At 66.0% G+C, this 56,703-nt stretch carries 56 protein-coding genes (1 of these 56 running past the window's edge); 28 read left to right on the forward strand and 28 right to left on the reverse strand.

All coding sequences use genetic code 11. The features are described from left to right. Positions 1-401, reverse strand: the 5' portion of a protein-coding gene (locus ACQI5H_RS18880; RefSeq protein WP_427080846.1) for an NYN domain-containing protein. It extends 475 nt beyond the left edge of the window; 401 of the gene's 876 nt are visible here — the first part of the coding sequence; its start codon is at positions 399-401; its stop codon lies off the left edge, out of view. A 112-nt stretch (positions 402-513) separates the two neighbouring features. Here ACQI5H_RS18880 and ACQI5H_RS18885 point away from each other — a divergent pair, with 112 nt between their 5' ends. Then, a complete protein-coding gene (locus tag ACQI5H_RS18885; RefSeq protein ID WP_427080847.1) occupies positions 514-1,203 on the forward strand; it encodes a PadR family transcriptional regulator in 690 nt (229 codons plus the stop codon). A gap of 94 nt (positions 1,204-1,297) precedes the next feature. After that, positions 1,298-2,572, forward strand: coding sequence for an amidohydrolase family protein (locus ACQI5H_RS18890; RefSeq protein WP_427080848.1), 1,275 nt, complete (start codon positions 1,298-1,300; stop codon positions 2,570-2,572). A gap of 8 nt (positions 2,573-2,580) precedes the next feature. Here the strand turns inward: ACQI5H_RS18890 and ACQI5H_RS18895 are convergent, their stop codons facing one another. After that, positions 2,581-4,278 carry a 3-ketosteroid-delta-1-dehydrogenase gene (locus ACQI5H_RS18895; protein WP_427080849.1) on the reverse strand — a complete coding sequence of 566 codons (1,698 nt, stop codon included), beginning with the start codon at positions 4,276-4,278 and terminating at the stop codon, positions 2,581-2,583. Between the two features lie 102 nt (positions 4,279-4,380). On the opposite strand from ACQI5H_RS18895, the gene ACQI5H_RS18900 reads away from it, so the two are divergent. After that, positions 4,381-5,511: a Rieske 2Fe-2S domain-containing protein gene (locus ACQI5H_RS18900; RefSeq protein ID WP_427080850.1), complete on the forward strand. Its 1,131-nt coding sequence runs from the start codon at positions 4,381-4,383 to the stop codon at positions 5,509-5,511. A gap of 5 nt (positions 5,512-5,516) precedes the next feature. Further along, complete coding sequence (locus tag ACQI5H_RS18905; protein WP_427080851.1) at positions 5,517-5,816, forward strand: ferredoxin; 300 nt, start codon at positions 5,517-5,519, stop codon at positions 5,814-5,816. A gap of 1 nt (position 5,817) precedes the next feature. Here the strand turns inward: ACQI5H_RS18905 and ACQI5H_RS18910 are convergent, their stop codons facing one another. The 8 genes from ACQI5H_RS18910 to ACQI5H_RS18945 all read right to left on the reverse strand — a co-directional run bounded on the left by ACQI5H_RS18910 (position 5,818) and on the right by ACQI5H_RS18945 (position 12,945). Continuing rightward, positions 5,818-6,426: a PaaI family thioesterase gene (locus ACQI5H_RS18910; protein ID WP_427080852.1), complete on the reverse strand. Its 609-nt coding sequence runs from the start codon at positions 6,424-6,426 to the stop codon at positions 5,818-5,820. Next, entirely contained in the window at positions 6,423-6,992 is a 570-nt protein-coding gene (locus ACQI5H_RS18915; RefSeq protein ID WP_427080853.1) for a hypothetical protein, read from the reverse strand. Before ACQI5H_RS18915 ends, ACQI5H_RS18910 begins: the two co-directional genes overlap by 4 nt. 18 nt (positions 6,993-7,010) lie before the next feature. Then, on the reverse strand, positions 7,011-7,796 hold the full coding sequence (locus ACQI5H_RS18920; protein ID WP_427080854.1) for an SDR family NAD(P)-dependent oxidoreductase: 786 nt from the start codon (positions 7,794-7,796) through the stop codon (positions 7,011-7,013). Between the two features lie 18 nt (positions 7,797-7,814). Further along, a complete protein-coding gene (locus ACQI5H_RS18925) occupies positions 7,815-8,891 on the reverse strand; it encodes a hypothetical protein (RefSeq protein WP_427080855.1) in 1,077 nt (358 codons plus the stop codon). Positions 8,892-8,939: 48 nt separating this feature from the next. Beyond that, positions 8,940-9,923 (reverse strand): alpha/beta hydrolase, encoded by a 984-nt coding sequence (locus ACQI5H_RS18930; RefSeq protein ID WP_427080856.1) that lies wholly within the window; start codon positions 9,921-9,923, stop codon positions 8,940-8,942. Next, positions 9,920-10,756, reverse strand: coding sequence for an SDR family NAD(P)-dependent oxidoreductase (locus ACQI5H_RS18935; RefSeq protein WP_427080857.1), 837 nt, complete (start codon positions 10,754-10,756; stop codon positions 9,920-9,922). Before ACQI5H_RS18935 ends, ACQI5H_RS18930 begins: the two co-directional genes overlap by 4 nt. Continuing rightward, on the reverse strand, positions 10,753-11,232 hold the full coding sequence (locus tag ACQI5H_RS18940; RefSeq protein ID WP_427080858.1) for a nuclear transport factor 2 family protein: 480 nt from the start codon (positions 11,230-11,232) through the stop codon (positions 10,753-10,755). The genes ACQI5H_RS18935 and ACQI5H_RS18940 overlap by 4 nt, the downstream gene beginning before the upstream one ends. Positions 11,233-11,337: 105 nt before the next feature. Then, positions 11,338-12,945 carry a fatty acyl-CoA synthetase gene (locus ACQI5H_RS18945; protein ID WP_427080859.1) on the reverse strand — a complete coding sequence of 536 codons (1,608 nt, stop codon included), beginning with the start codon at positions 12,943-12,945 and terminating at the stop codon, positions 11,338-11,340. 102 nt (positions 12,946-13,047) lie between these two features. Here ACQI5H_RS18945 and ACQI5H_RS18950 point away from each other — a divergent pair, with 102 nt between their 5' ends. Genes ACQI5H_RS18950 through ACQI5H_RS18960 form a run of 3 tightly spaced genes read left to right on the forward strand, consistent with a single transcriptional unit; the run spans position 13,048 to position 16,321 of the window. Beyond that, positions 13,048-14,973, forward strand: coding sequence for a flavin-containing monooxygenase (locus ACQI5H_RS18950; RefSeq protein ID WP_427080860.1), 1,926 nt, complete (start codon positions 13,048-13,050; stop codon positions 14,971-14,973). Next, positions 14,970-15,857 carry an SDR family NAD(P)-dependent oxidoreductase gene (locus ACQI5H_RS18955; protein ID WP_427080861.1) on the forward strand — a complete coding sequence of 296 codons (888 nt, stop codon included), beginning with the start codon at positions 14,970-14,972 and terminating at the stop codon, positions 15,855-15,857. The genes ACQI5H_RS18950 and ACQI5H_RS18955 overlap by 4 nt, the downstream gene beginning before the upstream one ends. Positions 15,858-15,877: 20 nt before the next feature. Then, complete coding sequence (locus ACQI5H_RS18960) at positions 15,878-16,321, forward strand: nuclear transport factor 2 family protein (protein WP_427080862.1); 444 nt, start codon at positions 15,878-15,880, stop codon at positions 16,319-16,321. Here ACQI5H_RS18960 and ACQI5H_RS18965 read toward each other — a convergent pair. Beyond that, entirely contained in the window at positions 16,311-16,943 is a 633-nt protein-coding gene (locus ACQI5H_RS18965) for a Dabb family protein (RefSeq protein WP_427080863.1), read from the reverse strand. The genes ACQI5H_RS18960 and ACQI5H_RS18965 overlap by 11 nt on opposite strands. Continuing rightward, positions 16,936-17,283: a hypothetical protein gene (locus tag ACQI5H_RS18970; protein WP_427080864.1), complete on the reverse strand. Its 348-nt coding sequence runs from the start codon at positions 17,281-17,283 to the stop codon at positions 16,936-16,938. Before ACQI5H_RS18970 ends, ACQI5H_RS18965 begins: the two co-directional genes overlap by 8 nt. Positions 17,284-17,383: 100 nt before the next feature. On the opposite strand from ACQI5H_RS18970, the gene ACQI5H_RS18975 reads away from it, so the two are divergent. Further along, positions 17,384-18,625 (forward strand): NADH:flavin oxidoreductase, encoded by a 1,242-nt coding sequence (locus tag ACQI5H_RS18975; protein WP_427080865.1) that lies wholly within the window; start codon positions 17,384-17,386, stop codon positions 18,623-18,625. 79 nt (positions 18,626-18,704) lie between these two features. Here ACQI5H_RS18975 and ACQI5H_RS18980 read toward each other — a convergent pair whose 3' ends face one another. The 6 genes from ACQI5H_RS18980 to ACQI5H_RS19005 all read right to left on the reverse strand — a co-directional run bounded on the left by ACQI5H_RS18980 (position 18,705) and on the right by ACQI5H_RS19005 (position 24,535). Continuing rightward, entirely contained in the window at positions 18,705-19,622 is a 918-nt protein-coding gene (locus tag ACQI5H_RS18980; protein WP_427080866.1) for an alpha/beta hydrolase, read from the reverse strand. Next, positions 19,619-20,458, reverse strand: coding sequence for an IclR family transcriptional regulator (locus tag ACQI5H_RS18985; protein WP_427080867.1), 840 nt, complete (start codon positions 20,456-20,458; stop codon positions 19,619-19,621). Before ACQI5H_RS18985 ends, ACQI5H_RS18980 begins: the two co-directional genes overlap by 4 nt. A 135-nt stretch (positions 20,459-20,593) precedes the next feature. Then, entirely contained in the window at positions 20,594-22,060 is a 1,467-nt protein-coding gene (locus ACQI5H_RS18990; protein ID WP_427080868.1) for an FAD-dependent oxidoreductase, read from the reverse strand. Next, positions 22,057-22,965, reverse strand: a complete 909-nt coding sequence (bphC, locus tag ACQI5H_RS18995) for a biphenyl-2,3-diol 1,2-dioxygenase (protein ID WP_427080869.1) — start codon at positions 22,963-22,965, stop codon at positions 22,057-22,059. The genes ACQI5H_RS18990 and bphC overlap by 4 nt, the downstream gene beginning before the upstream one ends. 14 nt (positions 22,966-22,979) lie before the next feature. After that, positions 22,980-24,164, reverse strand: coding sequence for an acyl-CoA dehydrogenase family protein (locus tag ACQI5H_RS19000; protein WP_427080870.1), 1,185 nt, complete (start codon positions 24,162-24,164; stop codon positions 22,980-22,982). 92 nt (positions 24,165-24,256) lie between these two features. Beyond that, the gene (locus ACQI5H_RS19005) at positions 24,257-24,535 is read right to left on the reverse strand and encodes a 2Fe-2S iron-sulfur cluster-binding protein (protein ID WP_427080871.1); all 279 of its coding nucleotides are present in this window, start codon (positions 24,533-24,535) and stop codon (positions 24,257-24,259) included. Between the two features lie 130 nt (positions 24,536-24,665). Between ACQI5H_RS19005 and ACQI5H_RS19010 the strand changes: the two genes are divergently transcribed. The 3 genes from ACQI5H_RS19010 to ACQI5H_RS19020 are packed head-to-tail and all read left to right on the forward strand — an operon-like array spanning position 24,666 to position 27,912. Further along, positions 24,666-26,282 carry a flavin-containing monooxygenase gene (locus ACQI5H_RS19010; RefSeq protein ID WP_427080872.1) on the forward strand — a complete coding sequence of 539 codons (1,617 nt, stop codon included), beginning with the start codon at positions 24,666-24,668 and terminating at the stop codon, positions 26,280-26,282. Then, complete coding sequence (locus ACQI5H_RS19015) at positions 26,279-27,082, forward strand: mycofactocin-coupled SDR family oxidoreductase (RefSeq protein WP_427080873.1); 804 nt, start codon at positions 26,279-26,281, stop codon at positions 27,080-27,082. The genes ACQI5H_RS19010 and ACQI5H_RS19015 overlap by 4 nt, the downstream gene beginning before the upstream one ends. Beyond that, on the forward strand, positions 27,079-27,912 hold the full coding sequence (locus ACQI5H_RS19020; protein WP_427080874.1) for a mycofactocin-coupled SDR family oxidoreductase: 834 nt from the start codon (positions 27,079-27,081) through the stop codon (positions 27,910-27,912). Before ACQI5H_RS19015 ends, ACQI5H_RS19020 begins: the two co-directional genes overlap by 4 nt. Positions 27,913-27,927: 15 nt before the next feature. Here ACQI5H_RS19020 and ACQI5H_RS19025 read toward each other — a convergent pair whose 3' ends face one another. Next, positions 27,928-28,800, reverse strand: a complete 873-nt coding sequence (locus ACQI5H_RS19025) for an alpha/beta fold hydrolase (RefSeq protein ID WP_427080875.1) — start codon at positions 28,798-28,800, stop codon at positions 27,928-27,930. An 82-nt stretch (positions 28,801-28,882) separates the two neighbouring features. On the opposite strand from ACQI5H_RS19025, the gene ACQI5H_RS19030 reads away from it, so the two are divergent. Beyond that, entirely contained in the window at positions 28,883-29,320 is a 438-nt protein-coding gene (locus tag ACQI5H_RS19030; RefSeq protein WP_427080876.1) for a cupin domain-containing protein, read from the forward strand. 35 nt (positions 29,321-29,355) lie between these two features. On the opposite strand, the gene ACQI5H_RS19035 is transcribed toward ACQI5H_RS19030, so the two are convergent. After that, entirely contained in the window at positions 29,356-29,805 is a 450-nt protein-coding gene (locus ACQI5H_RS19035; RefSeq protein WP_427080877.1) for a nuclear transport factor 2 family protein, read from the reverse strand. 39 nt (positions 29,806-29,844) lie between these two features. After that, positions 29,845-30,018: a hypothetical protein gene (locus ACQI5H_RS19040; protein ID WP_427080878.1), complete on the reverse strand. Its 174-nt coding sequence runs from the start codon at positions 30,016-30,018 to the stop codon at positions 29,845-29,847. A gap of 149 nt (positions 30,019-30,167) precedes the next feature. Between ACQI5H_RS19040 and ACQI5H_RS19045 the strand changes: the two genes are divergently transcribed. After that, positions 30,168-32,426 carry a molybdopterin-dependent oxidoreductase gene (locus tag ACQI5H_RS19045; protein ID WP_427080879.1) on the forward strand — a complete coding sequence of 753 codons (2,259 nt, stop codon included), beginning with the start codon at positions 30,168-30,170 and terminating at the stop codon, positions 32,424-32,426. 324 nt (positions 32,427-32,750) lie between these two features. Here ACQI5H_RS19045 and ACQI5H_RS19050 read toward each other — a convergent pair whose 3' ends face one another. Beyond that, positions 32,751-33,596, reverse strand: coding sequence for an SDR family NAD(P)-dependent oxidoreductase (locus ACQI5H_RS19050; RefSeq protein WP_427080905.1), 846 nt, complete (start codon positions 33,594-33,596; stop codon positions 32,751-32,753). 159 nt (positions 33,597-33,755) lie between these two features. On the opposite strand from ACQI5H_RS19050, the gene ACQI5H_RS19055 reads away from it, so the two are divergent. Then, positions 33,756-34,802, forward strand: a complete 1,047-nt coding sequence (locus ACQI5H_RS19055) for an alpha/beta hydrolase (RefSeq protein ID WP_427080880.1) — start codon at positions 33,756-33,758, stop codon at positions 34,800-34,802. Between the two features lie 42 nt (positions 34,803-34,844). Here ACQI5H_RS19055 and ACQI5H_RS19060 read toward each other — a convergent pair whose 3' ends face one another. Next, positions 34,845-35,063, reverse strand: coding sequence for a hypothetical protein (locus ACQI5H_RS19060; protein WP_427080881.1), 219 nt, complete (start codon positions 35,061-35,063; stop codon positions 34,845-34,847). A gap of 85 nt (positions 35,064-35,148) precedes the next feature. On the opposite strand from ACQI5H_RS19060, the gene ACQI5H_RS19065 reads away from it, so the two are divergent. Then, the gene (locus tag ACQI5H_RS19065) at positions 35,149-37,791 is read left to right on the forward strand and encodes an FHA domain-containing protein (RefSeq protein WP_427080882.1); all 2,643 of its coding nucleotides are present in this window, start codon (positions 35,149-35,151) and stop codon (positions 37,789-37,791) included. 7 nt (positions 37,792-37,798) lie between these two features. Here the strand turns inward: ACQI5H_RS19065 and ACQI5H_RS19070 are convergent, their stop codons facing one another. Continuing rightward, complete coding sequence (locus tag ACQI5H_RS19070; RefSeq protein WP_427080883.1) at positions 37,799-37,963, reverse strand: hypothetical protein; 165 nt, start codon at positions 37,961-37,963, stop codon at positions 37,799-37,801. An 87-nt stretch (positions 37,964-38,050) separates the two neighbouring features. Here ACQI5H_RS19070 and ACQI5H_RS19075 point away from each other — a divergent pair, with 87 nt between their 5' ends. From ACQI5H_RS19075 to ACQI5H_RS19095, 5 genes are all read left to right on the forward strand, one after another. Further along, the gene (locus tag ACQI5H_RS19075) at positions 38,051-38,791 is read left to right on the forward strand and encodes an SDR family oxidoreductase (RefSeq protein ID WP_427080884.1); all 741 of its coding nucleotides are present in this window, start codon (positions 38,051-38,053) and stop codon (positions 38,789-38,791) included. Between the two features lie 34 nt (positions 38,792-38,825). Further along, a complete protein-coding gene (locus ACQI5H_RS19080; protein WP_427080885.1) occupies positions 38,826-40,436 on the forward strand; it encodes a class I adenylate-forming enzyme family protein in 1,611 nt (536 codons plus the stop codon). Next, a complete protein-coding gene (locus ACQI5H_RS19085; protein ID WP_427080886.1) occupies positions 40,423-41,193 on the forward strand; it encodes a class II aldolase/adducin family protein in 771 nt (256 codons plus the stop codon). Before ACQI5H_RS19080 ends, ACQI5H_RS19085 begins: the two co-directional genes overlap by 14 nt. 3 nt (positions 41,194-41,196) lie before the next feature. Then, positions 41,197-42,465, forward strand: coding sequence for an amidohydrolase family protein (locus tag ACQI5H_RS19090; RefSeq protein ID WP_427080887.1), 1,269 nt, complete (start codon positions 41,197-41,199; stop codon positions 42,463-42,465). Between the two features lie 113 nt (positions 42,466-42,578). After that, positions 42,579-43,754, forward strand: coding sequence for a serine/threonine-protein kinase (locus ACQI5H_RS19095; protein ID WP_427080888.1), 1,176 nt, complete (start codon positions 42,579-42,581; stop codon positions 43,752-43,754). Positions 43,755-43,772: 18 nt separating this feature from the next. Here the strand turns inward: ACQI5H_RS19095 and ACQI5H_RS19100 are convergent, their stop codons facing one another. Continuing rightward, complete coding sequence (locus ACQI5H_RS19100) at positions 43,773-44,792, reverse strand: nitronate monooxygenase (RefSeq protein WP_427080889.1); 1,020 nt, start codon at positions 44,790-44,792, stop codon at positions 43,773-43,775. Between the two features lie 74 nt (positions 44,793-44,866). Here ACQI5H_RS19100 and ACQI5H_RS19105 point away from each other — a divergent pair, with 74 nt between their 5' ends. The 3 genes from ACQI5H_RS19105 to ACQI5H_RS19115 all read left to right on the forward strand — a co-directional run bounded on the left by ACQI5H_RS19105 (position 44,867) and on the right by ACQI5H_RS19115 (position 48,843). After that, entirely contained in the window at positions 44,867-46,489 is a 1,623-nt protein-coding gene (locus tag ACQI5H_RS19105) for an arylsulfatase (RefSeq protein ID WP_427080890.1), read from the forward strand. A gap of 24 nt (positions 46,490-46,513) precedes the next feature. After that, positions 46,514-47,740: an FAD-dependent oxidoreductase gene (locus tag ACQI5H_RS19110; RefSeq protein WP_427080891.1), complete on the forward strand. Its 1,227-nt coding sequence runs from the start codon at positions 46,514-46,516 to the stop codon at positions 47,738-47,740. A 107-nt stretch (positions 47,741-47,847) separates the two neighbouring features. After that, complete coding sequence (locus ACQI5H_RS19115) at positions 47,848-48,843, forward strand: Gfo/Idh/MocA family protein (protein WP_427080892.1); 996 nt, start codon at positions 47,848-47,850, stop codon at positions 48,841-48,843. 5 nt (positions 48,844-48,848) lie between these two features. Here ACQI5H_RS19115 and ACQI5H_RS19120 read toward each other — a convergent pair whose 3' ends face one another. Beyond that, positions 48,849-49,667, reverse strand: a complete 819-nt coding sequence (locus ACQI5H_RS19120; protein ID WP_427080893.1) for a sugar phosphate isomerase/epimerase family protein — start codon at positions 49,665-49,667, stop codon at positions 48,849-48,851. Further along, positions 49,664-50,239 carry a SecDF P1 head subdomain-containing protein gene (locus ACQI5H_RS19125; RefSeq protein ID WP_427080894.1) on the reverse strand — a complete coding sequence of 192 codons (576 nt, stop codon included), beginning with the start codon at positions 50,237-50,239 and terminating at the stop codon, positions 49,664-49,666. Before ACQI5H_RS19125 ends, ACQI5H_RS19120 begins: the two co-directional genes overlap by 4 nt. An 87-nt stretch (positions 50,240-50,326) precedes the next feature. Between ACQI5H_RS19125 and ACQI5H_RS19130 the strand changes: the two genes are divergently transcribed. From ACQI5H_RS19130 to ACQI5H_RS19150, 5 genes are read left to right on the forward strand one after another with little or no spacing between them, the layout of a single operon-like run. Then, positions 50,327-51,013: a TetR/AcrR family transcriptional regulator gene (locus ACQI5H_RS19130; RefSeq protein ID WP_427080895.1), complete on the forward strand. Its 687-nt coding sequence runs from the start codon at positions 50,327-50,329 to the stop codon at positions 51,011-51,013. A gap of 16 nt (positions 51,014-51,029) precedes the next feature. After that, complete coding sequence (locus ACQI5H_RS19135; RefSeq protein ID WP_427080896.1) at positions 51,030-52,235, forward strand: cytochrome P450; 1,206 nt, start codon at positions 51,030-51,032, stop codon at positions 52,233-52,235. 25 nt (positions 52,236-52,260) lie between these two features. Then, the gene (locus tag ACQI5H_RS19140; protein ID WP_427080897.1) at positions 52,261-53,232 is read left to right on the forward strand and encodes an enoyl-CoA hydratase/isomerase family protein; all 972 of its coding nucleotides are present in this window, start codon (positions 52,261-52,263) and stop codon (positions 53,230-53,232) included. Between the two features lie 19 nt (positions 53,233-53,251). Beyond that, on the forward strand, positions 53,252-55,576 hold the full coding sequence (locus ACQI5H_RS19145) for a CaiB/BaiF CoA transferase family protein (RefSeq protein ID WP_427080898.1): 2,325 nt from the start codon (positions 53,252-53,254) through the stop codon (positions 55,574-55,576). After that, positions 55,573-56,337, forward strand: coding sequence for an SDR family NAD(P)-dependent oxidoreductase (locus ACQI5H_RS19150; protein WP_427080899.1), 765 nt, complete (start codon positions 55,573-55,575; stop codon positions 56,335-56,337). Before ACQI5H_RS19145 ends, ACQI5H_RS19150 begins: the two co-directional genes overlap by 4 nt. Before the next feature lie 38 nt (positions 56,338-56,375). Here the strand turns inward: ACQI5H_RS19150 and ACQI5H_RS19155 are convergent. Further along, positions 56,376-56,703: HNH endonuclease signature motif containing protein (locus tag ACQI5H_RS19155; protein WP_427080900.1), on the reverse strand; the 328-nt coding region annotated here is incomplete at its 5' end.

Here is a 56,703-nt window from a genome sequence, read left to right on the forward strand (position 1 = left end):
TCGCCCCCGACGATGACCACGTGGGTCAGGTCGGGCAGCCGGAACATGTCTTCGACCGCGTCGACGGCCAGCCGGATGTCGGCGCCGTTCTTGCCGTAGGCGGCAGCCGGGAACAGTTGCACCAGATCGACCGCGCGGCCCACGAGCTGGCCGTGGTAGGCGGCGTTGACGTCGGCGGACCAGTCCGCGTAAGCGCGCGTGAGCACGAGCGTGCCGAACGACGACGCGAAGTCGATCACCGCGCCGATGTCGACGGCCGCCAACTCGAGACGCTCCTTGTCCAGCCCCTTGGCCTTGTCGCGCTGGAATGAGTTGCGCCCGTGCACCTGGTCGTACCGCGAGATCACGATGTTGTCGAAGTCGAGGTAGACCGCAACGCGCGTGGGGCCGGATTCGGTCATGGTGCCAGCGAACCATACCGATCACCTTGGGTGAAGCTGCGATTCGTCGTCGGTGTCCCGGCCAGCGGTCAGTGTTACGCAAAGTTCTGTTCTGTGTTGTTAACCTGGCGGCGTGGACTCCGAGACGGACCCTGCCAGCGAGAACCCGACGAAGGCGGCGCTCGCCGCTACCAGTTGGGCGCTCCTGGGCATGATGTCCTACGAGGAGGAAGTCTCTGGCTATGACCTCAAAAAGTGGATCGATTGGAGCGTCGACCTCTATTACTGGAGCCCGTCGTACAGCCAGATCTACACAGAGCTGAAGAAGCTCGAGGGCCTGGGATTGGTGACATCCCGCGTCGAACGCGACGAGGGTACCCGCAGTCGCCGGCTCTACAAGATCACCGCGGCCGGGATGGAAGCCGTCACCGAGTGGACGAACGATGCACCCGTGGACCCGCCGGTGCTCAAGCACAGCGTGCTGCTGCGGGTGACGTTCGGGCATCTCAGTAACCCGGCTCGACTCAAGGAGTTGTTGCAGGAGCACGTGGCGTACGCGGAATCCCGGCATCGCAAAGCGATCGAGGATGCCGAGGGGGCTGAGGCCGAACCCGCCTGGGCGTATTCGGTGATCGCCTTGCGTTGGGCGGCGAAATACTATGCGGCAGAGCGTGAGTTCGCTCTGGAGCTGATGAAGGACATCGACGAGGCCGACGCCATCATCGAGAAGGCCGCCAAGGGTGGTTTCGGGAGACCCCGCCCTACGCCTGGCTATTGGCGTGAGGTCGAGAAGCAGGTCGAGGCCAAGCGCGCGGCTGACTAGCCGACCCGAAGTGTCCCGCTCACTGAGATGAGCTATCGCCAGCTGTTGGCCCGGCTCGGAACCTAGCGAGTACATTTGCAACGACGGAGGACAGATGGCTGCAAGCTGGGACACGATCGATCGCTATGTCGTCATCTCGACGGACACCCACGCCGGGGCGGATCTCCATGACTACAGGCAGTATCTGCCGGCCAACTTGCACGACGAGTTTGATGCCTGGGCCAAGGCATACGTCAGCCCCTTCGACGACCTGATCATCGCGACTGCAGATCGAAACTGGGATCACGATCTCCGGACCGCCGAGATGGACGCCGACGGCGTGGCCGCCGAGGTGTTGTTGCCGAACACGGTCCCGCCGTTCTTTCCGACCACTCCCAACATCACCATCAGCCTGCCCCGGACCCGTGACGAGCTCGAGAAGCGGTGGGCCGGAGTGCAGGCCCACAACCGCTGGCAGATCGACTTCTGTTCGCTGGCCCCGGACCGCCGCCGCGGGTTGATTCAGGTCTTCCCCAACGATGTCGAGCTGGCATTGGAAGAGATCCGCTGGGGAGCCGAGCAGGACTGCTTCGGCGGCGTGCTTATCCCGCCAGTTTCCCCCGGCGATCCTCAGGTGGCCCCGCTCTTCCACACCCGCTACGAGCCGCTCTGGGCACTCTGCACGGAGCTGGACATGACTGTGGTGCAGCATGCGGGGGCCGGTAGCCCCGAGATGCCGATGGACCAGCCAGCGTCTAACGCGGTCCTGATCACCGAGATGGCGCTGTGGGCCCAACGCACGCTCGGCCACCTGATCCTGGCTGGGGTGTTCGAGCGGTATCCCACCCTGCGGTTCGTACCGACCGAGCAGGGCACGCTGTGGGTTCCTCCGCAATTGGCGATGCTCGACGCCATGGTGCCCACCATGAAATCCGAGGCTCACAACCGCACCTACGGAATGTTTGGCGGGTCGTCGGTCGACGCACTGACCATGACCCCGAGCGAATACGCCAAGCGCAACTGCTATCTGGCCAGCGAACTGGCACCGTTTGATTCCGCGATGATCGACTTCATGGGCGCTGACCACATCATGTGGGGCAGCGACTATCCGCACGAGGAAGGCTTCGCGCCCCAGTCCAAGCTGGCCATCCGCTGGGCGTTGCACGACAGGTCCGAAGACGATTGCCGGATGATCCTGAGTGGCAACGCGGCTCGTTTGTACCGGTTTGATCTCGAGGCGCTGGCACCGCTTGCCGCCAAGATCGGTCCGTCGGTCGCCGAGGTACACACGCCGCTTGAGGACACTGGCTATCGCGCGCCGGCCGCGTTCGGCTACCGGCCGTTCGAAGGCGGGCTGGCCCTGCAGCGTCTGGCGCCGGAGCGTAGTTAGCCGTACGACTAGCCCGCCGCGTCCCGGGCGGCGATGTAGCCGTACACCAGTCCCTGCGCGATGGTCGCGCCGGCGCCCGGGTAGGTTGTGCCGAACGCATTGGCGGCGGTGTTGCCGATTGCATACAACCCGTCGATTGGGGCGCCGTTTTCGCGGAGCACTCGCGCCCGCTCGTCGGTCTTCAACCCGCCACAGGTGCCCAGGTCACTGAGGACCATCCGCACGGCGTAGAACGGGCCTTTGATCAACGGACGCAGGTTGGGGTTCGGCTTGATCGTCGGGTCGCCGTAATAGCGGTCGTAGGCGCTGCGGCCCCGACCGAAGTCGGGATCCTCACCGGCAGCGGCGTTTTGGTTGAAGCGAGTCATCGTCTGGAAGAATTCCGATACCGAAACACCCATCTGCTCGCCCAAAGCGCCGAAGTTGTCGGCGCGCACCGCGATGCCCGCGTCGTACCACGCCTGCGGAATCCGCATCCGCGGAAAGAGCACGGCACCAAAGACATAACTGTTGCGGTATTGCTGATCGAAGATGATCCACATCGTCTCGACTGGGCTTCCGGCCCGCTCCAATTCGATCAACCGCTGGCCGAAAGACATGTAATCCGACGACTCGTTGGCGAACCGGTGGCCGTTCTGATCCACGATCAGACAGCCAGGAAGTGACCGCTCGGCCAACATCACCGCGGGTGCCTTACCAGGCAGCGGAGCGACGGCAGGGAACCACCATGCCTGATCCATCAGATCGAGGTCGGCGCCCAAGTCCTGGCCCGCCCGGATGCCGTCGCCGGTGTTGGTTTTCGCGCCCAAGCTCACGTTGGCGCCCAACGACTCCGACTGGAATTTCCATCGCATATCCATGGCGTGGTCGAAACCACCAGTAGCCAGCACCACGCCGCGCCGGGCGGTGATGGTCACCTCGCGTCCGTCATGGTCCACGACCGCGCCGGTCACGCGGTCGCCGTCGCCGGCGAGACGCAGCAGCGCGGTGTCGGTCCACACGGCAATGCCGGCGCGCAGCACACCCGCGAACAGCCCGGCCATCAGGCCCTGGCCGCCGGCAGCATAGCGCCGGCCGAGCAGCCGCCCGCCGACGCCTTGTGTCAGTCGTTTGCCGAACGTCGGAATGCCTTTGTGGGGGACGCGTGCAACCAGGTTCATCCAGCGGTAGTCGGCACCCGTCGTGGGTATCGGGACGGTCGACTCCATCACGCCGGGCTGTAGCCGGGCACGGTACTCGCCGAGGATCGACGTATCGAAGGGGCGGCATTCGCAGGTGCGGCCCGCCGCGCTGCCGCCGGGCTCCTCGGGGTGGTAGTCGGAGTAGTCCCGAGCCCAAAACAGTCGTAGCGGGGTCGTCCGGCGCAGCATTTCAACCGTTGCGGGCACATGCGCTAAAAACCCGGACGAACGCTGTCGGGACGCCGATCCTGCGACCACCGAATCCAGGTAAGCGGTGGCGCGCTCCGTGGTGTCGTCGGCGCCGGCCTCCCGCAGCACCGGGCAGGCGGGGAGCCAGAGAGCGCCACCGGACCGCGCAGTCGAGCCACCCACGTAGCAGGACTTTTCCACGATCAGCACGGACAGCCCGAGTTCGCGGGCCGCCAGCGCTGCGGCCATGCCCGTGCCTGAGCCGACAACCAACAGATCGACGGTCGTGTCGGCCACCGGAAGTCCAGCAGGGATGGTCGTGCTCTGCGCGGTCACGGTGAGAACGGTAGACGGGGGCGGTGCGACGCAGGAAGAGCCGTCCTGATGAGTGGAACAGGCGGGTCGCACGGGTCGGGTCGGAGGAGTTAGATCATGCCGATGACGTCGCAGACTGAGGCCGACACAGTTCGGCTTATTGAAGCGCAGGCCGCACCGACCCGGTTCGCGCGCGGCTGGCACTGCCTGGGCCTGATCAGAGATTTCGGTGACGGCAGGCCGCACGCAATCAATGCGTTCGGGCACAAGCTGGTCGTCTTCCGCGGCGGTGACGGCAACATCAATGTGCTCGACGGTTACTGCCGGCACATGGGTGGTGATCTGTCGCAGGGCGAGGTTAAGGGCAACGAGATCGCGTGTCCGTTCCACGACTGGCGTTGGGGCGGCGACGGCCGCTGCAAGCAGGTGCCCTACAGCAGGCGCGCACCGAAACTGGCTCGCACACAAGCGTGGACCACGCTCGAGCAGGACGGCATGTTGTTCGTCTGGAACGACCCTGAGCGCAAACCGCCGCCACCGGAAGTCGGCATCCCGCGCATCGAGGGCGCCACCAGTGACGAGTGGACGGACTGGCACTGGTACACCACAGTCGTGCACAGCAACTGTCGCGAAATCATCGACAACGTCGTGGATATGGCGCACTTCTTCTACATCCACGGCTCGTTGCCCACGCATTTCAAGAACATCTTCGAGGGGCACGTGGCGACGCAGTACATGAACGGCGGGAGCCGACCCGACCTGGGGAGCACCGAAGGGTCCCAGATGCTGGGTACCACGTCGGTGGCGTCCTACTACGGTCCATCCTTCATGATCGACGATCTGACCTATCACTATGAGCACGGTGATGCCAAAACCATCCTGATCAATTGCCATTACCCGATTGACTCGAATTCTTTTGTGCTGCAATACGGCATCATCGTGAAGAAAACGGACACGTTGCCCGGCGATCAGGCCATGGAGACCGCGATCAGTCTCGGCGACTTCGTGAAGCTGGGCTTCGAGCAGGATGTTGAGATCTGGCGACACAAGGCGCGCATCGACAACCCGCTACTGGTCGAGGAGGACGGCCCGGTTTACCAGCTGCGGCGCTGGTATCAGCAGTTCTATGTCGACGTCGCAGACGTGCAACCCGATATGGTGGACCGTTTTGAGTTTGAGCTAGATACCACCCGGCCCCACGAGGCGTGGATGAAAGAGATCGAGACCAACATGGCGGCGCAGGGAGTCGGTTAGGTGTGATGACGCTCGATCCGTCTGTCCGGGAGGACAATCGCCTCGATGAAATGCCAATGATGCCAGTCGTGTGCCGCAATTGTGGCGCGCACGTGTTAGCTCGCAAGAGCAGCTGGAACCAGACCAGTGTGCAATGGAATGCCGAGGCGACTGGCCGTTGTGCCGAGCGTGCCGAAGCACAGAAGACATCTGCGCACGGCCATGGTGTGTTTCTGGCGTGCTTAGCGCTGAGTGAGTCGATAACCGAGGCGGTGCGACACGGCGACTTGGCTATCGTAGATGAAATAGCGAGTGCACCCTCGTAATTCACGGCGCCGGAGGGGGTTGTGACTCGTTCACGCTAGTGAATTCCCGGGGCGTGATGAATACGCCTTCGGCTTCCACCGTGACACCATCGACGTTACGGAGTTGGCCGGCCGCGTAGGTTTTGGTGCCATCGGTCCGCTCCATCCGCGCCTCGGCTCGCAATGCACCTAGCCGCGTGGGGCGCAGATAGCGCACCGTGAGGGTGCCGGTGTAGGCGGGTTTGCCCGGTTGATGTGCGGTCGCGCCCAGGACATGGTCCAGGATGAGAGCGCACATCCCGCCGTGCACGTGGCCGGGTGGTCCCTCGTAGCCGGCGCCAAGGCGCACGTCGGCATGAACGCCGCCCGCCGCATCGTGCCGGATGACTAGGGGCGGAGCGATCGGGTTATGCAGCCCGACGGCCACATTGCCCCAAACGACGTTTTCGCCGTCGGGATTGGTGCGCACACCGAACGATCCAGGGATGAGTCGCGTGCTCAGCAGCTCGACGGTTTGGTCGACCAGAGCCAAGGCCTGTGCCACTGCGTCTTCGTCGGCCTCGCTGCGAATAGTGACGTCAATGAGCCGTCGCACCGACTCCGTCAGTCGTTGGTGGAGGGTGTCATTCATGCGCGCCGCTGTTCATCGCCGCCGCACAGCAATCTTTCGGTCGGATCGACTGAGTCACAAGGAATTCCGGCCGCTGCAAGCGCGTAGCCCTTGAACACCCGCGCCGCCGGGCTTAGCACATGCTGGACCGTGGCCATCGTGCGATTGACCCCCACGGGCCACTCCGCACCCCAGAACGCCACTTCGGTCAGCTGGTTGTCCAGGGCTTTGAACACTCTCTCGCGGATGCGAACGTCCCCGGTGAACACCTCAGCGCTGACTGCCAAACTGTGCCCCGGGATGCGGCTCGCCGTCGAGACTAACTCCAACGCCGATTTCGAGTTGAACTCCAAAGCCTGCAGCCCGAGGATCCGCAGCGGCCGGGTATCGCAGCCACGCGCTAGCAATACCGATACCGACCAACCCGACCTGGCCCGGTCAAACAGCCACCCTCCGGCGGACTGCACGACGTCGAGGGTGCTGGCGGCAACCACGTCGAGTCGATATCGCAAATACTCGTCATCGGCACGGGTTCCTCGCGCAGTTGTGATCCCGCCGCCCCGGCTGATATGGGTACTCGTGACCATCTGTTCCTTACTTGGTCCTCAGGCGTGCGCGCCGCCGTCGATCCGGATCTCGGTGCCCGTGATGAACGCGCCATCGTCGGAAGCCACCATGGCGATCACCGACGCGACGGAGCTCGGGTCGCCGAGGATGGCGTCGGCTCTCCCGTGCAGCAACGGTGTCTGCTTGGCCCACAAGCCGATGTCGTAGTCGGCGGGCATCTTGTCCAGCGTGCTCAGCGCCAGCGCGGTGGCGACGCCGCCTGGTTGGATGTTGACGGCGCGCAGCCCCTGTTTGGCGTATTCGAGGGCTAAGGAATGCGTCAGCGACAACACTCCTCCCTTGCTGGCGGCATACGCGGCCATGTAGGGATGCGCGAAAGACGCTGCGGTGGAGGTGAAGTTGACGACCACACCGCGGCCGGATTCGAGCAGAGCCGGCAACGCCTGGCGGATCATTAGGAAAGTGCCGGTCAAGTTCACCGCCAATGTGCGGTTCCAATCGTCCAGCGTGTGCTCATGCATGTTGGCACAGCGCTGAATGGCAGCGGCGTTGACCAGCACGTCGAGGCCGCCGAGATCGTCGACGGCACGGCTGACCGCGCCGACGACCGCGTCTTCGACTGACACATCGACTATTTCGGTGCTCAGCCGTTTAGCCGTGCCGGCGGTTTCTGCCGCCGCGGTGGTTTCGGCGAGCCCGTCGGGCGAAACGTCATATCCCACGACCGTTCCGCCTTCGTCGAGCAGTCGCAGCGTGGTGGCCTGCCCGATCCCCGAGCCGGCACCGGTGATGATGATTCTGCGGTCGTGGAATCGATCTAGCATGCAGGACCTTTCGTTGCGTCACGCCAGCTGAAAGGCGCTGATCGGTGCTTCTTGCGGATAGTTCGACGGACCGCCGAGGTCGTAGGCCGCGTTGAGGGTGCGGATGAATTCCGGGTCGTGCAGCGGATCGTCCGGGATGGCAAGTTTTATGCCTTGAGCATTGACGTCCTTGACCATGGTGTCGATGGCCCGCTCGGGGGTCAGGTCGTCGGAGCCTTCCATGTTCTTCTTGAGCTCGTCGAAGTCCGAGAACACCTCGGCCGACCAGTGCACCAGGAACCGCAGTTCGTCGGTGTGGTGGCGCGCGATGATGTCGTCGTCGTTCTTCAGCAGCCAATGGTCGCGGTCGTCAGGATCGCCGGTGAAGACGGTGTCGAAGGCCAAACCAGCGGGAACCTGTTGGTCTAGTGGCCCGTTCGCCTCGCCGCGGTGCACCATCATCTCGTTCTGCACAAGAACCCCGCGGTTGTTGATTGGCGGCAGGACTCGCTGAGGGGGCTGCAGCGGTCCGTTGGGCCAGTAGGTGAATCCGCTCCCGCTGTCCAGCGAGAACCAGGTGATCACCTGGGCCATCTTGATCAGGTAGTCCTGGAAGAGGCCTGACTTGCCCATCACACTGGTGAGCCAGGTCGGCGCGTTCTCGGATCGCACACCGCGGAAGCTCGGCGAATCCAGGTGTCCCGGATCACGATTGGCGCATGGGCCGTTGATGTTGAACAACATCATCTGCGGCTTGGCGTATTGGGCGTTCCAGTAGCTTTTGGCCATCTCCAGGAACTGGGGGTTGTAGAAGCAGTCGTGGAGTTGCGGGTACAGCACCGCGCCATAGTTGGCGAGGTAGCCGCGGAAGGTCGGGGTGAGGAACAGGTCCAGTGACGGGGTGAATCCCTCGGGGAAGACGCCGCTCATGGTTGCGATCAGTTCCTCTGCCGACGCGAAGTGTTGCGCAATGATCAACTTCCACGGTCCATCGGTGCGCACGATATCGAGCAGGCGCTCGCGTTGGTCGTCGGTGTAGGCATTGTCGATCTCGCGAGGCGGCGCCGCCGGCCGCAACACGTCGGAAAGTTCCATCCGTCGCTCGTCGGTGAGCATCAGTTGTCTCCCTCTGCCAATACTTCGTTGGCGTGATTGTGTGCGACGTCACCGCGCCGCGGCGCCGTCATGTCCGGTGATCGGGACGTCGAAGCGGACCGGGTGCGCGAACTTCGCTCGCAGCAGCGCGCCGATCTCGGCGATGGCCAGCCGCCCGCGCGCCGTAGCGTCAGAGCGCATGAGAAAGCCGTGGCACATGCCGGGATAGCGGGTGGTGGTTGTCTGCACGCCGGCATCTCGGAGCCGCGCGCCGTAACGCTCACCCCAGTCCTGAATCGGATCACATGCCGCGGTCACCACGATCGCGGGCGGCAGGCCGGACAGGTCGGACGCGTAGGCCGGAACCAGGTACGGGTCGCGCGGCGGGCCCGCCGTCCCGTCGGCAAGGGCATGCATGTAGTCGATGTCGTCGCGGGCAAGCAGCGGCGCATCGGGTAGCGCCGTGATTGACGGGGCCGTCATGTCGCGATCCAGGCCCGGATATAGCAGCACCTGCGCGCAGATCGCCGGCGCGTCACGGTCGCGTGCGGCCAACGCGACCGCGGCCGCCAGGGACCCGCCTGCACTGTCGCCAACCACCGCAACGCGCCCGGGGTCGACACCGAGGTCGCGTGCGTTGCGTGATACCCATTCGGTCGCGGCGTAGGCGTCGTCGAACTGCGCGGGTGGCGGTGACTCCGGGGCCAGCCGGTAGTCGACGGCCACGACGGTGGCGCCCGACGCTGATGCCAGCTCGCGGGCCAGCGGCTCAAAAGAATGATTCGAGCCCATGACCAGCCCGCCACCATGAAAGTAGACAAGCACGGGCTGAACGGAATCGTCTGTGGGACGGTAGATCCGGATGGGAATCGATCCGGCGGGCCCGGGTATGGCCACATCGCGGATGGTGGCCATTCCCGGCATCGCGTCCGGCAGCGGCGCGGACTCGACCGCGGCGCGCACCGCAGGCAAGCCGCGTTCGCGCATCGGCGGGATCACGCCGAACGCCGCCACCCGCTCGGCGGCGTCGGGATCCAGCGCGGGAACGGTCATCTCAACACCGGAGGCCGTTGCGCAGCAAGCACATTCGCGCGGTCTGCCATGGCCGATGCCACGGATTGCTGGGTGAGTAGATAGAACCGGCCCTCGGCGGCCTGCTCGAATAATGTCTCGGCGGCCGCCAGCGGATCCATGGCCGCGGCCTTGATGTCCAGCATGGCGGCGCGCTGAGACTCGGCGGCAGCGGCATCGCTGGCGTCAGGGTCGACTCCGCCGGCCGCCTCGAAGATGTTGGAGACCACTGCGCCGGGCAGCACGGCCTGGATGTGGATGTGGTGGTCGTGCCCGGCCGACTGAACATCCAGATGCAGGCACTCGGTCAACGCCAACACGGCGTGTTTGCTCATGATGTAGGGCGCCTGCAACGGAATCGCACGCACTGCGCCGACCGACGACAGGTTCCACACCCAGGCCTGCTCGTCGGTGGCCATCATCTTCGGGAGAAACGCCCGCACGCCAAAAAAGACTCCGCTGATGTTGATGTCGACGATGCGCCGCCAGTTGGGCACCGGTGTGTCCCACAAGTAGCCGAACTGCTCAACGCCGGCATTATTAACTAGCAGCCGCGCCAGACCGACTTCGCGGTAGACGCGGTCGGCGAGCTCCTGGAGGGCGTTCGGGTCGGTCACGTCGCACACGATGTCTACCGCCGTGCCGCCCGCTTCGCAAAGTTCGTCGCGCAGCGCGGCGATGGCGACGGCATCGATGTCGGCAAGGACGACGGCCATGCCCAGGCGGCTGGCGTACCGCGCCAGTCCCGCGCCGATCCCGGCACCGGCCCCCGTGATGACGGCGACACCCCCAGAGAATGTCTCGCGTGCGCTCACGAACCAGCGGCGCTGCCGGCGGCAAGTTCCGACAGCAGGACGGAGTCGGTGGCGTCGAGCACGACGTCCATCTCGGTGAACACCAGCCCGCTCGCCTCGCGCCGGACGCCGACGTTGACGACACCGCTAGACACCGCGAACGGTACGAAGTTGGCGATTTGGTTGACGAGGATGTAGAAGCGCGCGCGGGTAACGTCGCCGTCGGTTCCGGTCCGGTGCACGTTGGTGGCATGGTGGCGCAACGGGTATGGGCTCTGCTTGCGATGTTCCGACAGCCATTCCATCACCGCATCGCGTCCGTGCAATTCGGGTGACATCAATTCTTCGAAGGGGCTGGCTCCGGAATCGCTGCGGGTCAGGTAGCGCACGTCTTCGGCGTAGGTCGCCGCGAGCTCGTCGTAATGCGCTTCGTCGTAGTGGTACCAGAAGCTGCCGATGAACTCCTGCAGTTCCGGCAGCGTGACGTCGTTGCTCATGTCGGCGAGTCAACCCCGGTGCGGCCCTGATGACACCGCGGATGCCCGGTCAGTGGAACACCGTACTGGCGTCATCCCGGTGTGAAGGCGAAGGGACCAGCGAGCTCATCTCAGATTGGCCAGCTGCTTGTCAAGGCTGAAGCCTTCGCGCAGTTCGCGTTTAAGCAGTTTGCCGCTGGGGTTCTTCGGCAGTGAATCCACGAGGAATACGCATTTCGGTACCTTGAATCCGGCCAGGTGCTCCCGGCAGTGGACAACCAGATCATCTTCGGTGAGTGCGACTCCAACGCGGGGCACCACCGCCGCCACCACAGCTTCCACCCAGACCGGGTGCGCCAGGCCGAACACTGCGACTTCCTGGACACCGCTGTGTCGGTACAGCACTTCCTCGACTTCGCGGCTTGCCACGTTCTCGCCGCCGGTTTTTATCATGTCTTTCTTGCGGTCGACGACGTGCAGCAGACCGTGTTCGTCGAAATAGCCGAGATCGCCGGAATGGAACCAGCCGGTGCGAAAGGCCTCGGCGGTGCGTTCGGCATCGTCGAGATAGCCCAGCATCAAATGCGGGCTGCGGTGGGCGATCTCGCCGACGACACCGGTGGCAGCCGGGATGTCGTTGTCGTCGAGAATCGTCGTCTCCACGTTGACCACGGGGCGGCCGGCCGCACCCGCGTGGGCGTCCTGTTCGTCCGGACCGAGCGCCGACGCGAGCGGCGCCATCTCGGTCTGCCCGTAGAAGTTCCACAAACTCAGATTTGGTAGCCGCGTGCGGATCTCGTTGAGGATCTCGATGGGCATCGCCGAGGCGCCGTAGTACCCCTTACGCAGGCTGGACAGGTCCACCTCGTCGAAGATCGGGCAGCGCAGCAGACTGATCCACACCGTCGGTGGCGCAAAGTAATTCGTCACGCCGTAGCGTGCGATGGTGCGCAGGACCAGTTCAGGGTCCGGACGGGGGAGGATGATGCTGGTCGCGCCGAGGTAGATATCGGTGGCCAGAAAGTTGTCCAGCTGCGCGCAGTGGTAAAGCGGCAGTGAGTGGATCTCGATGTCGTCACCGGTCATCGACCCGGCGACGACGGTGCTCACGTACTGCCACATCAGGCTGCGGCTGGAGTGCATGGCCGCCTTGGGGCGCGACTCGGTGCCGCTGGTGTACATCAGCCGCACGAGCTGGTCGTCGTCGATGCGCGGGTTGGGGGTCGCGGCGGTAGTCGTCAACCACGCCGCGAAGTCTGCCCAGCCCGCCGCAGCCATGGCCCCGGCCGGCAGCAGCGCGACTTTCGTCGTGACTGAGCCGCCCAGCCGCATCGCTTGTTCGGCCGTCGGGATCAGTTCCGCTTCGACGACGAATCCGCTGACTCGGCTATGGCCCAAGATATAGGCGATCTCCTCGGCGGTGAGCATGAAGTTGATCGGCACCAGGACCACCGCTGCCCGTGCGGTCGCGAACGCCAGCACAGCGTACTGCCAGCAGTTGTGCGCCAGCAACGCGATACGATCGCCAGGCGCAAAGCCGTTGTCGTGCAACGCTGCCGCGGCTCTGTCGACCAGATGATCGAACTCGGCGAAGGTCAACACGACGTCCCCGTCAATGATCGCCGTCTTGTCCGGCTGGCGGCGGGCCGACCGGCGCGGAATATCGCCGAGCGAATGGCTGCGGGCTTGCGCGATCACGGCGTCCGCCCGTTCATCGAAGCGAACCCGGTCCATGTGTCGGAGGGTATGCGTCGGATGCCGCCGCGGGCCTACTGGTGTCCCGCTGAGTAGACAGATGGCCGCGCGACTTAACCGCCCGGCTCAATACTCGACGGCATGACCGCCGCCACGGAATCGACGTCGCGCAACGGCCCCGCCGCTCCTGACCCCGGCGAACTGCGGGACAACCTGCGGCAGGCTGACCCCGGCGTACTGGTGGCGGTGCTGGCTCAGCTCACCGGCGACCCGTCGGTAATCGATCTGTACGCGCCGAAAATCTCGCACATTCCCGACCCGCCCGAACGGGCCGGCGTCACCGACCCCGATACTGCCGCGGCGCTGGTACAAGCCGTCATCGACGCACTGGATCAGCCCCGGCGCGCCCACGTGACCGCCGCCGACCGGGAATTGTTCGCCCGATTGCTACCGATCGCGCTGGGTTCAGAGGTGGACGACGAGCAGGTGGACCTGCTGCTCGAGCAGGGCGGCTTCCACCGCTCCCAGCCGACGTTGCCACGCACGGCGCCGATTCCCGACACTATGAACGTCGCCATCATCGGTGCGGGCATCGCGGGGATGAGCGTTGCGCTGGCCGCCGCAGCCGAGGGGGTGTCCTACGAGATCTTCGACCGCAACGAGGAAGTCGGCGGCACCTGGCTGACCACCACCTATCCGGGGATCGGCGTCGACACGCCGTCGGCGTATTACTCGCTGTCTTGGGATGTCAACCCCGACTGGAGCAGCTACTACCCGCAAGGCGCCGAGTATCAACGCTATCTGGTGGCACTGGCCGACAAGTACAAGCTGCGCGAGCGGACCCGGTTCGGCACCGAGGTCGACGCGTTGTGGTGGGACGCCGACCGCAACCAGTGGCAGATCCATTCCGTCGATGCCGACGGCCGTCGCGACGTCAGCTATGCCTGCGTCGTGGTCACCGCCGCCGGCTACCTCAACCGCCCGCGCTGGCCCGATGTCGAGGGTCGGGAGACCTTCGCGGGCACCAGCATTCACTCGGCACGTTGGGATTCATCGCTGGATCTCACCGGCAAGAAGGTCGCGATCATCGGGGCCGGATGCACGGCGGTGCAGATCGTCGACGCATGCGTGGACCAGGTGGACCACCTGACGGTGTTCCAGCGTCAGCCGCACTGGGTGGCACCACGCAAACGTCCCACCGACGAGGTGCCCGCGCATCGACGCTACCTTGGCCGCCACCTGCCTTACTACGCGAATTGGAACCGACTGAAATCCTATTGGGGCACAGCGGACAACAACTATCCGGTGATCCTGCAGGATCCGGAGTGGGCTAAGAACCACTTGTCCATCTCTGCGGCCAACGACGTACTGCTGCAGATGTGTCTCGAGTACATCGAGCAGACTTTCGGCAAGGACACGGAGCTGGCCAAGAAGGTCACGCCGGATTTCGCGCCGTACGGCAAGCGGATCATCCGCGATCCGGGCGGGTATTACGCGGCGTTGACACGCGATCATGTTGAAGTCGAGGCCAGCGAACCTGCCGAGATCAACGCGAAAGGCATTGTCACACAAGATGGTCGGCAAATCGATCTCGACGTGATCATCTATGCCACCGGCTACTACCTGGACTTCCTGTCCACCGTCGACATCCGGGGCCGCGACAGCAGGAAGCTGACCGACGAGTGGGGTGACAGCCCGCGCGCCTACCGCGGCGGCACCGTGCCCGGCTTCCCTAACTTATTCACCATGTCGGCACCGAACTACAGCCCCGGTCACGGTGCGGGCGCGAACTTCTCGATGGAGGTGCTGGCGCATTACATCATCGAATGCCTGCAGTTGATGGCGCTGCGCGGCGCCGACACGATGGAAGTCACGCGGCGGGCCTACGAGGACTACGTCGCCGCGATCGACAAAACGATGAGCGGCACCGTGTGGTGCCATACGCCGAAGGCGCACACCTATTACCGGTCGGGATCGGGTCGGGTGGTGGTGGCCACGCCGTATCGGCTGGTCGACGTCTGGCATCAGCATCGCGCGCCGATCGAAGAGGATTTCACGTTGCGATGAGTCGATTGCTCACCGGTAAGACGGCTTTGGTCACCGGCAGTAGCCGCGGCATCGGGCGCGCGATCGCCCAGCGGCTGGCGGCCGAGGGTGCGACCGTCGCGGTGACGGCGCGCGCCCACCAACCGTCGCAGTCGACCCGGTCTGGGGTCACTGCGGCGATACCGGGGACGATCGACGAGACCATCGGCCTGATCGAAGAGGCCGGCGGATCGGCGTTCGGGCTGACCGCCGACCTAGAGGACGGCGCGGCGCGCGACGGCCTGGTCGATTCGGTGCTCGACCGTACCGGTCGCATCGACATCCTGGTCAACAACGCCGGTTTCGCCGACTACTCGGTGATCGAGGACATGTCATTGAAAACCTTCGACCGAACCATCGAGCACTATCTCCGGACGCCGTTTGTTTTGACCAAAGCTACTGCGCCCCATATGCGTAAGCAAGGTGGCGGGTGGATCGTCAACATCGGATCGGTCACCGGCGTGGCGCCGGTGCGTCCGTACCGCGAGTACAACAAAACCTCCGGTGACGTCATCTACGCGTCGTGCAAAGCCGCATTGCATCGCTTCACTCAGGGTGTGGCCGCCGAGTTGCTAAATGCCAACATCGCCGTCAACTGTGTTGCCCCTTCGACGGCGATTCGCACACCTGGTGCCGCACAGCTGATCCCCGAAACATTCTTCACCGAGCCCGTCGAGTATCTGGCCGAGACCGTGCTGGCGATGTGTCATCTGCCGGCCGCAGAGCGCACTGGCCTGGTGGCCTTCAGCCTGCACTATCCGTGGTCGCAACGGCTGCCGGTGCACAGCCTCGACGGTAAGGCGGAGCTGCCGCCACTGGAACCGCCGGCATCTGCCAACCCAAATATTCTGACGACCGGCCTTTAGCATGAAAGGGATGATGACGCGTGAATTCTGATGACCTGCAACGCCTCTGCGATGAGCGCGACGTGCAGCGCGCATTGACCCTGTTCGCCCGGGCCATGGACGATCGCGACTGGACCGCGATGGCGGAAATTCTCGCCGACGATGCAGAAGGCGACTTTGGCACCGGGCGTCTGCACGGAAGCGCGGCGATCATTGAGCTGATACGGGGTTTCCTCGACAGTTGCGGTCCCACCCAACACCTACTGGGCAATGTTGTCATCGACGTCGACGGCGATGCTGCGGTCAGCCGGTCCTACATTCGTGACGTTCATCTCCGCTCTGATGCTGATCCATCGGCGCGGTTCTATACCCTCGGCGACTATAAGGACACGTGGCAGCGGCGCGGCGATGGAACGTGGTGCCTGACAGAGCGGATCAAGGCCAACCGCGCCCACGTCGGGTCACTCGGCATCTTCAGCAGCTAGTCGGCAAGGCAGTGTCGCATCGACAGAAGCTGTGGCACACCCGGTCCCGCACGATCACATCAGGGCATTCCGGATCGAACCATCGGTCCACCACCGCCCAGTGGATCGGATGCATGAGGTAGGAACCCATCAGTCCGTCGAGATCGCGGAACTCCTGCTCGAATACGTGCGTCCATGGCGACGTTCCGATGGCATCATCGACGCGGCTCAGCTGCCACGCTCTGATGGCCGGTATGTAGTGGGGCATCGAGGACAGCTCGTCTTCGAAACGTCTGCGGGTGGTGGCGTCGGTGTCTGGTAGGACCCGCAACAACAGGGCGCGATAAACGGTGCCCGCCCCGCCGTCGCTGCGGGCCGGAACGCCCGGGTAAGTGGCTCCGTTGATGCGTGTAATCCTGGGGTCCTGCAGAACAGCAGCGAATTCATCTGCGGCCGAAAGCCATTGACTTCGGGAATCGAACCTCAAATGGACCAGCACGTCGCCGCCGTTGCGTGACCCCGGCAGCGTCGGCTCGACAAGCCGGTGGTGTGCGTGGGTGGCTTCGGCCCCCGAACGCACGGCCGCCAGCACGCGATCCCGCCCCACGTCGACGACGTCGAGGAGTCTGATGACGCTATACATCGCAGAGCTGTTCGACGTCGGCGGCGGCAGCGGCGAAAGACCGGGACCGCTCCGTAACCAGTTCGCTAATCCGAGACCACCATTCGCCCAGTGCCGGGTCCGGCCGGCCCTTCCAGGTCATCTCCCACCATGCCTGCGCGCTGGGCAGAGTCCAGCTGATGGTGACGGTGTTGGAGAGATCTTCCGACCAGATCGGAGGACTGACGAGGACGTCACACAATGTCATACCGCGAGAGCGGGCACTCGGTGCGTATTCGGCGAGATAAGTGTCGACGAATACTTTGGCGCAGCCGGGCTTCGTCACTACCCGGTCGATCACGAATATCTGGCCGCCAGCCATGGGCCGACCGTAGGCACTACGCGAGACCTTGAATGGGTGCAATCCCGGCCATCGGGAGAACCTCGTTGACCCGACCTGGATGATCGATGACGGTGGACCGATGAGCAATCCGTTTGGCCCCGTTCAGCTCGGCCCCGTCACGTTGCGCAACAGGATCATCAAGGCCGCTACATCTGAAGGGCGATCACCCGAGGGGCTGGTCACCGATGATCTGATTGCATTCCATCGGTCGTTCGCCGACGGAGGTGTCGGCATGACCACGGTCGCTTATTGCTGTGTGTCGGCCGAGGGTGCCAGCGCGCCCGGCCAGATCGTGATGAGTCCACAAGCTGTGCCGGGGTTGCGCAGGCTCACCGACACCGTTCATGAGGGCGGTGCCGCGATCTCCGCCCAGCTCGGCCACGCCGGCGTGGTGGCACCGAAAGCGTTGACTGGGGTAACGGCGGTCGCGCCGAGCCGGTTCATCAACCCCACGTCGTTCGCGTACTGCCGCGCCATCACCCGCGACGAGATCAGGACGGTCATCAATCAGTTCGGCGCTGCGGCGCAGTTGGCGATCGATGCCGGATTTGACGCGGTCGAATTGCATTTCGGGCACCTATACTTGCCGAGCTCCTTCATGAGCCCGCTCATCAACCGCCGCAAGGACCAGTACGGCGGGTCCATCGACAACCGATCCCGCTTCGCGCGTGAGATCGCCGAGCGTGTCCGCAAAGTGGCGGACGGCCAGATCGCTGTCATCGCCAAGCTGGACATGGACGACGGAGTGCCGGGCAGCATCTGGATCGACGAGGCATTGCGCACCGCACAGCTGCTCGACGCCGACGGCACACTCGACGCGATCGAGCCGACTCAGGGCTCCTCGGTTTTCAAGCCGATGTATCTGTTCCGAGGTGACGTCCCGGCGCGGGAGTTCGCCCGTGTCATGCCGGCCGCTTTGCGGCCCGCCGTCAGGCTGGCTGGAAAGCGAATAATGGGCAGCTACCCCTATACCGACCTCTACATGCTCGAGGCGGCGCGGCAATTCGTACCGGTTGTGCGAAACACCAAGCTGATTCTCCTGGGCGGTATCACTAACCGCGATCATCTCGAGACCGGGATGCGCGAGGGATTCGACTTCATGGCAATGGGCCGGGCGCTGCTGCGTGAGCCCGATCTGGTCAACACGATGATCGGTGATCCCACCGCACGCAGCAGGTGCACACACAACAACAAGTGCATGGTCACTGTTTTCGGGCGCACCCACTGCGTACTCGATCCCGGACAACGCTACGGTCCGGTGCTCGCGAAGATCGGAGGCATTGCGGCGACTCCGGTTGACGCGCGGCCGATCGGCACCTGACCGCTAGGGGCGCCCGCGGAAGCCGCCAGCGGATATAGGCCCCACGCACTGTTGGTGGCGTACACGCTGAAACCACCTTTCAGCCAAGTAGTCGACCAAGTTCCAGACACGCCCGCTGCCGCGCTTCGTGAGCTATGTCGAGCATCGGCATCGTCATGAACCCGTGGATGCCGCCGTCGAAGCGGCATCGCACCGTGATCACACCCGCAGCTTCGAGTGCGTCGGCGTAGGCGTTGCCCTCGTCGCGGAGTGGATCATGACCCGCGATGACGACGACTGCGGGCGGCACTCCGGCCAGGTCGGCTCGAAGCGGCGAGGCGTAGGGGTGTTCCCGATCGGCACGCGCCGGGACATACTGATCCCAGTACCACTGCAGCGCCGGCTTCGGATTGTAGAAACCGTTGCCGAACAAGCGATATGACTCGTTGTTGAAGTCGGCTGCGATCACCGGATAGATGAGCAACTGGCCGGCGATCGGGGGACCGCCACGATCGCGCGCCATCACCGCGGTGACGGCGGCCAGGTTTCCTCCCGCGCTGTCGCCGCCCACCACAACGCGCTTTGCATCGCCGCCAATCGCGTCCGCATTGTCGGCCGCCCACCGGGCGACCGCGTAGACGTCCTCGGCTGCGTCAGGCCACCGATGCTCCGGCGCCAGGCGGTAAGCAACCGAAATCACAACGGCGGGAATACTATTAGCGATGGTGCGGCACAGGCCGTCGTGACTTTCCAGGTCGCAGAACACGAAACCACCGCCGTGGGCGTACACCAGAATCGGCAGGCCCTCACCGTCGGGTCGGTAGATCCGCACCGCGATGTCGCCGCCGGGCCCCGGGATCGATTCGTCTCGCACCTCGGCAACGGGTTCGAGCTTGGCAGGTGGCACGAAACGGGAGCGGATGATCGCCCGGGCCTCAGCACCGGTCATGGTGTGGACCGGCGGGAATCCGGCGTCCAGCGCCTCGATAAGGGAAGCGATCTGTGGATCGAGGCTCACGCGTACTGCAGGGCGGGACGTGGCGCGGGTCGTGCCAGTCGCAATGGCCGAAGCGGTTGCAGGGTCGGCGCCACCCGTTGCGGGCCGTCCTCGACGTTGCGCCAGATGGCCATTGCGGTCATGCGGACGGGCGCGGCCAGGCGCTGATCGAACATCATGCGATTCATCGGACCGCACACCGACACCGCAGCGACGGCCTCACCCGGGCTGCCGATCGGGGCTGCCACACAACCGAATCCGAGCAGCGACTCCTCGCGCTCGAACGCGAAACCGTGGGCGCGCACCTTGGCCAATTCGATCGCCAGTTGCGAGCTGTTAACGATCGAGTACTTGGTCTTGCGGGCCTGCAGATCCACGGCCCTGTCCTCGTCACTGTAGGCCAGGATCGCCTTGCCGACGGCGGTGCAGTGCGCGGGTTGACGGCCCCCGACTCGGGTGGGGATCGCGCCGTTCATCGGTTCGCCGACCTTGTCGAGATAGACGACGTCGGGTCCGTCCAGGACCGCGAGGTGGACGACAAGCCCGGTGGCGCGGTGCAATTCGCCCAGCAGCGGCCTGGCCGCGCGCACCAGACGGTCCTGGTGTACGGCTAGTGAACCGAGCTCCACCAAACGCATACCGAGCTCGTAGTCGCGGCCGCTGCGGCGCAGCCAGCGCAGTTGCACCAAGCGCTCGAGCATCCGATGCGCCGACGAGCGCGGCAGGCCGGTGCGGCGGACGATCTGTGCCAGCGTCAGCCGTCCCGGTCCATCGAAGGCATCAAGCACCAACGAGATGCGGTCGATAACGGCACTGGGTGTTGGCTGGGCGGTCGCGACGGCGTCGGTTCGTGACATCGGTGTCCTCAAGGGTTGCTATAACTGGCTGTAATATTCCTATTAGGAATATATGCACCATACCGCTGTGGCTGCTGTCACACAAGACACGAAAAGGCGCCGCCGGACCCGGTTTAGTCGACGGATTAGCGCAGGTCAGCCCTTGGCGGCCGAGCGGCCCGCGCGGCGGCCGTAGAAGCTTCCGTCACCGAGCGAGACCCCGCTGGCGTAGCCCCACGCGGCGAGGCCCGCGGTCGAACGCCCCGCGGCGAAGAGGCCGGGGATGGGCTCACCGCTGACGTGCAGCACCTCGGCATCCAACGTGGTACTTAGGCCGCCCAGGGTGAAGCCGCCGGTGCTCTCGCGCAGGTCGATCGCGCCGACCGGGCAACCTATCGGCTTCACCCATTCCTGCTTCTTGTGCAGGAGCGGATCCTCGCCCCTGGCGGCCCCGTCGTTGTAGGCGGCGACGGTCGCCTGCAGCGAGCCGGGCGTCAGCCCCATGTCGCGTTCCAGGTCGGCGACGCTGTCGGCCACCCACGTCGCCGGCCGCAGCATGAACTTCGGTGACCACGACGCCATCGCCTCCTCCTGGGCATCGCCGTCGATGATCAGGTAGGCGGTGTTGTCCTGCTGATACAGGGTGAGCTGCCCGATCCTGCCCGGGTAGGTGTCCTCGGTGACGTAGCGCTGACCGCGGCCGTTGACCAGGATCCCGCGCACCAGCTGTTGCGGGTCGATGAAGATCGCGACCTCGGTGGCGTCCATGTGGGCCAGGTCGGCACCCAGGCCCTGCGCCATCCGGATCGCTTGCCCGTCGTGCTGCTCGATCGATGCGGCCGGGCGGCCGGCGATCCGCGGCGCATAGCGCGTCACCATCGCGTCGTTGTAGGCGAAGCTGCCCGTCGCGAGCACCACGCCCGAGCGCGCCCGCAACGCCATCTCGGTGCCGTACTGCCGGGCGCGCAGGCCGACCACCCGCCCATCGGATTCGACGATCAGCGACTGCACCCGCACGTCGTAGAGGGCACGCGCGCCGGCCGCGGTGGCCGTCTCGACGAGCGGTTTCATCAGCATGTAGCCGGCGCTGGCCTCACCCTGCTTCTTGTTCGACATCTGCGGGACGTGTCCGCGCGGGGCGGGGGTGGCGATGGTGTTGAAGGGATAGGCGTTTTCGCCGCCGCTGTACATCAGGCCCTGGTCGCCCATCGGTTCCCAGCCGGGTTCGGAGAAGAATTCTGCCTTGAATGGCACACCGCAGCCCACGAGCCAGTCGAAGTGGGCGACGCTGCCGGCGCAGTAGTCGGCGATCCGGTCCTCGTCCGCGCCCGGCCCCATCGCGATGTTCAGGAATGCCGCCATGTTGTCGACGGAATCGGTGAAGCCGCAAGCCTTTTGCAGCGCGGTGCCACCGCCGAGGTAGATGAAACCGCCCGCCATCGCCGCGGCGCCGCCCCACGAGCCGGTGCGCTCGAGGACCAGGACGTCGGCGCCGGAGCGGGCCGCTTCGACCGCCGCGGCGGCGCCGGCCACTCCGTAGCCGGCGATGACGACGTCGGCCTCGTCGTCCCACGAGGTGATCGACGCGGCGGGGACGGGCCTGACGTCGGTGTCGGGCGTCATAACCGCATTGCCGCGGGCATCTCGCCGACCCACTGGTGACCCCAGTAGCTGTCGGCAGTGATTTCCTCTGCGGTGTAATAGGTTTCGTCGACCCGCATGCCGTCGGTGCCGAATTCGATGTCCCAGTCGCCGGGCGCGCGGACGTAGAAGGAGATCATCTTGTCGTTGGTGTGGCGTCCCAGGGTGGACGACAGCTGGAATCCCTCGGCGTTGACGCGGTCCAGCGCCTGGCCCACCGCGTCGAGGGTGTCGACCTCGACCATGATGTGCACGAGCCGCGGGTCGCGCTGATGTGCGGCCGGGACGATCGCCATGCTGTGGTGTCGTTCGTTGATGCCAAGGAAGCGAACCCGCACCGGGCCGAACTCTTTCGGCAGCGGTACCCGGAACGCGCCACGGGAACGGAAACCCAGCACATCCGTGTAGAAATCGAACAGTCCGTTCGGCTCCATGGCCGGCACCACGACATGCCCCAGCCCCTGATCGCCGGTGACGAATTTCGCGCCGAACGGGGTGACGACCGGGCTGTGGTCGAGCACCGCCCCGTGAAACACCTCGAGCGTGGTGCCGGCCGGGTCCTCTAACGTGATCACCTCTTCCACCCGGCGCGCCTCGGCCTCGTCGGTGGACAACTGTTTGAACGCAACCCCGGCACCATCGAGGGTGGCCTTGACCCGCTGCAGCGCCTGGTGGTCGCGCACTTCCCAGCCGACGGTGAGCACCCGATCGGTCTCACCGGGCACCACGATCAGCCGGGCCGCGCGCTCGTCCATCCGCAGATACAGTGCGGACGCGTCGGGCCCCTTGCCTTCCGCGAATCCGAGGACGCCGAACGCGAATTGCCGCCAGCGGTCGATGTTGTTGGTCGAAATGGTGATGTAGCCAAGGCTTTTCAGGTCGCTCATGGTGAAGCGTTCTCCTAAATCAAGGCTCGCAGCGGACCCTCGGGCGGATCGATGCCGATCGAACTGAGCGCCGCCGCGTGATAGGTGGTGCCGGGCACGTGGATGGCGTGCATCTGACCGACGTGCACGTCACGCCAATACCGTTGCAGCGGCTTGTCCATGCGGGCCGCGTTGCCGCCCGAGCGGGCGAAGATCTCGTCGACCGCCGAGACCGCGCGCCACACCGCGCGAACCTGGGTGCGCCGGCCGGCCGCGCGGTCGGCGAACGACACCTCCTTGCCGGCGGCGACCATGTCGTAGATGCGGTCGGCGTTGGCCAGCAGTTCCTGGCGGGCGGCGTTGATGTCGGCGGCGGCCTCGCCGATCGCGTGCATGACGTAGGGGTCGTCCTTGATCGCGGTCCCGGTGGCGCCGACGCGCCCGCGCTGGTAGTCCAGGTGGGCGGCGAGCGCCCCCTCGGCGATGCCGATGGTCGCCGCGGAGATGCCCAGCGGGAACATCGTCGACCACGGCATCAGGTACAGCGGCTCGGTCATCCCCGCCTCGCGCTGGGCGGTCCCGTCCATCACCTTCGTCGCGTCCATGGTGCGGTAGGTCGGGACGAACGCGTCCTTGACGATCACGTCCTTGGACCCGGTTCCGCGCAGACCCACCACATTCCACGAGTCCTCGACGATCTCGTAGTCCTTGCGCGGCAGGATCATGTGCAGCATCTGCGGCGGCATCAGCGGGATGCCCTTCTCGTCGCCGAGCATCGCCCCCAGGATGATCCAGTCGCAATGATCGGTGCCGGAGCTGAACTGCCAGCGGCCGTTGAAGGTGTAGCCGCCGTCGACGGGCTTGGCCACGCCCTGCGGCGCGTACGGGGAGGCCATCCACGTGTCGACGTCCTCTGCCCAGATTTCCGCGGAGACTTTCGGATCGGCATAGGCCAACTGGTAGGGATGCACACCGACCACGCCGACGATCCAGCCGGCGGCCGGATCCAGCGCCGCAGTGGCCATCGTCGTCTCGGCGAACTCGCGGGGGTGGGCCTCGAAGCCCTGGTATTGCTTGGTCTGCAGCAGCCGGATCAGGCCGGCACCTTTCATCAGCTTGACGGTGTCGTCGGTGAGCCGGCCAATCCTTTCGGCTTCGGCGGCCTGGTCGCGCAACTGATCGGCCATGGCAACTACCCGGTCGAGTACCCGCTCGCTCATATCGTTCGTCCTAACGTGTGGGGGCGTAGTAATGGTCTACCGCAGTCCGCGCCGAACCCGAAGGCATTCCCGGTGAGCGGACGTAAACGCGGTCAAAACTTGATGTGGAGATGGTCGCTGGCCGGCCTGGCCTGGCACGCAAGAATCAGGCCGTCTCGCAGGTCGTCGGCTTCCAGGAGGTCGCACGCCGCCATCTCGGTCTCGCCCGCAACGACGGTGGCCACACACGAACCGCAGCGGCCCGCCCGGCACGAGTGGGGCGCGTCGATGCCCGCGTCGAGCAACGTGTCGACCAGGGTCTGACTGCGGGGCCAACGCAAACGATGTCGCTCACCATCCAGCTCCACTACGACATGAGCAACTTCTGACATGAGCCGATGATCTGCGATCTGCGGCGGTGGGCGAGTGCGCACGCCCAGTGGTCGGGAAAACTCGGCCGGAGCGTCCGTTGACCGGGAAAGGGAACCGCCTGCGACGACCAAGGCCCTACCGTTGCTGCCTGTGACCAATCCCGGCCAGCAGCCTCTCGACGTACTAGTGGTCGGCGCGGGGTTCGCCGGTCTGTACGCCCTACACAAGCTACGCAGCCAAGGTCTGTCGGTGCGGGTGCTCGAAGCCGCACCCGAGGTGGGTGGGACCTGGTACTACAACCGCTATCCGGGCGCGCGCTGCGACGTCGAAAGTGTCGACTACTGCTACTCGTTCTCCGACGAACTGCAGCAGGAATGGAACTGGACCGAAAAGTATGCCACCCAGGCCGAGATCCTCGCCTACCTGAACTGGGTCGCCGACAAACTGGACCTGCGCCGCGACATCGCCCTCAACACCCGCGTCGTGTCGGCGGTGCTGGATGAGGCTGCGTTGCGCTGGACAGTCACCACCGACGGCGGGCAGGCGCTTTCGGCGCGGTTTTGTCTCATGGCAACCGGCCCGTTGTCGACCGCGCTGACGCCGACCTTCGATGGCTTGGACGATTTTGCCGGCCAGATCTACCACACCGCCCAATGGCCCCACGATCCCGTCGACTTCACCGGCAAGCGGGTGGCGGTCATCGGCACCGGGTCCTCCGGAATTCAGTCGATTCCAATTATCGCCGAGCAGGCGTCCCACCTCTATGTCTTCCAGCGCAGCCCCAATTACAGTGTCCCGGCTGGCAACAAGCCGTTGTCGCCGGAAGAGCTCGACGACATCAAGGCCGGCTACGCGGAGCGGCGCAGGCTTTCGTGGCGCAGCGGCGGTGGCTCCCCGCACATCACTGCCCCGAAGCCGACGATGGAGTGCACGCCAGAGGAGCGGCGAGCCGCGTTCGAAAAGCGTTGGCAGCTGGGTGGCGTGCTGTTCTCGAAGACATTCCCCGACCAGATGATCGATCTGGCCGCCAACGACGAGGCCCGAAAGTTCTACGAGGAAAAGATCCGGGCCGTCATCGACGATCCAGCGGTCGCCGACATGCTGATTCCCAATGATCACCCGATCGGCACCAAGCGAATCTGCACCGACAGCAACTACTTTCAGACATTCAATCGGACCAACGTGTCCCTGGTCAGCGTGCGTGCGACTCCGATCGAATCCGTCGATGCCGGCGGCATCAACACCGCCGAGGCCCGGTACGACGTCGACATGATTGTTCTGGCAACGGGTTTCGACGCGATGACCGGGGCGCTGGGCAAGATCGACATTGTCGGGCGTAACGGCACGGCCCTGCGTGACGACTGGGCGCACGGACCGCGCACCTATCTGGGGCTGGGCGTCGACGGGTTTCCCAATCTTTTTTTGATCTCTGGCCCGGGAGCACCCGCCGTGCTGGCGAACATGGTGTTACACGCGGAAGCTCAGGTGAACTGGATTGCTGAGGCCATCACCTACCTGGATAACCACGACTACGCCGCGATCGAAGCCACTGTGGACAGCGTGGACGCCTGGGTCGCTGAATGCTCCCGGCGCGCCGAGACGACGCTGTTCACCAAGGCGAATTCCTGGTATATGGGCGCGAACGTGCCGGGAAAGCCAAGGGGTTTCATGCTGTTCGTCGGGGGCTTCGCGACCTACAACGACATCTGCGTCGAGGTCGCCGACTCCGGCTACCGGGGATTCGACCTGATCACGATGCCGCAATGAAAGGACTGGTTGACAAAGTCGTGCTGGTAACCGGCGCCGCCCGCGGCAGCGGACGCGCGCACTGCGAGCGGTTCGCCGACGAGGGCGCCGACGTGATCGCGCTGGACGGACAGGCGGCGGAACGCGAATTGAGCGATACCGCAAGGGAAGTCGAGAATAGGGGTCGGCGCTGCGTGACCGGCGTCGCCGATGTGAGCGACCTCGAAGCGATGACGGCCGCGATCGATCACGGCGTCGTAGAACTGGGTCGGCTTGACGTGATCGTCGCCAACGCCGGAATCCACCTTCCCGGCGCGCCCTCGTGGGAACTGGACCCGCGAGACTGGCAGCGCACGCTCGACGTCAACCTCACCGGCGTATGGCACACCATCAGGGCGGCTGTGCCGCACATGGGGGAGGGGGGCGGCGCCATCATGATCATCAGTTCGACCAACGGAATTCGCGGCACGACAAACACCGCCCACTACACGGCCAGCAAGCACGCGGTGGTGGGCCTTGCGCGCACCCTGGCCAACGAACTCGGGCCGCGCCGCATCCGGGTCAACACCGTCCACCCCGGCGCGGTCGCAACAACCACGGTGCTCAACGAGGCGACGTTCAAGCGCCTGCGGCCCGATCTGGAGAACCCCACGGCGGCCGATGCTGCCGAGGTGCTCGAGGCGCGCAACCTGCTGCCGGTGCCGTGGCTGGAACCGGTCGACGTGGCCAACGCCGTGGTGTTCTTGGCCTCCGACGAGGCCCGCTACATCACGGGTACGCAGCTCGTCGTCGACGCAGGCCTGACTCAGAAGACGACGTGAGCGGGCGGCTTGCCGGGAAGGTCGCCCTGATCACCGGCGCGGCGCGGGGGATCGGGCGCGCGCAAGCCGTGCGCTTCGCGCAGGAGGGCGCTGACATCGTGGCGCTGGACGTGTGCGGACCGGTCGATACGGTGGTGATCCCGCACAGCACACCCGCCGACCTCGACCACACGGCCGCCCTAGTCACAGACGCCGGTGCCCGGGTGCACACGGAGATCGTCGACGTGCGGGACCTCGCCGAGATGCGCACTGCCGCGGACCGAGGCGTCGAGCGGTTCGGCGGACTGGACGTAGTGTGTGCGACTGCGGGAATCACCTCTCGCGGCATGGCGGTCGATCTGGACGAAACCGCGTGGCGCGCCATGCTGGACGTCAACCTCACCGGCGTGTGGCATACGTGCCGGGCCGGGGCGCCGCACCTGATCGCGCGAGGCGCCGGGGCTCTGGTCCTGACGAACTCGATCGCCGGATTGCGTGGCTTACTCGGTGTCGCGCACTACACCGCCGCCAAGCACGGTGTGGTCGGTTTGATGCGCAGCCTTGCGAACGAGCTTGCGCCGCACAATGTTCGGGTCAACTGCATCCATCCGACGAATGTCGACACTCCGATGATCCAGAACGACGCCGTTAGGAGCGCGTTTCGCCCGGACTTGGACCGGCCGCCCACGCGTGCCGAGTTCGCCGAGGCGGCTCGCGGCATGAACATGCTCGCGGTGCCATGGATAGATCCGGTGGACGTCGCCAACGCCGCGCTGTTCCTGGCGTCCGACGAGGCGCGATACATCACCGCAGTGACCCTGCCGGTCGACGCGGGCGCCACCCAGCGATGAGGGATCGACGAGCGGTTAGCCGTTCTTACGGGACAGGAACGCCAGGACCGTACTTTCGAACGCTTCCTTGGCTTCGATCATCGCCCAATGCCCGGAGTTGGGGAATATGTGAAGTTCCGCGTTGGGGATGGTGCGCATGGGGATCAGCGCCATGTCGGGCGGGCTCACCCTGTCGTCCCGGCCCCACGTCAGCAGGGTTGGCGCCGTCAGCTTGTGCATGATGGCCCACGGCAGCGGCCGGTCGGACGCCGCCATGGCGGAGTTCATCCCGGCGAACGCCGCCTTGCCGTACATGCGGCGCGCGGCATCCAGTGTCGCGGGATCGGTGGCCAGCGACCAGCGTTCCTCGATCAGCTCGTCGGTGACCAACGATTGGTCGTAAACCATCGATTTCAGCCAGTCGACGAGCCGCTGCCGGGTGGGGTCTTCGACGAACTCCTGCAACAGCCGGATGCCCTCGCTGGGGCTGGGGCTGAAGATGTTTGTCCCGATGCCGCCGATGGTGACCAGCCGGCCGACGCGACCGGGATTGGCGATGGCGAAATTGATGCCGACGCCGCCGCCCATCGAGTTGCCGACGATGTGCGCCTTGTCGACGCCCAGCGCGTCCAGGAAAGGCGATACGGTGCCGAATGCCGTCACCATCGGGTGGCCGCCGAAGTCGTCGCTGACCCCGAAGCCGGGGAATTCCAGGATCAGGCAGCGGAAACGCTCGGCGAAGGTGGGAAGGACCCCGCGAAAGTTGCGCCACCCGGTGACGCCGGGCCCCGAGCCATGCAGGAACAGCAACACCGGGCCGCTGTCGGCGCCGCAGTCGTAGTAGCGCAATGCGCCGTTCGGGGTGCTGATCTCACGCAGGTCGTGCTCGACGGTCGGAGTCTTGGCCACGAGGTCACCCTGCCACGTCGCCGCGACGGGCGGGAGCGGTGGTTCCGCTGATCGGTCAGCGCCTCGTCTACAGTCTTGGGGCATGCGCTTGCTGGTCACCGGCGTTGACGCAGCCGGGCGGTCATGCGCCGCCCAGGACGGCCCCGTCACACTGCAAGGGAATGCCGGGCTGGGCGGCATCCTGTATTCGGTTCTCTACGCGACGGCCTCCGCTCCGTCGATCGATGATGGCGGCGGGCGCGTCGCCGATGTCCTCGACCTGGCGGTCCCGCCGGGTTCGATGCGCTGGGCGGCGATCGAGTATTCCCCGGGTGCGGAATTCTCCATGCACCATACGGACACGGTCGATTTCGACGTGGTGCTGTCGGGCTCGGTGGAATTGATCCTGGATGACGGTGCGCACCTGCTGACGGTCGGCGACAGCGCTGTGATCACGGGCGTCGACCACGCCTGGCGCGCCGGCGCGGACGGCTGCCGGCTCAACATCATGACGATCGGTGTTTCGGCGCCGAACGTGTAACTGCTACGACGACCCGCCGACACCGGTCGCACTGATTACACGTTCGGCGGCCGCCGAGCCATGAGGGAGTCGGGTGCCGCCCAATCGGTCGATACCTTGCGATGCTTGATCAGCCAGGTATCACCGTCGGGCACCAGGACGTCGCGATAGCGTCCGAAATGGTCGAGTCCGATATGGGTGACCACGGTGAAGTAAGACTCGACGTGGGCCTCGTCCGGGGTCAGTCCCGTGAACACCACGGTGGCGACGTTGTGCCGCACGACCGGCTTGACGTCAGCGTTGTCGGCGAGGTTGCCGGTGACACCGCCGAGGAAGGCCGCGATCTGGGATCGGCCGCGCAGAGGTTCGGACCCGCGAATCTCGAGAACACCGTCCGCGCAGAATGTTTCGGCAAGTCCGTCGAGCCGGCCGGCGTCACCCGACCAGTTGTACCGCGCGAGGGTGTCGCGGATCTGCTCACGCGCGACCAGTTCCCACATCTCCATCGTCGCGACTTTAGTCATGCGCCGCGGAGGCGCGCCGAATTACCTGATGACGTAGGGCCGGAAGCCGTGGCCGCCGACGGGCGTGACTCCGTCGAGGTCGAAGACGGCGATCATGGCCCGCAGGAGGGCGGGGGACCAGTCCTCGAACGGGTGCGCATCGATCCGGTCGAGTAGCTCACAGCGGAGGTACTCGATGTCCTGCCGATCGGTCATGTACCCGACGCTAGGGTCGGCGTCTCGCCGTTGTACAGCCGGCTTGGCAGATTCAAATGTGTCTCAGGGCCGATCATCAGCGGTTTATCAGCGAGTGCCGTGCTTTTTGGGTACTTCCGCTACGGACAGTAGCGGAATACAGTGGGTGGGTGACGACCGGCGACAACGGCAGGCATCTGCGGACCTGTCCACTGTGTGAAGCCATGTGCGGCTTGGAGATTCACGTCGAGGGCGGCCCCAAAGACGGGAAAGTCACCAGCATCCGGGGCAACCCCGACGACGTCTGGAGCCGCGGGCACATCTGCCCCAAAGGCGTGTCCCTCGCCGCGCTGCACGACGACCCCGATCGCATCCGCCACCCACTGATCAAGGTCGACGGCCGCTGGCAGGAAGTCAGCTGGGACGTCGCGTTTCGCCGCTGCACCGAGTTGCTGACGCCGGTGATCCAGAAGTACGGGATCGGCGCGGTCACCGCCTATACCGGCAACCCGCTGGCGCATTCCTTCTCGCTCGCCCGCTACTCGGGCGTGCTGCTGGGCATGTCGGGGATGCCGGTCACGTATTCGCCGGGGACGGTCGACCAGTGGCCCAAGAACCTGTCGTCGCACCTGATGTACGGCCTCTGGTGGAACTTCCCGGTGCCCGACATCGAACGCACCGACCTGATGGTCATCATGGGCGCCAACCCCGCCGCGTCGCAGGGCTCGCTGCTGGCCGCGCCCGATGTGATGGGCCTGATCGAAGCGATCCGCAAGCGCGGCAAGGTGATCGTGATCGACCCGGTGCGCACCCTGACCGCCGCCCGTGCCGACGAGTGGCTTCCGATCGTCCCGGGCACCGACGCGGCGCTGCTGCTTGCGGTCGCGCACACACTCTTTGACGAAGACCTGATCGACCCCGGACCGCACGTCGACGGCGTCGACACGATGCGCCGGGTCGCCGCGGACTGGCCGCCGGAGCGGGTCAGCGCCGTCACCGGCATCCACGCGGACCGGATCCGCGGGCTGGCCCGTGAGCTCGCGGGCACCCGGAAGTCGGTGGTGTATGGCCGAATCGGCCTGTGCAATCAGGAGTTTGGCAGCCTAGCCAGCTGGCTGGTCGATGTGGTCAACATTTTGATCGGCCATTTCGACACGCCCGGCGGCGCGATGTTTCCGAAGCCGGCGGCCTGGTCGATCACCTCGCAGCCGCTGCCCGGCCTCGAGGGCGGCGCCCCCGAATTCGGTCGCTGGCACACGCGGGTTCGGGGCGCGAAAGAGGTCCTCGGCCAGGCGCCGGTGTCGTGCATGGCCGAAGAGATCGCCACACCGGGCGACGGGCAGCTCAAGGCGCTGATCACGGTCGCGGGCAACCCGGTGTTGTCCACGCCCGGGGGAGACAAACTCGACGAGGTGCTGCCGATGCTGGACGCGATGATCTCGATTGATCTGTGGCTCAACGAGACAACGCGGCACGCCGACGTGATCCTGCCGGGGCTCTCCCCACTCGAGCAACCTCACCACGACGACCTCATCTTGCTGTTTGCGATCCGCAGCATCGCGAACTACTCGGCCCCGGTGTTCGACCCGGGCGACCGCCCGCACGAGTGGGAGATCCTGATCCGGCTGACCGGCCTGTGCACCGGCATCCCCGCCGAAGACGTCGATGTCGCGGCGATCGACGACGGCTTCTTCGACTACCTGGCGTTCACCCGCGGCCTCGACGGCGCGGAGATCCGTAAGCTCTACGACGATGCCGGTTTGAAAGGCGGCCCGGAGCGGATGCTCGACCTCACGCTGCGAACCGGCCCGTTCGGGGACCAGTACGGACAGAACCCGGGCGGCCTCACATTGGACATGCTCAAGGCCAACCCCAACGGGATCGACTTCGGGCCGATGGTGCCCCAGCTGCCCGACATCCTGGACACGCCCGACAAGAAAATCCGCCTCGCCCCGCAATACCTGCTCGACGACCTGCCACGGCTGGCCGCACGCCTGGAACGGCCCGCCGAGCCGCTGGTGCTGGTCAGCCGACGACACCTGCGGTCGAACAACACCTGGCTGCACAACGTGCCCGCGCTGATGAAGGGCAAGGACCGGTGCACGCTGCTGATCCACCCCGACGACGCCGCACGCTTCGGTGTGGCCGACGACGACGTTGTCACGGTGAAATCGGAGGCCGGCGAGATCAGTGTCCCCGTCGAGATCACCGACGCGATAAAACCCGGCGTCGTGTCGATGCCGCACGGCTGGGGCCACGGCAAGCCGGGCACCCGCATGTCGGTGGCCAACAGCTCGCCCGGCGCCAACACCAACGTGCTGTCCCCGCCGGCGTTCGTCGACGAGCCGTCCGGCAATGGTGTCCTCAACGGTATTCCGGTCACCGTGATCCACGAGCAAGCACGATTTCGAGCCGCACAAGGCGTCTGATCTCACAGCGGATCGATAACTTCGATCCAGGTTCTTGCTAATCCCAGCGCGCAAGTTGCGTGATGGCGGCGAACAAGCAACGCATTTTGACGCAAACGATTCTCGCCGATATCGCGACGTTGCGATGCTAGCGCTATCCCACGCCCCGCAATATGACGACGCGAAAACCGTTGGGGGATCGGCGTTTACCCGCGTCGTAGCCGATGGCAACGACCTCGAAGCCCAACTGCAACTGGACCTCCGGCAAGCCCAGCAAGACGAGCAACAGGGCCTACAGGTCGAGCAGCAAGCCACTGTCTCCGTCCCCGGAAGTTAACGGCTGCTTCAGGGTTCGATCGGGCGATTCGTCCATTCGCGATCGGCCCGGCGCGACGAGCGGAACCACCCGCCCGCCGCGCCGGTGCCGCCGTCGGTCGGGATGGTGTGGCCGGTGACGAACGCCGACAGGTCGGACGCCAGGAAGAGGATGACTCGGGCCTGGTCTTCGGGCAGGCCCATCCGCCCGACGGGAACCCATTGCGGCCACTGCGTCTGCTCCTCGGCGGATAGCCACTGCGAGTAGGGCACCTGGAGCGATTCCGTGACGTCGGGGCCGACACCGTTGACCCGCACTCCGTCGCGGCCCACCTGGACCGCGAGGCTGCGCGTGAAATGGATGACGGCCGCCTTGAACGCGGCGTAGACCGGATCCTCCGGGTAACCGCGCAACCCTTCGACCGACGAGACGTTGACGATCGCACCCGCGCGCTGGCGGATCATCGCCGGCAGGAACGCGTGGGTGACGAGGAAAACATGGTGCAGGTTGATGCGGTAGAGCTCATCCCACAGTTGCGGATCGGTGTCGACGAAGTTGCCCGGGTGACGCAGCCAATGACCGACGTTGTTTACCAGGATGTCGATCCGCCCATAGCGATCCAGCACCGTTTGCGCCAAGGCCGCAACCTGATTGGCGTCGCGAACGTCGGTGATCACCGCCAACGCAGAACCCCCGCTGCTCGCGATGTCGTCGGCCGTTCGTCGCGCGAGTTCGGTGTCGCTATCCGCGATGACGACGCGCGCGCCGTGCTGGGCGAACAACCGGGCCGTCGCTGCGCCGATTCCGCCACCGCCGCCGGTGACCACCGCGACCCGATCCGACAGCAGCCGAGCATCGATTGCGTCCATGCCCATATCTTGGGCCATCATGCTGGCCGCGCGCATAGATAAGGCCGGAATACCCGCCTTTCGCGCGCGTAAACAGTGAGAAACCCAACTTTGCCACAGGCTTAACGCAGAGTTTTCACGTGCTGGAGGCCGGGTATCCGCTCGTCAAAATAGGAGTTGTTGTCAATGGCCACAAGGGATCCGGAGCGTCGTCGTTCGTTGCGGCACGTGGTGAGCAATCGACGCATCCACCACCGGCACAGCGCGCAATCGGTTGCGGTGTCATGGGCCAGCCGGTTGATCGTGAAAAACGCCGTGCGCGCCTGGGCAATTCAGCCGCATCTGCATTGGCCGCTCGAATACGTCGACGGCATGGCCGGTCTGCTGCCACATTCTCGTTCGTCGGCGACCGTCGAACCCATACAACTCGAACACTGCGGCGCGGAATGGATTCGCGCGCGAGGGGTGTCTCCGGCGCGCGCGATCCTCTACCTGCACGGCGGGGCGTTTTTGACCTGCGGCCTGAACACCCACCGTTCGGTGGTGTGCCGCTTGTCGAAGGCGGCCGACGCCGGTGTGCTCACGGTCGGATACCGAAAGTTGCCGTCGCATCAAATCAGCGACGCGATCGAAGACGGCCTCAGCGGCCTGCGCTGGTTGCGGGAGCGGGGCTACGACGATGACCGAATTGTCGTGGCGGGCGACTCCGCCGGCGGGTACCTGGCGTTCATGACCACGCTGGCAGCCATCCGGAACCACGTCGCGAAACCTGCTGGAATCGCCACGGTTTCGCCGTTCACCGACCCGGATCCCGCCCGCAAGCTCAAGCATCGCAACGCACGCAAGTGCTCGATGTTCACCCGCGGGGCGTTGTCGATGTTCGCCCGGTACCTCGGCGAAGTGCAACTGCCGGCGGGCAAAGGGAGTTCCAAGGCCCGCGTGGTCTCCCCGGTCGACGCCGACTTGTCCGCGCTGCCTCCCGTGACGATCCACGCAAGCTCCGATGAGCTGTTGCTCCCGGACGCCGAGCTCATGGCGAAGCGCTTGGAAGCCAGTGGAATCCGCTGCGATTTGCATCTTTGGGACGGCCAGATTCACGACTTCCCCTTGGCGGCCGACATCCTGCCCGAGGGGCGACGTGCCATTCGTTACATCGGGGACTTCGTCAAGGATGTCACGACCGGCCCCGGCGGCGCCTGGCGCGCGCCGGAGATCACTGCCGCCGCCGGATAGCCTGGACCGACCAGGTGCCGCGAAAGCGTCTGCGCCGCAGGTCTATTCGTACTGCTCGCGTTCGTCGAGTTCCGGGTCGATCAGGACCGTCTCACGTTGTTCCTGCCAGTCGGAGGGGGCCGCCTCGAGCGGCACGTCGCGGTCGTCCGGCCAGGATGTGGCGTCGTCCTCGTCGGCCGGCGAGCCGGAGGTCGGCTGCTGTTGCTCAACGGCATCCGCGACGGGCACGTCGTCGGGGAAGTCATTGTCGCTGTGCTGCATGGACGGCGGATTACCCGCCGTTTCGCCGTCGAAAACGTTGCGATGACTTGCCCTGCGCTTGGCGCCAGCCGATACAGTTGGCTTAATGAGCCGACCAGCCCCGCCTGTGCTGACCGTGCGGTATGACGGAGCCGAGCGCACCTTCTCCGCAGGCAACGATGTCGTGATCGGGCGTGACCTGCGGGCGGACGTCCGCGTTGCCCACCCTCTGATATCGCGCACGCACCTGCTGGTGCGATTCGACCAGGGCCGATGGGTCGCGATCGACAACGGCAGCCTCAACGGCCTCTACGTCAACAGCCGCCGGGTGCCGACCGTCGACATCCTGGACGGCCTGCGGGTCAACATCGGGAACCCGGACGGTCCGGCGCTGGCCTTCGAGGTCGGTCGCCACCTCGGCTCGGCCGGACGCCCACCCTTGACAACGTCGATTCCGCTTCTGAGCCCGTCGAGCGAACCGAGTGGCCCAGCACCGGTCCAGGGCTCATCGGGAACCGGCACGTCACCTTGGCGGGGCCAGCCGCAGCCCTCCCCGTCGGGGCCGTTGCGGTCGCAGCCGACGCGTCCGCCCACCGGACCGGAAGCGGTCCAGCCGCCGCGCCACCCGTCCGGGCCGCAGCCGCGTTACCCGACCGGTGGGCAACCGGCGGCTCCGCCGAGCGGGTCGCACTCGGCACCGCAGATCTACCGGGCACCACCGGCGAAGGTCGCCCCGGCCGGACCCGAGACCATGCGCGTCGGCGCTGATGCGTCGAACCTCGCGACCTCGATGTTGAAGATGCTGCGGCCGGGTAAAGCGGAGGCGACGCCCGGCGCCATCAAGATCGGCCGCGCCAACGACAACGACATCGTCATTCCCGAGGTTCTGGCATCACGCCACCACGCCACCCTCATCCCGACGCCGCGCGGCACCGAGATTCATGACAACCGCAGCATCAACGGCACCTTCGTCAACGGATCCCGGGTCGAGGTGGCGGTGCTGCAGGAGGGCGACGTCGTCACGATCGGCAACATCGACCTCGTCTTCGCGGGCGGCACGCTGGCCCGTCGCGACGAGGCCGCGACCGCGACGCGCACCGGCGGCCTCGATGTCCGCGGGGTGACCTGGACGATCGACAACAACAAGACGCTGCTGGACGACATCTCGCTGGGCGCGCTTCCCGGAACGCTGACGGCCGTCATCGGTCCGTCGGGCGCCGGGAAGTCGACGTTCGCCAGGTTGGTGGCCGGGTACACCAGCCCGACCAACGGCACGGTGGCCTTCGAGGGCCACAACGTTCACGCCGAATATGCCTCGCTGCGCAGCAGAATCGGCATGGTGCCGCAGGACGACGTCGTGCACGGCCAGCTGACCGTGCAACAGGCGCTGATGTATGCGGCCGAACTACGGCTGCCGCCGGACACCACCAAGGAGGACCGCGCCCAGGTGGTGGCCCGGGTGCTCGAGGAACTCGAGATGAGCCAGCACCTGCAGACTCGGGTGGACAAATTGTCGGGCGGCCAGCGCAAGCGCGCGTCGGTGGCGCTGGAGTTGCTGACCGGGCCGTCGCTGCTGATCCTGGACGAGCCGACCTCCGGTCTGGACCCCGCTCTGGACCGGCAGGTCATGACGATGCTGCGGCAGTTGGCCGACGCGGGCCGGGTGGTCCTCGTGGTCACCCACTCGCTGACGTACCTCGACGTGTGCGATCAGGTTCTGCTGCTCGCCCCCGGCGGCAAGACCGCGTTCTGCGGGCCGCCCAGCCAAATCGGTCCGGCGATGGGAACCACCAACTGGGCCGACATCTTCAGCACGGTCGCCGGCGATCCCGACGCGGCCAAAGCGCGGTACCTGTCGCAGACGGGCCCGGCCCCGGCGCCGCCACCCCCGGAGAAACCCGCCGAGCTGGGCGATCCGCCGCAAACCAGCCTCGTCCGGCAGTTCTCCACGATCGCGCGGCGACAGATTCGGTTGATCGTCAGCGACCGCGGCTACTTCGCTTTTCTCGCGCTGCTGCCGTTCATCATGGGCTCGCTGTCGATGTCGGTGCCCGGTGACGTCGGCTTCGGCATACCCAATCCCATGGGTGAGGCGCCGACCGAGCCCGGGCAGATCCTGGTGCTGCTCAACGTCGGTGCGGTCTTCATGGGGACGGCACTAACCATCCGCGATCTCATCGGCGAGCGCGCGATCTTCCTGCGTGAGCAGGCGGTCGGGTTGTCCACCACCGCCTACCTGCTGGCGAAGGTCTGTGTCTACACCGTGTTCGCGATCGTTCAGTCGGCGATCGTCAGCGCCATCACGCTGCTCGGCAAGGGTGGCCCGACCCAGGGCGCCGCAGCGCTGGGCAAGCCCGGGCTGGAGCTGTTCGTCGATGTCGCGGCGACCACGGTCGCCTCGGCGATGCTCGGGTTGGCGCTCTCCGCGATCGCCAAGTCCAACGACCAGATCATGCCGCTGCTCGTCGTGGCGGTCATGTCGCAGCTGGTGTTCTCCGGCGGCATGATTCCCGTGACCGCGCGCATCGGGCTGGACCAGATGTCGTGGGCCACACCGGCCCGGTGGGGTTTCGCGACGTCGGCCTCCACCGTCAACTTGATTCACCTGGAGCCGGGTCCGCAGGTGCCGAAGGACTCACACTGGCATCACAATGCCGGCACCTGGTGGTTCGACATGGCCATGCTGGTGGTGATCAGCGTTTTCTATCTGTGCTTCGTGCGCTGGAAGATTCGGCTCAAAGGAGGCTAGGGGGACGCTAGGCCCCCTTGCGGACCACGTGGTCCGCGGCCGCGTGCATCCGGTCTGACAGTTGCAGCAGATCATGCTCGCCCACGCCGTGGGGCATGGTGTATGCCAGCTGCCGTAGTTCAACGGCGCAGTTGCGCAACTCTTCGCGCAGGCGCGTCTCGATGGTGGGCATGCCCAAATTTTCGCAGGCCCCGCGCCCATCCGCGATGGCGGCGAAGTGTTTTAACGGGAGTTTGACAGCGTTTTTACAGTGGGGCGCATGAAAAGTATCGAGCGCAAGGTCGTCGCGATCACCGGCGCAAGCAGCGGCATCGGAGAGGCGACCGCGCGGCTGCTCGCCGAGCGCGGGGCGAGCGTGGTTCTCGGAGCGCGCCGCACCGAGCGCCTCGCCGACATCGCGAGCGAGATACGGGATCTCGGGGGAGCGGCCGTGATTTGTCGGGTGGACGTCGCTCGGCCTGAGGATCTGGAGCGACTTGTCGGTATGGCCATCGATGAGTTCGGTCAGCTGGATGCCTTGGTGAGCAACGCGGGCATCAGCAAGGTAGGCCCGATATCGGATCTGGACGTCGGCGGTTGGTCGGCCATGATCGACGTCAACCTGCGCGGGGTGCTGCACGGCATCGCGGCGGCGCTACCGGTCTTCCAGCGGCAGGGCCGGGGCCACTTCGTCACGACGGTGTCGACGGCCGGGTTGAAGATCGTGCCCAACATGGCCGTCTACGCGGCCACCAAGAATGCCGTCCGCACCCTGATGGAAGGCCTGCGCCAAGAGTCGACCGACGGGATAGTGCGCACCACATCGATATCGCCGGGGTTCGTCGATACCCAACTCGACAGCTCCATAGACGACGTGGCGGTGCGTGAGCAGATCCGGCGCACGATGAACGAGTTCGGTCTTCCGCCATCGGCGGTGGCGCGAGCGATCGCCTTCGCCATCGAACAGCCCGAGGACACCGAAATCGGAGACATCACGATCCGCTCAACAGTGCAGGGATAGCCGACAGAGCGTACTGGTTTCCTATGATCTGGGGATGAGCGCCGGCGGGCTGGACACCGTGGGCTCGCCGGCATTCAGCGACGAGGACCCGGCCCGGTTTCGCGCGGCCGGCTGGTGGTCCGACTCGACGCTGTCGGACGCGGTACGCCGCAACGCCGTCCACTCGCCGGGCCGTCCCGCCTATATCGACCACGCCGGCGCCTCGTTGACATGGCGTGAATTCGACGATGCGGCAACCAATTTGGCCGCACAACTGACCGGTGCCGGCATCGCGCGGGGCGATCGAGTCGCGGTCTGGCACGGCGACTCCGCCGCGATTCACGCGCTGTTCGTGGCGATCGAACGCTGCGGCGCGGTGGTCGTCGGCGTCGGCGCGCGCGCCGGAACCCGCGAGGTCGCCGCGATACTGCGCGCTGCGCGGCCAAAGGTCCTGATCAGCGACCACCGGCGCAGCGAGCTCGCGGCGGATATGGCCATCGAGTCGATGACCTTGAGTCACGACGCGGTCGGCCTGCGCCTGGACATCGAGGTGGAGCCCGGGTCACCGGGATCCAGTTCCGGGCTCGGTCCCGACGATGTCTTCCTGATCAACTCCACGTCCGGGACCACCGGCCTGCCCAAGTGCGTCGTGCACACCCAGAATCGCTGGTTCTACTTTCACCAGAAGGCCGTCGCGAACGGGCTCCTGACGCCGGGCGACGTCTTCTTGCCGGTCATCCCGACGCCGTTTGGCTTCGGAATATGGACCAGCCACACCACCCCGATCCACCTCAGCGCCACCGCGGTAATCCTGGAACGCTTCGCTCCGAAGGCGGCGTGTGAAGCAATAGCGCAACATGGGGTCACCGTATTGTGCTGTGTCAGTACACAATTGACGATGTTGATGGCCGACCCCGCATGCCGGGAGTACGACCTCAGCACCTTGCGGGTCGTTTTCGCCGGCGGCGAGGCGTTGCCGTATCGGCCCGCCGTCGAGTTCGAGCGGCTCACGGGCGCAACGATTCTGCAGTTCTACGGCTCGAACGAGACCGGACTGCTCAGCGGGACCACGTTAGACGACACACCGCAGCGCCGGCTCCGCACGGGTGGCCGGGTCGTCCCCGAGATGGCGGTCCGGCTCTTCGACGGCGATAGAGACGTCACCGATACGGGGCGAGGGCAACCCGCATGCCGCGGCCCGGCGACGAGCTTGGGCTACCTCGACGGCCTCGACCACGACCAGCTGTTCACCAGCGACGGGTGGATGCGGATGGGAGACATCTGCGAGATCGACGCGGATGGCTACCTGAGCGTCACGGGCCGGACATCCGACTTCATCGTGCGGGGCGGCAAGAATATCAGCGCCGCCCAGGTTGAGGACGCGGTGCTGACGCACCCCGGGATCGCGCTGGCGGCCGCGGTGGCGATGCCCGATCCGGTGTTCGGCGAAAAAGTCTGCCTGTATGCCGAACTCGCCGATGCGCAGGCCATCGACTTGCCCGAACTCGTCAACCACCTGCTGGCACTGGGGGTTTCCAAAGAACTACTGCCGGAACGACTCATCGTCATCGACGAACTACCCCGATCGTCCGGAGGAAAGATCGCCAAAGGCGAGCTCCGCCGCGATATCCGAGGAAGGATGGAGGCCGATCATGAACGCTCCTGAGGCACGGCGAGGCGGTCTGGAGGTATGGGCGCCCTCGGTGGTGCCCCCGATCCCGGAACTATCCGACGAGCAGGCACTCGCGGTGGCGTTTCGCCACCTGGCCGGCATCGGATTCGCCGAGAACATGGCCGGACACATCACCTGGCAGCCCGACGGGCACACCGACATGTTCGTCAACCCATGGGGACTGTGGTGGGCCGAACTCACCGCCTCCGATATCTGCGTGGTGGACGGCGACGCACGGGTGGTGCGGGGCCGTTGGGACGTGACGCCGGCGATCCACATCCATACCGAACTGCACCGGGTCCGCGAAGACGCCCGGGTCGTCATCCACAACCACCCCTACTATGTCTGCGTACTGGCCGCCCTCGGCCGGCTGCCGGAATTGGTGCACCAGACCGGTTCGCTCTTCCTGGATGACCTGTGCCTGGTCGACACGTACGACGGCGAAATCGACAGCCCCTCCCGCGCGGCCGAACTCGCCGCCCGCATCGGCGGCGCCAACCTGACAATTCTGGCCAACCACGGCGTCATCGCGACCGGAAGCAACCTGGCCCAAGCCGTTTATCGCGCGGCATCGATCGAACGGGTATGCAAGCTGGCCTACGACGTCATGCTCACCGGCAAGGAACCGGTGAAGATGAACTGGCCGGACATGGCGGGCATGCAGCGGTCGCTGGTCGAACGGGCCGCCGACGTGTACTGGGCGGGGGCAGCCCGGATGACGATCAAGGCCGATCCCGATGTGCTCAGGTGAATCATGAAATCGATCGACGAGTTGGCCGCGAACCTGAACTTCACCACCGCCAGGACGGGTGAGGATCGCTCCGTCACCTTTCTTCCGGACCCGCCCCGGGCACCGCGGCGCTACACGGTGATCTCGGTGGACGATCACATCGTCGAACCGCCGGATACCTTCGCCGGACGCCTGCCGCACAAGTTCGCCGATCGTGCACCGAGAGTGGTGGACACCGAGGAAGGCGGGCAAACGTGGGTCTACGACGGCCGCGAATTGCCCAATGTCGGGTTCAACGCGGTGGTCGGTCGGCCGGTGGCCGAATACGGGTTCGAGCCGGTCAGATTCGATGAGATGCGCAGGGGCGCATGGGATATCCACGAGCGCGTCAAAGACATGGACCTCAACGGCATCTACGCGTCGCTCAACTTCCCGTCGTTCCTACCGGGGTTCGCCGGGCAGCGCCTCCAACAGGTGACCACCGATCGCGACCTCGCGTTGGCCGCCGTCCGCGCCTGGAACGACTGGCACCTCGAGGTGTGGGCGGGGTCGTATCCCGAACGGATCATTCCCTGCCAGCTGCCGTGGCTGCTGGACCCCGAGCTGGGCGCGGAGATGATCCGCGAGAACGCCGACCGTGGATTTCACGCAGTGACGTTCAGCGAGAACCCCGCGATGCTGGGATTGCCGAGCATCCATTCGGGTCATTGGGATCCGATGATCGCGGCATGCGCCGAGACCGGCACCGTCGTCAATCTCCACATCGGTTCGTCGGGCGCGTCGCCGTCCACCACCGACGACGCGCCGCCGGACGTGCAGGGTGTGCTGTTCTTCGCCTACGCGATCTCGGCGGCGGTCGACTGGTTGTATTCCGGTCTGCCCAGCAGGTTCCCGGAACTCAAGATCTGCTTGTCCGAAGGCGGAATCGGCTGGGTCGCAGGTCTACTCGACCGCCTCGATCACATGCTCAGCTATCACGCGATGTACGGCACCTGGCAGGCGCTCGGTGAGAGTCTGTCTCCCGCAGAGGTTTTCACCCGCAACTTCTGGTTCTGCGCGGTAGAGGACAAGTCGTCGTTCGTGCAGCGCGACCGGATCGGTATGGACAACATCATGCTGGAAGCCGACTATCCACATTGCGACTCGACGTGGCCGCGCACCCAACAAACGATCCACGAAGAAATCGGCGACCTACCGCCCGACGCGATCCGCAAATTCACGTGGGAGAACGCGTCGCGCCTGTACCAACACCCGGTGCCCGTCGAGGTCCAGCAGAATCCCGACGCCTTCTGACGCGGGCAGCGCCCCGATACGTGTGCGTTTTGAGCCGACGATGTCGGGGTAACCACGCTTCGGCGTTTTGCGCCAAGCGCACGATCGCAAGTTGCACAGAGTTAGCAGGTCAGATGAACACTCTTGTGTTGCTCGCTGGCCGGTACGAGATGCACAACAGGCTGGGCCTTGGTGGCATGGCCGAGGTTCGCGACGGCTGGGACACCCGACTGCGCCGCCCCGTTGCCATCAAACTCCTGCACCCGGCGTTGAGTGCCCAGAATGGCATCCGCAACCGGTTCGACGCCGAGGCGCACGCGGCCGCGACGCTCAACCACCCGAACATCGTCGCCGTCCACGACATCGGCGAGCACGACGGCACACCGTTCATCGTGATGGAACGGTTGCCCGGAGAGAGCCTGGCCGACCAGATAGCCGCCGGTCCGCTGTCGCCTGCGCGGATGGGTGCGATGCTCGACAACGTCCTCTCGGCGCTGACCGCGGCGCACAGCGCCGCGATCCTGCACCGCGACATCAAACCCGGAAACATCCTGCTCGCGGCGGGTGGCGAGATCATGAAGGTCGCGGACTTCGGGATCGCCAAGACCCCGGAGGCCACCAACACTCTGACCGGCCACATCGTGGGGACCATCGCCTATCTGAGCCCCGAGCGCCTCGCCGGTGCGCCCGCCCGCGTGGCCGACGACCTCTATGCCGTCGGAGTCGTCGGCTATGAAGCGCTCGCCGGGCATCGCCCGTTCCCGCAAGAAAATGTGGCAGCGCTGGCCAGTGCCATTTTGCACGGACAGCCACCTCCACTCGCCGGGCTGCGGCCCGACGTCGATCCCGGCCTGATAGCGCTGATCGAACGCGCGATGGCCCGTGACCCGCGACAGCGGTTCGGCAGCGCCGAGGAGATGCGGGCCGCGCTGCACGGCGGTTGGATCGTGCCCCCGCTGGGCGTGCGAGTTGCCCAACCGCGGCGTCCCGCGACCAAGGTGCTGGACGGACCGCCGCCCGGCTTGGTCACCAACACGTTTTTTCCCGCGCTAGTTCAAATGACGAGCACCCGAAGGAAGGTGCTGGGCGCCCTGGCGGTTTTGGCCGTCCTGATGCTCATCCCGCTGGCATTCGCGCTCGACGCGTCGTCCTCGCACGCGCCCGCCAAACCCGTCACCACCAGCACACCCGTGCCGGTTCCCGTCAGCAATCCCGCGCCGCCGGCGACGCCGACGGCACCGCCCCCGGCCCCGCCGTGGCACGGCCCGGGCAAGGGCCACGGCAAGGGACACGGCGGCGGGGGAGACTAGCGACGGCGCGGGGGTAGATCAGAGCTCGGAAGCCAATCGTCGCAGAATGTCGGCCGTCGGCTCCGCACTGGCGTGGCGGTACCCGGTGCCCGCCCACAGATGGACGTAGTCGGGTTTGCCCGCCGCCGCGGCGGCTTTGCGCATAGCGGTGGTGAGGTAGTGAACCGCCGGATAGCCCAGGGGCGCCTCCGCCTCGTGCGCGTCGATGAACGCGTTGCGCAGGCCGCGGGCCGGCCGGCCGGTGAAGGCCCGAGTGATCACCGTCTCGGTGTATGCGGGATCGATGAGGGCCGCCTGGTGGGTGGCCGAGGCGCCGCTTTCGGCGGCACGAAGCAGGACCGTTCCGACCGCTGCCGCCGCGGCGCCCGCGCGGATGACCTCGGCCACTGCGGCCGGAGTGGCGAGCCCACCCGTGGCCATCACCGGCAACGGCACGGTCGCGATGATCTGTTTGACGAGGTCAACGATCGGGACGGGCGTCAACGGTTTCCGCGGCGAAAGGGTGGCGGAATGGCCGCCCGCGGCCGCCGCCTGCACGGCAAGCATGTCGACACCGGCCTGGTGCGCTTGCGCCGCCTCCTCGACGGTTGTAACCGTTTGAACGACAACGCTATTCGCCCGTTGCAGCGCGGTGATCACTTCGCGCGGCGGTATCCCGAAGGTGAAAGACACCATCGGCACCGGATCGTCGAGCAACAGCGCGATCTTCTCGTCGAAGGCGTCGGTGTCCTCAATCGGCTCCGACGGCACGGTCACGCCGAACTGGTCGGCCTCCCTCTGGATGGTCGCGGCGTACACCCGGTAAGCGTCGGGATCGACCGGCAGCGGATTAGGGGCAAACACGTTGATGCCGAACGGGATTCCCTCGGCGCGAACGCTCTTGATCTCGGCCTCGACAGCCTCCACGGTCTTGTAGCCGGCCGCGAGGAGCCCCAGACCACCCGCTCGGGTCGCCGCCGCCACCATCGCCGGGGTCGTCGGGCCGCCCGACATCGGGGCGGCGACCAACGGAATGGACATCCCAAACTGTTGCAGCATCCACTGACCATAACGGCGATGGCGGCGGCGACAGAAGTTCCGTTCGGCCGCCAGACCTGACAGGATGCTTGACCGTGAAGCGGCCCAACTTCTTGGTCATCGTGGCGGACGATTTGGGGTTTTCCGATATCGGCGCCTTCGGCGGTGAGATCAACACGCCGAATCTGGACCGGCTCGCCTACGCGGGGGTCCGGCTGACCGATTTTCATTCGGCGCCGGCCTGCTCGCCCACCCGGGCGATGTTGTTGACCGGCACCGATCACCACATCGCCGGCATTGGAACGATGCTCGAGGTCGCGATCCCCGAATTCCAGGGCGCGCCCGGCTACGAGGGCTATCTGAACGATCGCGTCGTCGCGTTGCCGGAGCTGCTGCGCGACGCCGGATACCTGACGCTCATGTCGGGCAAATGGCACCTGGGCGACACGATCGAGACCTCCCCGTGGGCGCGCGGATTCGAGCGGTCGTTCGCGCTGTTGCCGGCGGGTGCCAGCCACTACGGTGGTGCCGCGGCCGACGGTTTCGCGCCGGTGCCACGGCTTTACACCGAGGATGACCAGTTCGTCACGGTCGACGACGACTTCTACTCATCGGACTTCTACACCGACACCCTGCTGCGCTACTTCCGTGAACGCGCCGAGCGCCCCGACGATCAGGACCGACCGTTCTTCGCCTACCTGCCGTTCCAAGCGCCCCACTGGCCGCTGCAGGCGCCCGACGAATCCATCGCCACCTACCGCGGGTGCTACGACGCAGGTCCGGACGCGCTGCGCGAGGCTCGCTTGGCGGCGCTCACGCGACTCGGTCTGTGCCCGCCCGGCGTCACCCCGCACCCGGTCGTCGCCGACGGCGCTCCGGAATGGGCCGACATGACCGACGAGCAGCGCGCGCTCTCGGCGCGCAGCATGGAGGTCTACGCCGGGATGGTCGACCGGATGGACTGGAACATCGGACGGGTGATCGACTACCTGGCCGGCACCGGCGAACTCGACGACACGGTCGTGATCTTCTTGTCCGACAACGGCGCCGAGGGCGCGATCGTCGAGGCGATGCCTCTGCATGGCGCCCGGATCGCCGCGCAGATCGAGAAGTACTACGACAACAGTCTCGACAACCTCGGGCGGCCCACCTCGTACATCTGGTACGGGCCGCGCTGGGCCCAGGCCGCCACGGCGCCGTCGCGGCTGCACAAGGCGTTCACCACCGAAGGCGGAATCCGGGTGGTGGGCTTCGTGACCTGGCCCGGCTTCGACCGGCAGCGCGAGATCGGCACGGCCTTCGCGACCGTGATGGACATCGCCCCGACCGTCCTGGAACTCGCCGGCACCACGCACCCCGGAACCAGCTACCGCGGCCGCGAAATAGCACCCATGCGCGGCCGGTCGCTGGTGCCGTACCTGTCGGGCGACACCGACGCAGTCCACGAGGGCGACACCGGCACCGGTTGGGAGCTGTTCGGCCGCCGCGCCATTCGCCAGGGCGACTGGAAGGCGCTGTGGCTGCCCGAACCCTACGGTCCGGGCACCTGGCAGCTCTACGACCTCTCGGCTGATCCCGGTGAAATCGACGACCTGGCCGCCGCGCGTCCCGAGAAGCTTGCCGAACTGCTCGAGCTGTGGGATCGCTATGTCGAGGAAAGCGGCGTGATCCTCGATCCCGTCTCGGTTTTCGAAATCGACACCCAATTGCTCGGCTGAAATCACCACGTACGCTGAGCGCTGATGGTCGAGGAAACTACTTGCGCGATTATCGGCGGCGGCCCGGCCGGGATGATCCTCGGGCTGTTGTTGGCTCGGGCGGGCGTGGACGTCACCCTGCTGGAGAAGCACGGCGACTTTCTGCGCGACTTCCGCGGTGACACCGTGCACCCGACCACGCTGCGGCTGCTCGACGAGCTGGGCTTGTGGGAGCGCTTCTCGGGGTTGGGCTATAGCGAGGTCCGCAAGGCGAGGTTCGAGTCCAATGGCCGCTCGGTGACTTACGTCGACTTCGAACGTCTGCGCCAACCCCATCCCTTCATCGCCATGGTGCCGCAGTGGGACCTGCTCAATCTGCTGGCCGAGGCCGCCCAGGCCGAGCCGACCTTCACGTTGCGGATGAAGACCGAGGTCACCGGGTTGCTGCGGGAGGGCGGCAAGGTCACCGGGGTGCGCTACGAAGGGCCCGAGGGCCCCGGCGAACTGCGGGCCGAGTTGACGGTGGCGTGCGACGGCCGGTGGTCGATCCCGCAGCGTGACGCCGGACTCAAGACCCGGGAATTCCCGGTGAACTTCGACGTGTGGTGGTTCAGATTGCCGCGGGACGGTGAAGAGGAATTCACCTTCTTGCCTCGCTTGGCGCCCGGCAAGGCCCTTGTCGTGATCCCGCGCAAAGGCTACGACCAGATTGCCTACCTCGGGCCCAAGGGGGGCGATGCGCAGTTACGCGCACGCGGCATTGAGGCCTTCCGGCGCGATGTTGACGCGCTACTGCCCGATGCCGGCGTATCGGCGGCGACGCTCACCTCCATGGACGACATCAAGCACCTCGACGTGCACGTGAATCGGTTGCGCCGCTGGCACACCGACGGGCTGCTGTGCATCGGCGACGCTGCGCACGCGATGTCTCCGCTGGGCGGTGTCGGCATCAATCTGGCCGTCCAAGACGCCGTCGCGGCGGCAACGATCCTGGCCGAACCGCTGCGGCGGCACCGCGTCACGGATCGCGACCTGGCCGCCGTCCGGCGCCGCCGCCTGTTTCCGACCGTGGTGACCCAGGCGGTGCAACGCGTGTTGCAGAGGGCGCTGCTTGGCCCGCTGCTGCGCGGGGCGGACCCGACGCCACCGGACGCCCTCCTGGGCTTGGTGCAGCGGCTGCCGTGGCTGTCGGTGGTACCCGCGTATTTCGTCGGCGTCGGGGTTCGTCCCGAGCACGCGCCCGCATTCGCGCGCCGCCCGAGTGTGCACTGAGGGATTTTGCGTGTGCGCGCAGGGCGCCGTGGACGCACACTCGAAGCCCTGGACGCACACTCGACGGGCGCAGCGGAATGAGCCGCGTCAGCTGCTAGCGTCGGTCCGTGTCTGAACTCGTACGGATCGGCATTCTCGGCGCGGCCCGCATCGCGCCGTTGGCGCTCACCAACCCCGCCAAGGACAACGCCGAGGTCGAGGTGGCCGCCGTCGCGGCGCGCGATGTGGCGCGTGCTCAGGCCTTCGCCGCGAAGCACGATATCGCGCGGGTGCACGACGACTACGACAAGCTGATCGCCGACCCCGGCATCGATGCCGTCTACAACCCGCTGCCGAATGGCTTGCACGGCAAATGGACCCGCGCCGCGCTCGCCGCCGGCAAACACGTGCTGTGCGAAAAGCCGTTCACCGCCAACGCCGCCGAAGCCCGCGAGATCGCCGAACTTGCCGCGAAGTCGGATCGCGTGGTGATGGAGGCATTTCACTACCGCTACCACCCGCTGACATTGCGGGTCGAGCAGATCATCGCGTCGGGGGAGCTGGGCACGCTCCAGCGGGTGGAGGCCGCGCTGTGCTTCCCGCTGCCGAAGTTCTCGGACATCCGCTACAACTATTCGCTCGCCGGCGGCGCGACAATGGACGCCGGGTGCTACGCGGTGCACATGGTCCGCACGTTCGGCGGTTCGACCCCGGAAGTCGTTTCCGCGCAATCGAAATTGCGCGATCCCCAGGTCGACCGGGCCATGACCGCCGAGTTGCGGTTTGCCGGTGGGCACACCGGGCGGGTTCGCTGCTCGATGTGGTCGAAGCGCCTGCTGCAGATCAATGCCAAGGTCGTCGGCGACCGCGGCGAGCTACGGGTGCTCAACCCGGTGATGCCCGCTTATTTTCATCGGCTCTCGGTCCGTTCGTCGGCCGGCAGACGCACCGAGCGATTCCCACGCCGCGCCTCCTACGCGTATCAACTCGACGCGTTCGCCGCGGCGGTGCTGCGCGGCGAGCCGGTCAAGACGACCCCGGAAGACGCGATCGAGAACATGAGCGTGATCGATGCCATCTATCGCGCCGCCGGACTCCCGCTGCGCGAGCCGACCCGATCGTAACCCGTTCACCCAGTTGATATTTCCGCCAACAAACGGCGGGCCGCGTCCACGCACGGGCGCAGGCGGTCGATAGGACCGACCCCGGCCAGCGCCAGCGATCGCCGGGGCACCTCGAGTTCGATCACGATGTCGGGTGGCAGTGCGGCGAGGATGTCGCGCAGCGGCAATTCGCCTTCACCGGGAACCATGCGCTCGTACATGGCTTCCTCCATGTAGTTGTCCAGGCACGGCGCCAGCGTGGTGTCGTTGAGCTGGGCGTAGCCGATGTGTTCGGGTTCCAAGGCCGAAAGGTCCGCGGCGCCGGACCCCGAGCGCACCAGATGCATGGTGTCGATCAACAGCCGGAAATCGGGTCGCCCGACGTGTTCCAGGGCGGCGACCGCGGTGGGCAGGTCGCCGACGGTCAGGCCGGGCACCGGTTCGACGTTGGTTTCGATCTCGCGTTGCGCACCGAGTTCGGCCAACGCGCCGAATTGGTCGAACGTGTGGCCGAGATCGGGATCGAGGCTGACCACGTTTATCCGGGGAACGCCGAGCTCGGCCAGGGCGTCGAGGTCCGAGCGAAAATCGCGCACATCGGCCCCGGGCAGCACGAGGAACCCGTCACCGAGCGTGATCGTCACACCGCGGTCGTTCATCGCCGCACGCAGCTCTCTCCTCTCGGCGGGGTCCTTCAGCGAGAATGGCCGAAAGCCGAGTGGCACCAACGGCTGTCCCTGCACGATGGTCGAGATGTGCCGGCAGCCCAGGTCTGCCGCGACGCCGACGAACTCCACTGGCGGAAGCGCGAATACGCTGAGGAAGCCGACGGCGAGCTCGGTCACGCGGGGCGTCCGGCAAGTTGCGCCAACTGATCCGCGGCCTGAACGGTCTGCGTGGTCAGCGCGATCTGTCCGGAGGCGACCGGGTACTCGATCAACGGGGCTTCCAGGACGAGATCGTCACGGATGAAGGCGACGTGGTCGTGCAGATTCGCAGCGGTGAACGACGCCCAGGCGGCCGCCGACGGCTGGTCCAGCGTCAGCAGCACCTCGTAGAAGCCGGCGGTCAGCGACTTGGGTGGGTCCACCTGGGTCAGCCCGAGCCGCATCGCCTCCGGGCCCAACGTATAGAGGGTGGTCCGGGCGAGGTCACAGGCCGCGAGGACCTTGTCGGGCGCGGCGGGGGCGGTCGCATTCGCCGCGGGGCACTTGTCGGGCGAGGTGGGTTGCGACTTCTGCACCTTGCGAACCGGCAAGGGCTGAATGTTGACGGGTGCTGGCACCGATTGAGTCGTTGCGGGCGGCGCCTTGGTGGTCGGGGTGGTGGATGACGCCGGGTGCTGAGTCGTGTGGCACCCACACGTCACCGCGGCGAGCAGCACGACGCTCGCCGTTGCTTTCTTTGCCGGACCCACCGCACTCCTTTCGCAAACGGGACCAAGCCGATCGTAGCGGCAAGTCCTTTACCGACACTACGAACATAGAGTAATGTCGGCCGTCTCATGGCTCGATACACGCCGGCCGCGGCGAAACGGCGAAAGCCCAATCCCGTGGAGCGCCGCCGCGACCTTTGCGATGTGGCGATCCAACTGCTGGCCGACGACGGGGCCAAGGGGCTGAGCCATCTGAAGGTGGACCGCAAGGCCGGTGTACCCGAAGGCACGACTTCCTTTTACTTCCGGACCCGTGCGGCGCTGCTGCGCGCCGTCGCGGAACGACTGGCCGAGCTGGACCTCGCAAGCCTGCGCTCCGTCGCCGACACCGCCGATGGCCGGGGCGACAATCCCTCGCCGTCGCGATTGTCACAGGTGGTGATCCAAGCGGGCGCCGAGCCGCAGTTGTCCCGAACGAAGGCACGCTACGAGCTGACGATGCAGGCCGTGCGCGATCCGGCGATGGCCGCCATTCTGCAACAGGCCACCGATGGGTTCACCAAGTTGCACCGGGAAATCCTGGTGCAGCTCATGCCGCACGGTGCCGAATTGGAGTCGGGCGTCATCGACGATCTGAGCAACATCACGCTGACGTTCATCAACGGGCTGCTGCTGCGATTCGCCCACGGCGACAGGATCATTGACAGCCCCGAACGACTCGACCGGATCTTGGCGGCGATCGCCACCGGCGTGCTGAAGAGTCCGGACAAGGGACGCTTGACCGGGGCGGGCGGCCCGCGCCGACGGAAACGCTAATGGTAGGAGGGATTTCGTGACGGCGAGCACCGACAGTCAGGTTCATTTCGACCCCTACGATGTCGATCTCATCGCTGACCCGTATCCGATGTTCGCCCGCCTGCGAGACGAGGCGCCGCTGTATTACAACGCCGAATACGACTTCTACGCATTGAGCCGGTTCGCCGATGTCAACAAGGCGCTTGTCGACCACGGCACCTACAGCTCCGCCCGCGGCGTGATCCTCGAGCTGATCAAAGCCAACCTCGAAATCCCTGCAGGCATGCTCATTTTCGAAGACCCTCCGATCCACGACGTGCACCGCAAGCTGCTGTCGCGCATGTTCACCCCGCGCAAGATCAACGCGCTGGAGCCGTTGATCCGGGACTTCTGCGCGCAGCTGCTGGATCCACTGGTGGGGTCCGGGCGATTCGACTTCGTCACCGATCTCGGCGCGATCATGCCGATGAAGGTCATCAGCATGCTGCTCGGCATCCCCGAGGACGATCAGGAGTACATCCGCGACCGGGGCAACGCGCAGCTGCGCACGGAAGCCGGCAAGCCCATGAAGGCCGCGGAGCAGGGCCTGTCCGTCGGCGAACAGTTCGAGGCCTACATCGACTGGCGCGCCGAGCATCCGTCCGACGACATCATGACCGATCTGCTCAACGTCGAGTTCGTCGACGAAACCGGCACTACGCGGCGCCTGACCCGGGCGGAAATCCTGGTGTACCTCAACGTCGTCGCCGGAGCGGGAAACGAAACGACGACGCGCTTGATCGGTTGGGCGGGCAAGGTGCTCGCGGAGCATCCGGATCAGCGCCGCGAACTCGTCGACAACCCCGCGCTCATCCCGCAGGCGATCGAGGAGCTGTTGCGCTTCGAGCCGCCGGCGCCGCACATGGCGCGGTATGTGACCCGCGACGTCGCGCTGTATGACCGAACGGTGCCCGAGGGCAGCGTGATGATGATGCTGCTCGGGGCGGCGTGCCGCGACGAGCGCCAGTTCGGCCCGGACGCAGGCGAATTCGACATCCATCGCGAGGCCCGGCCGCACCTCACCTTCAGCGTGGGCACCCACTTCTGTCTCGGTTCGGCGCTGGCGCGCCTGGAAGGCCGCGTCGCGCTGGAAGAAATCCTGAAGCGCTTCCCCGAGTGGGAGATCGATATGAGCAACGCCAAGCTCAGCCCGACGTCGACGGTGCGGGGCTGGGAGTCCCTGCCGTCGTTGCTGCCTAGATGACCGATAACAGAAGTGGAGAGAACCCATGCCTGAGTACGACTACGTGAAGCTGAAGAAGGAAGCGGAGCAGTACATCAAGTTCGAGAAGGACAAGAAGAACCGGATCGCCTACATCACCTTCGATCGTCCCGACGCGCAGAACTCCACCACCCTGGGGATGCGGCAGAACTATGCCGATCTGATCCACAAGTGCAACGTGGACGACGACGTCAAAGTCGTCGTGATCCGCGGCGAGGGTGAGGATTTCGGTAGCGGTGGCGACCTGCCCGAGCAGCGCCCCATGCTGGAGAACCCCGGCATGCCGCTGCTGCACGAGCTCGCGATCAACGACGACGACGTCAAGTACCCGCCGGGCGGCTCGTACCGCTATCTGTCCACCGTCACCGATTTCTATGCCAAGGCCCCCGCGGGAAACCGGCCGCTGCAGGAACTGCGCAAGATCAGCATCATCGAGGCCAAGGGCTATTGCTACGGATGGCATTTCTATCAGGCCGGCGACGCCGATTTGGTGATCTCCTCCGACGACGCCCTCTTCGGGCACCCGGCGTTCCGCTACGTCGGCTGGGGGCCTCGGCTGTGGTGGTGGGCCGAGACGATGGGTCTGCGAAAGTTCTCCGAAATGCTGTTCACCGGGCGGCCTTTCAGCGCAAAGGAGATGTACGAGTGCGGCTTCGTCAACAGTGTGGTGCCGCGCGAGAAGCTCGAAGACGAGACGCTCAAGTACGCGATGGCATGCTCGCGCTCCCGTCCGACCGACACCGTCGCGGTGCAGAAGACCTTCCTGGAGCTCTACAAGCAGCACAAGGGCGAATACTTCGGGAGCCTGCTCACCGGCATGGTCGAGGGCATGCTCCCCCTGATCGCCAACGACCGGGACAACGAGGTCGACCTCACCGAAGGAACTTTCGGCAAGGGACTCAACAATGTCGTGAAGGACAACGACCTGAACTTCCCGCCCGAATGGCGGCTCAGCCGCTCCGGACGCAAGAAGCCCTGATCTCGTTGCGAGGGTGGGCATGTCGGCGCTGACCGGTATCAGGATCATCGAACTGGCCGAGTCGGTCGCGGGGGAGTACTGCGGAAAGCTGTTGGCCGATTTCGGCGCCGAGGTCATCAAAGTCGAAGCGCCGGGACGCGGCAGCCGCACGCGGGCGATGGCACCCATCCTCGCCGACGGTCCTGACGGCAGCGTGTTGTTCGCCTACCTCAACACCAACAAGCAATCCATCGAGCTTGACGTCAGCGACGCCGCGCGCTTGCACAAGCTCATCGCCAGCGCCGACGCGGTCATCGAGGAGCGCGCGGCCGACTGGCCCGAACGACATCCGGGCGTGGTGTTCTGCTCGGTCACGCCCTTCGGCCAAGGCGCGCCCGCCGAATTCGACAACGCCAAGAGCATCAACGTCTTTCACGCCAGCGGCTGGGGATACCACACTCCCAGCCATCCGGACCCCCGCCGGCCGCCGCTGCAAGGTCCGGGCCGGTTCCTCGCCGACTACGAGGCGGGGCTGGAGGCGGCGCTGTGCATCGCGGCATCGCTGTTCGGGCGCCTGCACACCGGCCGGGGCGAGTCCATCGACATTTCCGAGCATGCGGTGCTGGTCTCGCGGGCCGACTCCATCCTGGGCCGATTCATCACCGGCGAGGTCGCGGCCGCGGGCACCCGCGACGACTATGACCAGCAGGGACCGGCGGCGTTCTTCCCGTGCGCCGACGGCTTCGTCTACCTCTACATGACCAGTCGCGCCCACTGGCACGGCATCAAGGCGCTCATGGGTCAGCCCGAATGGCTCGACGCGTTCGACGACGACTGGCTGGAATTCTCCGTTACCCCGGAAAAGGTTGCCACGTTTCAGCGCGGGTTCGCGGAGTGGGTCCGGGGTCTCGCCAAGGAGATCGCGGCCGACCAAGCCCAGCGGCTGGGCGTGCCGTTGGTCCCGGTCAACGGCGCCGCGGATCTGCACCGGGCGCCGCAGTACCGCCATCGTGGTTTCTTCCAAGACGTCACGCACCCGGTCCTGGGTCGTGCGGGGTATCCCACCGTGCCGTACACGCTCGGTGCCACACCGGCCGAAATCGCCACCCCGGCACCGACTCTCGGCCAACACACCGCCACGATCTTGAAACGCCTCGACACCCCGCGGACGCCGGCGGCGGCGACGTGGGCACAACTCAAACCGCCCAAGAATCCGCGCGGTGGTCCGCTGCAGGGCGTGCGCGTCGTCGAGCTGACCAAGGTATGGGCCGGACCGTACGCCGGCAAGCTCCTGGCCCTGCTGGGCGCCGAAGTGATCAAGGTCGAAACGGCCGCCCACCCGGAGGAGATGCGGGCCTACGGCGGCACCGACATCAACCACGCCCCGTACTTTCTGAGCATCAACCCCGAAATCCTCAGCGTGGACCTCGACATCAAGTCGCCGGACGACATGGCGCGGCTGCACGAGCTGATCGCCCGCAGTGACGTCGTCATCAACAACCTGCGCCCGGGCGCGATGGAGCGGCAGGGCCTCGGCCATGAACAGCTCACGGCGGTCAAGCCGGACATCATCTCGGTGTCGGTCAAGATGTGGGGCAACGACGGACCGCTGGGCCATCAAACGGGCTACGCGCCGTGCTTCGCCGCGCTGGCCGGTCTTGCTTCGCTGGTCGGCTATCCCGGCGGGCCGCCGCTCGGAACGAGCATCCGGTACGGGGATTCCACTGTCGGCGCGGCGGCCGCGTACGCCGCGGTTGTCGCGTTGCTGCATCGGGATCTGACCGGCGCCGGACAATTCGTCGACGTGTCCGCGGTGGAAACCCTGTCGTCGATGATCGGGGATCGCCTGCTCGAACAAAGCCTCACCGGAACGAGCCTCGGGCCCGACGGCAACAAGCACCCCGACATGTGCCCGCACGGCTGCTATCCCTGCTCTGATGGTTCGTGGATCGCCGTGGCGGTGGCCGACGACGACGAGTGGCGGCGGCTGTGCGAGGCGCTCGACGCCGCGGCGCTGGCCGCCGATCCGCGCTACCGCGCGGCGGAAGACCGGCACGGTCACGCCGAAGCGCTCGACGCCGACCTCGCGCTGCTAACCCGGCACCACGACGCCGAGCAGCTGGCCCACCGCCTGCGCCTGGCTGGAGTGTCGGCGACCAAGAGCGCCACCGCCCTCGACGTGATCGGCGATCAGCGGTTGTGGGACCGCGGGCTGTATCGCTTCGTCAGCGATCACCGCGAAGGCCAACGCCCGATCCTGGGCCCCTCGTGGCGGATGGCGCGCGCCCCGGCGCGGATCTCGCGCGGCGCACCGGACCTGGGCGAGGACAACGACTACGTCCTGCACGAGATACTCGGAACATGACGGGTGAACTCGCGGGCACCGCGGCGCTGGTGACCGGCGCCAGCAGCGGTATCGGCGCGGCAACGGCGAAAGCGTTGGCCGCCCACGGTGCCGCGGTGGCCCTGCTCGCCCGCCGGGCAGACCGGCTGACCGAGCTGAAAAACAAGATCGAATCCGCCGGTGGCACAGCGCTTGTCGTGCCCGCCGACGTCACCGACGCCGCACAGGTCGCGTCCGCCGTGCAACACACCGTCGCGGAATTGGGTCGCCTGGATACCCTGATCAACAACGCCGGACTGATGCAATCCGGGCCCGCGGCCGAGGCACCATTGCGAGACTGGGACGACATGGTCGCGGTCAACGTGCAAGGCGTCCTCTACGCCACCCGCGCCGCGCTGCCGCACCTGATCGACGCGGGCGCGGACTCGCCGCGCGGGGTGGCGGATCTGGTCACCATCGGCTCGACGGGCGGCTGGGTCGCCCGACCCGGCACCGCGGTCTATTCCCTGACCAAGTTTGGGGTGAACGCGTTCAGCGAAGGCATCCGACAAGAGTTGCTCGGCAAGAGGGTTCGCGTGGGCGTGGTGAGTCCGGGCACCGTTGACACCGAGATTTTCACCCACCTGGCCGCACCCTCGCGTGCGGCGTTCGAAAAGCAAACCGCCGGCATGGTCAAATTGCGGCCGGAGGACATCGCGGATGCGGTGTGCTACATGGTGACTCGCGACCGCCGGGTGGCGGTCAACCACATGCTGGTGCGCGCGGCCGAACAAACCTGGTGAGTGTACGACGACTACATCATCGCTGCGGCGCCCGCGGGCTATGCTGCGTCGTCATCGTCGGCGTCGTCGTCGTCACCGTCGTCGTGCAGGAGTTTTTCGGGGTGCCAGTAGGTGTTGGTTCGCGGTTGGCCTCGTTCGAGGTGGGGCGGTGGGATCCATTCGGTTTCGCCCTTGGCGTTTTTGCGGGTGCTCCAGCCCTCGGGCTCGACGATGTGATGTTGGGTGGGGCAGCCGAAGGTCAGGTTGTCGACATCAGTGCAGCCGCAGGTGGCGTAGCCGACGACGTGGTGGACCTCGCTGTAATAGCCGGGCACCGTGCAGCCGGGGGCCGTGCAGCCACGATCCTTGGCGTACAGCACGATTCGT

Origin of the sequence: Mycobacterium heidelbergense (assembly GCF_050205645.1) — a bacterium.
GTDB classification, from domain to species: Bacteria; Actinomycetota; Actinomycetes; order Mycobacteriales; family Mycobacteriaceae; genus Mycobacterium; species Mycobacterium heidelbergense_A.

Excerpts from the sequence above, each read along its gene's own strand:
- ACQI5H_RS18890 (WP_427080848.1), top strand. The coding sequence starts at position 1,298 with ATGGCTGCAAGCTGGGACACGATCGATCGCTATGTCGTCATCTCGACG.
- ACQI5H_RS18900 (WP_427080850.1), top strand. The coding sequence starts at position 4,381 with ATGACGTCGCAGACTGAGGCCGACACAGTTCGGCTTATTGAAGCGCAG.
- ACQI5H_RS18905 (WP_427080851.1), top strand. The coding sequence starts at position 5,517 with ATGACGCTCGATCCGTCTGTCCGGGAGGACAATCGCCTCGATGAAATG.
- ACQI5H_RS18910 (WP_427080852.1), bottom strand. The coding sequence starts at position 6,426 with ATGAATGACACCCTCCACCAACGACTGACGGAGTCGGTGCGACGGCTC.
- ACQI5H_RS18915 (WP_427080853.1), bottom strand. The coding sequence starts at position 6,992 with ATGGTCACGAGTACCCATATCAGCCGGGGCGGCGGGATCACAACTGCG.
- ACQI5H_RS18920 (WP_427080854.1), bottom strand. The coding sequence starts at position 7,796 with ATGCTAGATCGATTCCACGACCGCAGAATCATCATCACCGGTGCCGGC.
- ACQI5H_RS18925 (WP_427080855.1), bottom strand. The coding sequence starts at position 8,891 with ATGCTCACCGACGAGCGACGGATGGAACTTTCCGACGTGTTGCGGCCG.
- ACQI5H_RS18930 (WP_427080856.1), bottom strand. The coding sequence starts at position 9,923 with ATGACCGTTCCCGCGCTGGATCCCGACGCCGCCGAGCGGGTGGCGGCG.
- ACQI5H_RS18940 (WP_427080858.1), bottom strand. The coding sequence starts at position 11,232 with ATGAGCAACGACGTCACGCTGCCGGAACTGCAGGAGTTCATCGGCAGC.
- ACQI5H_RS18945 (WP_427080859.1), bottom strand. The coding sequence starts at position 12,945 with ATGGACCGGGTTCGCTTCGATGAACGGGCGGACGCCGTGATCGCGCAA.
- ACQI5H_RS18950 (WP_427080860.1), top strand. The coding sequence starts at position 13,048 with ATGACCGCCGCCACGGAATCGACGTCGCGCAACGGCCCCGCCGCTCCT.
- ACQI5H_RS18955 (WP_427080861.1), top strand. The coding sequence starts at position 14,970 with ATGAGTCGATTGCTCACCGGTAAGACGGCTTTGGTCACCGGCAGTAGC.
- ACQI5H_RS18965 (WP_427080863.1), bottom strand. The coding sequence starts at position 16,943 with ATGTATAGCGTCATCAGACTCCTCGACGTCGTCGACGTGGGGCGGGAT.
- ACQI5H_RS18970 (WP_427080864.1), bottom strand. The coding sequence starts at position 17,283 with ATGGCTGGCGGCCAGATATTCGTGATCGACCGGGTAGTGACGAAGCCC.
- ACQI5H_RS18975 (WP_427080865.1), top strand. The coding sequence starts at position 17,384 with ATGAGCAATCCGTTTGGCCCCGTTCAGCTCGGCCCCGTCACGTTGCGC.
- ACQI5H_RS18985 (WP_427080867.1), bottom strand. The coding sequence starts at position 20,458 with ATGTCACGAACCGACGCCGTCGCGACCGCCCAGCCAACACCCAGTGCC.
- ACQI5H_RS18990 (WP_427080868.1), bottom strand. The coding sequence starts at position 22,060 with ATGACGCCCGACACCGACGTCAGGCCCGTCCCCGCCGCGTCGATCACC.
- bphC (WP_427080869.1), bottom strand. The coding sequence starts at position 22,965 with ATGAGCGACCTGAAAAGCCTTGGCTACATCACCATTTCGACCAACAAC.
- ACQI5H_RS19000 (WP_427080870.1), bottom strand. The coding sequence starts at position 24,164 with ATGAGCGAGCGGGTACTCGACCGGGTAGTTGCCATGGCCGATCAGTTG.
- ACQI5H_RS19005 (WP_427080871.1), bottom strand. The coding sequence starts at position 24,535 with ATGTCAGAAGTTGCTCATGTCGTAGTGGAGCTGGATGGTGAGCGACAT.
- ACQI5H_RS19015 (WP_427080873.1), top strand. The coding sequence starts at position 26,279 with ATGAAAGGACTGGTTGACAAAGTCGTGCTGGTAACCGGCGCCGCCCGC.
- ACQI5H_RS19030 (WP_427080876.1), top strand. The coding sequence starts at position 28,883 with ATGCGCTTGCTGGTCACCGGCGTTGACGCAGCCGGGCGGTCATGCGCC.
- ACQI5H_RS19035 (WP_427080877.1), bottom strand. The coding sequence starts at position 29,805 with ATGGAGATGTGGGAACTGGTCGCGCGTGAGCAGATCCGCGACACCCTC.
- ACQI5H_RS19040 (WP_427080878.1), bottom strand. The coding sequence starts at position 30,018 with ATGACCGATCGGCAGGACATCGAGTACCTCCGCTGTGAGCTACTCGAC.
- ACQI5H_RS19050 (WP_427080905.1), bottom strand. The coding sequence starts at position 33,596 with ATGGGCATGGACGCAATCGATGCTCGGCTGCTGTCGGATCGGGTCGCG.
- ACQI5H_RS19055 (WP_427080880.1), top strand. The coding sequence starts at position 33,756 with ATGGCCACAAGGGATCCGGAGCGTCGTCGTTCGTTGCGGCACGTGGTG.
- ACQI5H_RS19060 (WP_427080881.1), bottom strand. The coding sequence starts at position 35,063 with ATGCAGCACAGCGACAATGACTTCCCCGACGACGTGCCCGTCGCGGAT.
- ACQI5H_RS19065 (WP_427080882.1), top strand. The coding sequence starts at position 35,149 with ATGAGCCGACCAGCCCCGCCTGTGCTGACCGTGCGGTATGACGGAGCC.
- ACQI5H_RS19070 (WP_427080883.1), bottom strand. The coding sequence starts at position 37,963 with ATGCCCACCATCGAGACGCGCCTGCGCGAAGAGTTGCGCAACTGCGCC.
- ACQI5H_RS19075 (WP_427080884.1), top strand. The coding sequence starts at position 38,051 with ATGAAAAGTATCGAGCGCAAGGTCGTCGCGATCACCGGCGCAAGCAGC.
- ACQI5H_RS19080 (WP_427080885.1), top strand. The coding sequence starts at position 38,826 with ATGAGCGCCGGCGGGCTGGACACCGTGGGCTCGCCGGCATTCAGCGAC.
- ACQI5H_RS19085 (WP_427080886.1), top strand. The coding sequence starts at position 40,423 with ATGAACGCTCCTGAGGCACGGCGAGGCGGTCTGGAGGTATGGGCGCCC.
- ACQI5H_RS19090 (WP_427080887.1), top strand. The coding sequence starts at position 41,197 with ATGAAATCGATCGACGAGTTGGCCGCGAACCTGAACTTCACCACCGCC.
- ACQI5H_RS19095 (WP_427080888.1), top strand. The coding sequence starts at position 42,579 with ATGAACACTCTTGTGTTGCTCGCTGGCCGGTACGAGATGCACAACAGG.
- ACQI5H_RS19100 (WP_427080889.1), bottom strand. The coding sequence starts at position 44,792 with ATGCTGCAACAGTTTGGGATGTCCATTCCGTTGGTCGCCGCCCCGATG.
- ACQI5H_RS19110 (WP_427080891.1), top strand. The coding sequence starts at position 46,514 with ATGGTCGAGGAAACTACTTGCGCGATTATCGGCGGCGGCCCGGCCGGG.
- ACQI5H_RS19130 (WP_427080895.1), top strand. The coding sequence starts at position 50,327 with ATGGCTCGATACACGCCGGCCGCGGCGAAACGGCGAAAGCCCAATCCC.
- ACQI5H_RS19140 (WP_427080897.1), top strand. The coding sequence starts at position 52,261 with ATGCCTGAGTACGACTACGTGAAGCTGAAGAAGGAAGCGGAGCAGTAC.
- ACQI5H_RS19145 (WP_427080898.1), top strand. The coding sequence starts at position 53,252 with ATGTCGGCGCTGACCGGTATCAGGATCATCGAACTGGCCGAGTCGGTC.
- ACQI5H_RS19150 (WP_427080899.1), top strand. The coding sequence starts at position 55,573 with ATGACGGGTGAACTCGCGGGCACCGCGGCGCTGGTGACCGGCGCCAGC.